Consider the following 57,671-nt stretch of genomic DNA (forward strand, 5'->3'; position numbering starts at 1 on the left):
GGGAGCGCGTGCCATCGCGCCTGGAGGTCCCCGGGGTGGGGCGGGAGCGGCTGGCGCAGGAGTTGAGCGCCATTGCAGATGCTGTTGGCTTGCCAAGCGAGGCTGCGTTGACGGTTGTCCAGGTGGATGGGGCGGTACCTTCGCTGGGCAGCCGCCTGCAGGACTGGCTGGTTCATGCCGAGGAGCTGGATTTCGTCGATACGCTGTTCCTGTCGATGGAAGACAGGGTTCTGATCCATTGGGACTTTTACAAGAACCTCCACGCCGTAAGGTTCTGAGGTGTTCCATCCACGCCATGCGTGGATGGTGCGACGCCGGAAGCAATCCGCCGGGGCATGCCCGGCGACGCCTTGCTCAATACAAGATGCGCGTCCGCAGCGTGCCCGGAATCGCGGCCAGCTCGTCGCGGACGGCGGCGGCCTGCGCCTCGCTGGCGGTGATGTCGATCACCACGTAGCCCACCTTCGGGTCGGTGCGCAGGAACTGGCCGTCGATGTTGACGTTGTGGCGCGAGAAGATCTCGTTGACCCTGGACAGCACGCCCGGCACGTTCTGGTGGATATGCAGCAGGCGCAGGCTGTCCTCGTGTTCGGGCAGGGTCACTTCCGGGAAGTTGACCGCCGACAGCGTGCTGCCGTTGTCGCTGTAGCGCACCAGCTTGGCCGCCACTTCCACGCCGATGTTGTCCTGCGCTTCCAGCGTGCTGCCGCCCACGTGCGGGGTCAGGATCACGTTGTCGTGGCGGGTCAGCGGCGACTCGAAGATATCGCCGTTGCCCTTCGGTTCGACCGGGAACACGTCCAGCGCGGCACCGCCGACGTGGCCGCTGGCTAGCGCTGCGTCCAGCGCGTCGATGTCGACCACGGTGCCGCGCGCGGCGTTGATCAGGTGCGCGCCCTTGCGCATCTTCGCCAGCTCGGTGCTGCCGATCATCCACTGCGTGGCCGGGGTCTCCGGCACGTGCAGGGTGACGATGTCGGCGCGGGCCAGCAGATCGTCCAGGCTCGCCGCGGCACGGGCATTGCCCAGCGCCAGCTTGGTTTCCACGTCGTGGAAGATCACCTGCATGCCCAGCGATTCGGCCAGCACGCCGACCTGGGTGCCGATGTGGCCGTAACCGATGATGCCCAGCGTCTTGCCGCGTACTTCATGGCTGCCGCTGGCCGACTTCGACCAGCCGCCGCGATGGCACTCGGCGTTCTTCTGCGGAATGCCACGGGTCAGCATGATCGCCTCGGCGATCACCAGCTCGGCCACGCTGCGGGTGTTGGAGTAGGGCGCATTGAACACCGGGATGCCGGCCAGCTCGGCCGCGTCCAGGTCGACCTGGTTGGTGCCGATGCAGAAGCAGCCCACCGCGATCAGGCGCTTGGCCTCGGCCAGCACCTCGGCGCTGAGCTGGGTGCGCGAACGGATGCCGACGATGTGCGCCTCGGCGATGCGCGCCTTCAGTTCGTCCTCGGGCAGTGCCTTGGTGTGCGCCTCGATCTGGCTGTAGCCGGCGGCGCTGAACACCTCCACGGCGGTCTGGCTGACCCCCTCCAGCAACAGTACGCGGATATCCTGCTTCGGGAACGAGGTCTTCTTCGGCGACATGGGGCAACACGGCCAGTGGGACAGGGGCTGACCACTATGCCAGATCGAAGCGCCCATGGTGCAGTGCGCAATTGGTTGCATCCGTAGCTATCTGTATCGCTGCGGGGCTGGACGCTGGCGCGTACCGCTGGCACGCTTGCCCGTCTTCACGCACCGCGTTGGACCGTCATGACCGATTCCCGCATTGCCTCGCTGCAGCAGGCCTGTCCCGGCCTGAAGCTGAAGACCGACCCGGCCGACCTGGAGCATTACGGGCGCGACTGGACCCGGCGCTGGACGCCAGCGCCGCTGGCGATCGCACTGCCGGCCACGGTCGAGGAAGTGCAGGCGGTGATGCGCTGGAGTGCGGGCGAGGGCGTGGCCGTGGTGCCGTCCGGCGGACGTACCGGCCTTTCCGGTGGCGCGGTGGCCGCCAACGGCGAGCTGGTGCTCAGCCTGGAACGGATGAACAAGGCACTGGCCTACGACGCGGTCGATCGCACCCTGGTGGTGCAGGCCGGCATGCCGCTGGAGGCCGTGCACAACGCCGCGCTGGACCACGGCCTGATCTACCCGGTGGACTTCGCTGCGCGCGGGTCGTGCACGATCGGCGGCAACATCGCCACCAATGCCGGCGGCATCCGCGTGATCCGCTATGGCAATACCCGCGAGTGGATCGCCGGGCTGAAGGTGGTTACCGCCAGCGGCGAGCTGCTGGAACTCAACAAGGGCCTGATCAAGAACTCCAGCGGCTATGACTTCCGCCAGCTGCTGATCGGTTCGGAAGGCACGTTGGGCGTGATCGTCGAGGCGACAGTGAAACTCACCGATCCGCCGCCGGCCAGCAACGTGATGCTGCTGGCAGTACCCAGCTTCGAGGTGCTGATGCAGGTGTTCGCCGCGTTCCGCGCGCGCCTGCAGCTGCAGGCCTTCGAATTCTTCACCGACCGGGCGCTGGAGCACGTGCTGGCGCATGGCGCGCAGGCACCGTTCGACGAGGTGCATCCGTACTACGTCGTCACCGAGTTCGCGGCCAACGACGAGGCACAGGAAGCCGCGGCGATGGCGGCCTTCGAGGACTGCATGGGCAACGGCTGGGTCAGCGACGGTGTGATCAGTGCCAGCGATGCCCAGGCCGCCCAGCTGTGGCGCCTGCGCGAAGGCATCACCGAGTCGCTGGCGCGCTACAAGCCCTACAAGAATGACGTCTCGGTGCGGATCTCGGCGATGCCGGCGTTCCTGGCCGAGACCCAGGCACTGATCGGGCAGGCCTACCCGCACTTCGACGTGGTCTGGTTCGGCCATATCGGCGATGGCAACCTGCACATCAACGTGCTCAAGCCGGACGACACCAGCGACGCCGACTTCGTGGCGCAGTGCGAGCACGTGACCAAGCTGCTGGCGCAGGTGCTGGCCCGCTTCGATGGCAGCATCTCCGCCGAGCACGGCATCGGACTGGTCAAGAAGGGCTACCTGGACAGCACCCGCGCCCCCGCCGAGATCGCGCTCATGAAGGCGGTCAAACGCGCGTTCGATCCCCAAGCGCGGCTGAATCCCGGCAAGCTGTTCGACGCCTGAGCCGGGCAAATCCTTCACGTACCCGTTACGCTCCACGCACCTTCACAACCGGCTTCGAACCGATGACCCGTCCGCTTCTGCTGCTCGCCCTGCTGTCCCTGCCGCTGGCCGGCTTCGCTTCCAGCTTCGCTGGCACCTCGGCCGGTTCGGCGACCGGTGCCTCCTCCGGTTCCTCGGGCAGCAGCTCGGGCGACGACAAGGTGGTGCGAGCCGCGCGCGACGATGCCGCTGCGTTCGTCGCCAGCGACGGCCAGATCCGTGGCGCCCGCCTGCAGGCCGCGCTGGTCCACCTGCGTGAGCAGAGCGCTGCCGCACAGCAACAGAGCGACCTGGAACTGGCCCGCGCGCTGCTGGCGCGTTGATGCGGGCTGCATGACCTCGGCGTCATCGCTTTCTGCAGAGCCGAGCCATGCCCGGCTGGATGCCCGGCGCACCCGGATCGCAACAGCAGCCGAGCATGGCTCGGCTCTACGGAAGCACAGCGGGCGGTGCGGGTGGATCGCCGCATTGGCATGGCTGCTCATCCCTTCCGTCCACGCGGCTGATCGGCTGCAGCTCGATCCCTCCGGTCTCGATCCGACGCAGCAGCAGCTCGCCAGCCAGACCCTGGCCGACGTGCAGTCCCTGCTGCCGGAAGGCCTGCTGCGCGCTTTGCCGGCTCAGGTGCAGGTGCGCTGGAGTGATGACCTTCCCGCCGAGGTGCACGGGCGCGCTTTCGCCGGCCGCATTACGTTGCGCCGCACCCTGCTGGATGACGGCATGCCCGGCAACCGCCGTGCGCGCCGCAGTGCGCTGGTGCATGAACTGACCCACGTCGCCGACCGTGGCGGTGCGCACTGGTCGCAGAGCGTGCGATGGCGTGACCTTGCGGGCTGGCAGCGCAGGCCCTGGCACCTCGGCCGGGGCGACAACGATTTCCGTGATCGCAGCCCGGATGTCTATGAACTGGCGAACCCGGCCGAGTACCTGGCCGTGAATGCCGAGCATTTCGTGCTCGACGGCGAGTTCGCCTGCCGGCGGCCCGCGTTGGCGCAATGGTACCAGGCGCATTTCGGAACACCACCGTCGCTGCCACGGCCGCGGTGCGCCACGACGCTGCCCCTGCTGCAGGCCGAATCGGAGGAGGGCGCTGCATCGCTGCTGCAGCTCGACCCGGCGCGCGTCTACGCGGTGGACTACCTGTTCGCCGAAGGCAGTGCGCAGCCGATGAGTCGCTGGGGCCACAGCATGCTGCGGCTGGTGGTCTGCAAGCCGGGCCGCGTACCTGGGCCGGACTGCCGCCTGGACCTGGAGTACCACCGCGTGCTGTCGTTCCGCGCGTTCGTGGGCGACGTGCAGATATCCAACTGGCGTGGCCTGACCGGCGGCTATCCGTCGCGGCTGTTCGTGCTGCCCCTGCAGCAGGTGGTGGACGAGTACACCAAGGTCGAGCTGCGCGGGCTGCAGTCGCTGCCGCTGCAGCTGGGCCGCAGCGAAATCGCCAGCCTGCTCGAGCGCACCGCGCAGGTGCACTGGAGCTATGACGGGCGCTATTACTTCGTCAGCAACAACTGCGCGGTGGAAACCGCCAAGCTGCTGCAGGCCGGGGTGCCGCGCCTTGGCGAGGCGGGCCTGGCCCAACTGAGCCCGCGCGGCCTGAAGCGGCGACTGGTGCGGCTGGACGTGCTCGACGAGAGGGTACTGGCGGACCGCACTGCAGCGCAGGCGCAGGGCTACTACTTCGCCTCGGCGCGCGACCATTACCAGCAGTTGTTCGCAGTGGCCGCGGCCCAGCTGGCCTTGCCCGCTCGTGATGTGCGCGGCTGGTTGAAGCTGCCTGCACAGCAACGCGCACCGTGGCTGCTGCAGGGTGACCTGCGTGCCAGCGCCGGCCTGTTGCTGCTGGAACAGGCCGCGCAGCGGCGCGCCGAGCTGCGCGCACGCGATGTGCTCAAGCGGCAGCTGCTGGCCGCACCGGACGGCGCTGAAACGCGCAGCCTGCGCGGGTTGCTGGAGCAGAGCGGGCAGTGGCTGCGCCCGGGGACGCTGCTGCAGGATGACGGCTATGGATTGCCGCTGGGCGACGAGCAGGCGCTGCTGTCCGCGGCCGTGGCCACTGCCAGTGCGCAGGCGGTCCCGGCGTGGCAGGCATTGCGCGTCCAGCTGCGCCAGCAGCTGCCGATCCGCCAACGCGAGGAAATGGATGCGATCGACGCCAATCTGGCCGCACTCGGTGCACACCTGCGTACGCAGGCAGCCCGCCCGGCTACTGGCGCGGCAGTTCGATGACGAAGCGGCTGCCGCCGGCGCTGCCCGGGATGCAGTAGACGCGGCCACCGTGCGCGTCGGCGATGGCCTTGACCACCGCCAGGCCGAGCCCGCTGCCGCCGCCCTGGCGCGAGCGCGAACCGTCGCCACGCATGAACGGGGTGAAGATATCCGCGTGCAGTTCCGGGTCGATGCCCGGGCCCTCGTCTTCGATCGCCACCTGCACGTGGCCGGGCGTGTCATGCACTGCAATCCGCACCTTGCCCGGGCTGGCATAGCGCCGCGCGTTCTCCAGCAGCGCCAGCAATGCCTGGCGCAGGCGGGTCGGGTCGCAGTGCGCGTTGTGTTCCTCTCGGCTGGTTTCCAGCTCCAGCACGAAGCCGGCGGCGCGGAACTGTGGATCGACCAGGGTCATCACCGAATGCACCTCGGCCACCACGTCGGTGCGCGCGCGACGCACGTCCAGCCGCGCGTTGTCGGACAGGCTCAGCACGCGCAGGTCCTCGATCAGCCGTGACAGCCCTTCGACCTGGGCCAGCAGGCTGCGGAACTGCGACTCGTCTGGCTGGAACACACCCTCTGCCAGCCCCTGCAGGCGGCCACGCAGGATCGTCACCGGTGTGCGCAGCTCATGGGCGATGGCCGCGTGCCACATCGCGCGCTCGCTCTCCATGTGCTGCAGGCGGCGCGCCATCGCATTGAAGTCCTCGACCAGGGTCGCCACTTCGCCCGGCGAATTTTCCTCGACGCTGGCGCGTGCACCCAGGTCGCCGCCCGCGAGCGCACGCACGCTGTCCACCAGCGAATTCAGCGGCGACAGGATGCGGTGGGCGAGGCGGAACGAGGCGGCGATGGCCAGCGCCAGCCCGGTCAGGATCACGCCCACCATCCATGCCAGTTCCGGGCCGGTCGGCAGCCAGCTTTCCGGCTCCTCGGCACTGCCGGGGAAGAACTCGACCAGCACCGCGTACAGCAGCCACGATGACAGGATCATCATCACGATGACGCCGATCACCATCAGCGACATCGAAACGATGATGTGGCGGCTCAGCCCGGAGCGGCGCAGGGAGGGCATCAGCGATCGGCCATCAGCCGGTAGCCGACGCCACGCACGCTGGCTGGGACGTTGACCATGCCCACTTCATCCAGCTTGCGGCGCAGCTTGCTGACATGGCTGTCGACGGTGCGCTCCAGTGCTTCGCTTTCCGGCAGGCATTCGTGCATCAGCTCGCTGCGGCTGAAGATGCGCGTCGGCGCCAGCGCCATGCAGTGCAGCAGCTTGAACTCGGTGAGGGTGAGCAGCACTTCGTGGCTGTAGCCTTCGCCCTCCACGTGCACCGCGTGGGTGGCCGAGTCGATCAGCAGAGGGCCGACGCGCAACGCGGTGGGTGCGTCCACGCGCGCGGCGCGCAGCGTGCGCCGCAGTACGGCGCGCACGCGCGCGGCCACCTCGGCCGGGTTGAAGGGCTTGACCACGTAGTCATCAGCGCCCATCCGCAGCGCGGTCAGCTTGTCCAGGTCCTGGTCCAGTGCGGTCAGCATGATCACCGGCGTCTCGCCGCGCTGGCGCAGCTGGGTCAGCACGCTCCAGCCGTCCAGGCGCGGCAGCTGCACATCGAGCAGGACCAGGTCGGGCCGGGCGCTGCGGTGCAGGTCCAGTGCGCTGTGGCCATCGGCGGCGCGCAGCGTGCGCAGTCCTTCGCGTTCCAGGTAGGCGCAGAGAATGTCAGCGATCTCGGCCTCATCCTCGACGATCAGGACGAGGGCGGCGAGGGCAGGGGAGGCATGCATGCAGGGGCGGGGCCGTAAGGTGCTTGCCTCCATCGTATCTCCACAGTTCCTCCATCGAAACCCCATCATCGCCACGCAGACTGCGCGCTTCAGAACCTATCCGCCGCCTGCGCGGCATTGTGCACAGCAATGAGAACCTTCAGGACTCCGGTCGCGTTGATCGCGGCCCTCGCCTTGGCCATGACGGCCTGCTCCACTCCCGAAGCCACCCCCGAGGCGGCGCCGCGCGTCAGCGTGATCAGCGTCGGCCCGCAGGTGGTGCAACGTGACGACGAACTGCCAGGCCGCGTCGCGGCGGTGCGCACCGCGCAGATCCGCGCACAGGTGGGCGGCATCGTGCAGCGGCGCCTGTTCGACCAAGGGGCGGAAGTCAGGGCAGGCCAGGCCTTGTTCCAGATTGACCCGGCAGCGTTCCGGGCCGACGTCGATTCGGCGCTGGCCGCACTGCAGCGCAGTGAGGCGGCGTTGGGCCGCAGTCGCGTGCAGTCGCAGCGCCTGCACGCCCTGGCTGCCGCGCAGGCGGTCAGCCAGCAGCATCGGGACGACGCCAGCGCCGAGTACGAGCAGGCACGCGCGGCAGTGAATGAAGCGCGCGCGATCCTGTCCCGTCGCCAGCTCGACCTGCGCTATGCCACGGTCAGCGCACCGATTGCCGGTCGTATCGATCAGGCATTGGTGACCGAAGGTGCGCTGGTCGGCGTGGCCGATGCCGAGCCGATGGCCGTGGTACAGCAGATCGACCAGGTCTACGTGGATGTGCGCCAGCCGGCGGCGCAGCTGGAGTCGCTGCAGCGCAGTGCGGCCGGCGGCGACAAGCTGCCGGTGACGATCATCGGTGCCGCCGGCAAGCCGCTGCCCGAGCGTGGCCAGCTGCTGTTCTCCGGTATCAATGTCGATGCACGGACGGGTGATGTGATCCTGCGCATCCTGGTGGACAACCCGCGGCGGCAGCTGCTGCCCGGCATGTATGTGCGCGCGAGGGTGCCGCGGGGTGCCCCGGCCAGTGCGTTGACCGTGCCACAGCAGGCCGTGCTGCGCAGCGCCGGTGGCCAGGCCTATGCCTGGGTGATAGGCGCCGACGGCAGGGCGGTGATCCGCACGCTGGAGGTGGACGGCAGCGTCGATCGCCAGTGGCTGGTGCGCGCGGGCCTGAAGGCCGGCGAGAAAGTGGTGGTCGAGGGCCAGGAGCGCCTGCAGGAAGGCGTGGTGGTCGATGCGCGCGACTGGCAGAAGCCGGTCGCCAGCGCCGGTGCGGTGCAGGCCCGCAGCAAGGGCTGAGCCTTTCCCGGGACAGCCCCTCCAGGAAAATCCAACATGGCACGTTTCTTCATCGATCGCCCGGTGTTCGCCTGGGTGCTGGCGATCTTCATCATCCTGGCCGGCGCGCTGGCGATTCCGCGCCTGGCCGTGGAGCGCTATCCGGCGGTCGCGCCGCCCAGCGTCAGCATCTATGCCAGCTACCCGGGTGCGAGCCCGCAGACGTTGAACGATGCGGTGGTCGGCCTGATCGAGCGCGAGCTGTCCAGCGTCAAGCATCTGCTTTACTTCGAATCGTCGGTGGACACCTCCGGCGAAGCCTCGATCACCGCCACCTTCAAGCCCGGCACCAATCCGGAACTGGCGCAGGTGGACGTGCAGAACCGGATCAAGGCGATCGAGCCGCGCCTTCCGCGCAGCGTGCGGCAGAACGGCCTGTTCGTGGAGGCCGCCGATTCCGGCTTCCTGATGCTGGTCGGCCTGCGTTCGCCGGATGCCAGCGTCAGCGAGGCCGCGCTGGGCGATTTCATGGCGCGCAACATCATCGAAGAGCTGCGCCGCATCGATGGCGTCGGTCGCGTGCAGTTGTTCGGTGCCGAGCAGGCGATGCGCGTGTGGCTGGACCCGACCCGGTTGACCGGCTACGGCCTGACCATGGGCGATGTGGCCACTGCCATCGAGCAGCAGAACCTGGAGATCTCGCCGGGGCGTATCGGTGATTCGCCGGGTGTTCCGGGCCAGCGCATCACCGTGCCGCTCAGCGCCGACGGCCAGTTGTCCACGCCGGAACAGTTCGCGGCGATCGTACTGCGCGCCGGGGCCGACGGTTCACGGGTGGTGCTGGGTGATGTCGCCCGCGTCGAACTGGGCGCGCAGAGCTATGCCTGGGGCACCCGCGAGGACGGCCATCCGGCCACCGCCGCCGGGGTGCAGCTGCGGCCGGGCGCGAATGCGGTGCGCACGGCGTCGGCGGTCCGTGAGCGCATGGCCGAGCTGGCGCCGCTGTTGCCGCGCGGCGTGGAGGCGAGCATCCCGTTCGACACCGCGCCGTTCGTCAAGATCTCGATCCAGAAGGTGGTGCAGACGCTGCTGGAGGCGATGCTGCTGGTGTTCGCGGTGATGTACCTGTTCCTGCAGAACTGGCGCTACACGCTGATTCCGGCGCTGGTTGCACCGATCGCGCTGCTCGGTACCTTCGCGGTGATGCTGGCACTGGGCTTCTCGATCAACGTGCTGACCATGTTCGGCATGGTGCTGGCGATCGGCATCATCGTCGACGACGCGATCGTGGTGGTCGAGGGCGTGGAGCGGATCATGGCCGAGGAGGGCCTGCCGCCGCGCGAGGCGACCATCAAGGCGATGCGAGAGCTGACCGGCGCGGTGATCGGCATCACCCTGGTGCTGACCGCGGTGTTCATTCCGATGGCCTTGGCCAGCGGCTCGGTGGGCGCGATCTACCGCCAGTTCACCGTGGCGATGGCGGTGTCGATCCTGTTTTCGGCGGTGCTGGCACTGAGCCTGACACCGGCGCTGTGCGCGACCCTGCTGCGCCCGAACACCCACGGCCATCATGGTCGTGGCGGGCTGTTCGGCGCCTTCAATCGTGGCTTCGAGGCGTTGACCGGGCGCTACCAGCGTGGCGTGGCCTCCGTGCTGCGGCGAAGCGGCCGGGTGATGGGCGTGTTCGCCGCGCTGGTGGCGGCGCTGCTGCTGGGCCTGCACTGGCTGCCGGGCGCGTTCCTGCCGGAAGAGGACCAGGGCTATTTCATGACCTCGATCCAGCTGCCGGCCGAAGCCACCGCCGAACGCACGCTGGCGGTGATCGAAGCCTACGAACGGCACGTGGCCTCGCGCCCGGGCATCGGCTCCAACCAGTCGATCCTCGGTTACAGCTTCTCCGGTTCCGGCCCAAGCGCGGCGCTGACCTACACCATGCTGAAGGACTGGGGTGAGCGTGCTGGCGCCACCGCAGCCGGCGAGGTGGAGGCCGCGCAGCAGGCGATGGCCACGGTTGCCGAGGGCGAGGTGATGAGCGTGATGCCGCCGGCGATCGACAGCCTGGGCCGTTCGTCCGGGTTCTCGCTGGCCCTGCAGGCGCGTACCGGGCAGAGCCAGGCCGAGCTGCGCGCGGCCCTGCAGCAGCTGCTGAAGCTGGCCGAGGCCAGTCCGCTGCTGTCGGAGGTGCATGCCGATGGCCTGCCGGCAGGTATCAGCGTGCGGCTGGACATTGATCGCGCCAAGGCCGAGGCGATGGGCGTGGGCTTCGAGCACATCAGCAGCACGCTGTCAGCGGCGATGGGCTCGCAGTACGTCAATGATTTCCCCAACAAGGGCCGGTTGCAGCAGGTGATCCTGCAGGCCGACGCGCCGCATCGCATGGAACTGGAGGACGTGCTGAAACTGTACGTGCGCAACAGCGAGGGCGGCATGGTGGCGTTGTCGGAACTGGTGACCCCGCACTGGACCGAGGCGCCGCTGCAGCTGCAGCGCTACCTGGGCTTCCCGGCGTTGAATCTGTCCGGCGCACCGGCCTCCGGCGTGTCGACCGGCCAGGCCATGGCGGAGATGGAGCGGTTGGCCGGGAAGCTGCCGTCCGGTTTTGCCCTGCAGTGGACCAGCCAGTCGCTGCAGGAGCGTGAATCGGGGGCGCAGGCGCCGTGGCTGCTGTTGTTGTCGATGCTGGTGGTGTTCCTGGTGCTGGCGGCGCTGTACGAGAGCTGGTCGATTCCGCTGGCGGTGATGCTGGTGGTGCCACTCGGCCTGCTCGGTGCGGTCGCCGCGGTGCTGTTGCGTGGCATGCCCAACGATGTGTTCTTCAAGGTCGGCATGATCACCGTGATCGGGCTGTCTGCGAAGAACGCGATCCTCATTGTCGAGTTCGCGCGGCAGCTGCAGCAGCAGGGGCGCGGCCTGGTCGAGGCGGCATTGGAGGCAGCCAGGCTGCGCCTGCGCCCGATCGTGATGACCTCGCTGGCATTCGCGCTGGGCGTGGTGCCGCTGATGCTGGCGCAGGGCGCGTCGAAGGAAACCCAGCAGGCGATTGGAACCGGTGTGTTCGGCGGCATGGTCAGTGCGACCGTGCTGGCCGTGTTCTTCGTGCCGGTCTTCTATGTAGTAGTGCAGGGCGCGCGGCAGTGGATCGCGCAGCGCCTGCGCAGGCGCCGGCCGATGCCGGGAGGAACCGTGGATGGAACGGAATATCGTTGAAGATCTGCATGAGCAGCAGTTGATGGCGCTGGAGCAGCGCCTGTGCGCTGCGCTGCTGGAAAATGACCACGATGCGTTGAACGCGCTGGTATCGCCGGCCTTGTTCATGATGGAAGGCCACGGCGGCCGCATGCTCGATCTGCCATGGCTGGGCGATTGGCTGGCCGGCAGCCTGCAGGTGCGAAGCCTGCAGCTGCACGCGGTGGAGGCGCTGCTGTGTGGCCGCCTGGCGTTGCTGTCCAGCGACGTGCGGTTGTCCGTGTGGCGGCAGGGCCGGGAGCGTGAAGTGAAGCTGCGCCTGCTGCGGGTCTGGACCTGCAGTTCCGCCGGCAGCGGTGCGCAGCTGTTGTCGATGGCGGTACTGGCCGCGTGAGTACGGTCAGGCCGCTTTCAGGCCGCGCTCACCGGCAGGTGGTAGGGTCGAAGGTCTCTGTAGTGTCGACAAGGAGTCGAGCCATGCGTGTAGTTCCCAGTCTGTTGGCAGCCTCGCTCGGGTTGGTGCTGGCCGCGTGCCAGCCGGCCCAGGCACCCGCTGCGGGCGGCACCGATGCCGCGCCGCCGGCGGCGCCCGAACCGGCTGCCAGCACCAGCGCCGGTACCGGCAGCGAGACCACGTACCAGTGTGGTGATCTGAGCGTGCGCGCGGCCTTCAATGGCGAGGATGCGGCCACGGTGGTGATCGGCGAACGTACCTTCGCCATGACCTCCGAACGTGCGGCGTCGGGTGCCAGGTACGGTGATGGCCAGGGCAACAGCTTCTGGACCAAGGGCAGCGATGACGGCCTGTTGAGCCTGAAGGGCGAGGCGGACCGCGAGTGCCATGCGGTCGAAGCGACCGAAGGCGATGGCAGCGCGGGCACGGCCGCGTTCCGCGCCACGGGCAACGAGCCGGGCTGGTTGGCGGTCGTCGATGGCGACGCGCCGGGCCTGAGGGTGGAAGTTGACTATGGCGAGCGTCGCTTCGACGTCGCCACGCCCACCGAAGGTGCTGACGGTTGGAGTGGCAAGGCGTCCGACGGTACCGACGTCAAGCTCAGCTTCCAGCGCACCACCTGCCAGGACGACATGAGCGGCGAGGCGTTCGATGCCAAGGTGAACCTGACCATCGGCACCCGCCAGTATCACGGCTGCGGCAACTTCGGCGGGAAGCAGCCGTAAGCCTTCTGTAGAGCCGAGCCCACGCTCGGCTCTACACGATCGCTACATCCGATGCGCTGCCCGCTGCCTGCGGCGAGCACGCCGCAAGCAGGGACAGGCAGCCGATCAGCGCAAGGCGCTTAGTCGGCACGGCCGGCGAATTCGCCGGTGGCGGTGTTCACCAGCACGCGTTCGCCGTTGACGATGTATTCCGGCACCATGATCTCGATGCCGGTGTTGAGCTTGGCCGGCTTCGGGCGCTTGGTGGCAGTGCCGCCCTTCAGTTCCGGCGGGGTCTCGATCACTTCCAGCACCACCGAGGCCGGCAGCTGGATCGCCACCGGCTGCTCGTCGATCACCTGCACGTAGATGCCGGTCAGGCCGTCGGTGATGTAGCCGGCGTCATCGCCGATCACGTCCGCGTCCAGGGTGTAGGGGGTGTAGTCCTCGTCATCGAGGAACACGAAGGCATCGCCGTCCTTGTACGAATAGGTGGACTGGCGGCGCAGCAGTTCGACCTCGACCAGGTTGTCGTCGGCATCGAAGCTGGCGTCGAGCTTGTTGCCGCCCGGCACGCTGTACATGATGAAGCGGAAGCGGACGTTGCCGCCGCGACCCTGCGGCGAGCTGCGCTCGATGTCGCGGATCTGGTATACGCCGTTGTTGTACTCGACGACGTTGCCCTTCTTGATGTCGTTGGCTTTCATGGTGATCTAGGTCGTTGGGGGAGGGCGCCGTCCCGGCGCCCGGGGGGAATCACTTCGGAGCGAGGCGGGTAGCGCCGTCCAGGCGGATGGTCTCGCCGTTGAGGTAGGTGTTGCCGAGGATGAAGCCGACCAGGCTGGCGAAGTCTTCCGGCTTGCCCAGGCGCGACGGGAACGGGATCGAGGCGGCCAGCGACTGCTGCACGGCTTCGGGCATGCCATCGACCATCGGCGTCCAGAACACGCCAGGAGCAATCGTATTGACGCGGATGCCGAAGCGCGACAGTTCGCGCGCCATCGGCAGCGTCATCGACACCACGCCGCCCTTGCTGGCGGCATACGCGGCCTGGCCGATCTGTCCTTCATAGGCAGCGATGCTGGCGGTGTTGATGATCACGCCGCGCTCGCCGTCTTCGCCGGCGTCGTTGTGCTGCATGCGGTTGGCCGCGGCCTTGGCGACGTTGAAGCTGCCGACCAGGTTGACCATCACCGTGCCCTGGAAGCCGGCCAGCGGCATCGGGCCTTCCTTGCCGAGCACGCGACCGGCGCCGAGGATGCCGGCGCAGTTCATCGCCACGTTCAGGCCGCCGAGGAAATCGTGGGCCCGGTCGATGGCTGCAGCCACGGCCGCCTCATCGCTGACATTGACATTGAAATAGCGGGCCTTGTCGGCACCCAGCCCGGCAACGGCAGCTGCACCCTTGTCGTCGTTGAGGTCGAACAGAGCCACCTTGCCGCCCTGGGCGACGAGGTGCTGGGCCACGGCCAGGCCGAGGCCGGAGACGCCGCCAGTGATCACGGCACGTACGGAAGACAGCTGCATTGAACGGTCCTGCAGGTTCGAGAACCGCCGATTCTAACGGAAGCGGCGACCGTCGCCGTTGTGCGCTGCGCCGCCCGAGCGGGAGCGGCGCAGCGGGGTGCTCAGCCGGTCGCTGCGAGCGCCTGGCCGGTGCGGCTGGCGGTGGCGCGGCCGAGCAGGCCGGCCAGCCAGCGGCCGGTCTCGGCCAGTGCCGGCAGGTCCACGCCACTGTCCAGGCCCAGGCCCTGCAGCAGGTAGACCACGTCCTCGCTGGCGACGTTGCCGCTGGCCCCCTTCGCGTACGGGCAGCCACCGGCGCCCGAGACTGCACTGTCGACCACGCGCACGCCTGCTTCCAGGCAGGTGGCGATGTTGGCGATGGCCTGGCCGTAGGTGTCGTGGAAGTGCACGGCCAAGGCTTCCATCGGGATCTCGGCAGCGACCGCCTGCAGCATCGCCCGTGCCTTGCGTGGGGTGCCGACGCCGATGGTGTCGCCCAGCGAGATTTCGTAACAGCCCATCTGGTGCAGCGCGCGCGCCACCCGCACCACGTCGGCCAGCGGCACCTCGCCCTGGTAGGGGCAGCCGAGCACGGTGGAGACGTAGCCGCGCACGCGCACGCCATCGGCGGCGGCGCGGCGCAGTATCGGCTCGAACCGGGCCAGCGATTCGTCGATGCCGGCATTGGTGTTGGTGCGGTTGAAGGCCTCGGACGCAGCGGTGAACACCGCCACTTCCTCCACGCCCACCGCGCGGGCGCGGTCGTAGCCCTGTTCGTTCGGCACCAGCACCGGGTAGTGGATGCCCGGCCGGCGCTGGATGCCGGCGTAGACCTCGGCGGCATCGGCCAGCTGCGGAATCCACTTCGGGCTGACGAAACTGGTCGCCTCGATGCTGCGCAGGCCGGTGGCCGACAGGCGGTTGATCAGTTCGATCTTGTCGGCGGTGGACACCAACTGCTTTTCGTTCTGCAGGCCATCACGCGGGCCGACCTCGACAATGCGGACGTAATCGCTCATGCGGCTGCCCCATCGGCGGGGCGGTGGCAGACCGCCTCGATGTTGTTGCCGTCCGGGTCGAGCACGAAGGCGGCGTAGTAATCCGGGTGATACCACGGGCGCAGGCCCGGGGCGCCGTTGTCGCGGCCACCGGCGGCGAGGGCGGCGGCGTGGAAGGCGTCCACCTGCGCGCGGCTGGCGCAGGCGAAGGCCACGTGCACGCCGTGGCTGGCGGTGCCGCCATTGCCGAGCCAGAAGAACGGCTTGCTGTCGCTGCCGAAGCCGATGTGGTCGTGGTCGCCGGTCTGTTCGGCGCTCACTTCCATCACCACGCCGATCTGCAGCGGCGCCAGTGCCTGCAGGAAGAAGGTCCTGCTGCGCGCCAGGTCGGCGCTGGTCAAACCAAGATGATCGAGCATGTTCAGGCTTCCGTGACCCAGTGAGGGGCGCGCTTGTCGAGGAAGGCGCCCAGGCCTTCCTGGCCCTCGGCGGACACCCGAAGGCGCGCGATCAGGGCCGCATTATCCCGATCCAGGGTGTCGCGGTCATGGCTGTCGCGGACCTGCCGGACCAGCTGCTTGGCGGTGGACGAGGCGATCGGGCCGGCCTTGTCGAGCAGGGCCAGCTGGCGCTCCAGCGCCTCGTCCAGGCGCTCGGGCTCGACCAGCTGGTGGACCAGGCCGATGCGCAGCGCAGTCTCGCCATCGAAGTGCTCGCCGGTGGCGAACCAGCGACGGGCCTGGCGCGGACCGATGGCCTCGATCACATAGGGCGAGATCACCGCGGGCAGCAGGCCCAGGCGGCTTTCGGTCAGGCCGAAGCGCGCCGAGCTGCTTGCGATGGCGATGTCGCAGCAGGCGACCAGGCCGACGCCGCCACCGAAGGCCGCGCCATGGACCCGGGCCAGGGTCGGCTTGGGCAGCTCGTCCAGGGTGCGCATCAGTCGCGCCAGGGCCAGCGAGTCCTCGCGGTTGTCGGCCTCGCTGGCGGCGGCCATGCCGCGCATCCACTGCATGTCGGCACCGGCCGAGAAGGAGGCGCCGTGACCGGCCACCACCACGGCCCGGATCGATTCGTCGCGTCCGGCGGCCTCCAGCGCGGCGGTCAGCCGGGCGATCAGGCTGGCGTCGAAGGCGTTGTGCAGCTCCGGCCGGTTCAGCCAGAGGGTGAGGACGGCGCCACGGCGCTCGATCTGCAAAGCATCGTTCATGGGATTCCAGGGTCACTCCATACCTGTATGGATCATAGCGGGCCATTGGTCATGGGCCATGACGCGACGCGGGAATGTTAGAATCGAGAACCATTTACATCCAGCAGAGAACACGCTAGATGACGCTGTCCGAACTGCCGCTGCACACCTCGGCCGTGGTCGAGTCCGTGCAGGACCTGCATGCCAACGATGCCATTGCCCGTCGCCTGCGCGAGCTGGGTTTCGTGAATGGCGAGGAAGTGCGCCTGGTGGCCAAGGGCCCGGTGGGCGGCGAGCCGCTGCTGGTGCAGGTCGGGTTCACCCGGTTCGCGCTGCGGATCAGTGAAGCCAAGCGGGTCGTGGTCGACGCCGCCAGCCAGGAACGACGTGCATGACCGCAATCGCCGCCACCGCCCCCCTGCGCATCGCGCTGGTCGGTAACCCCAACAGCGGCAAGACCGCGCTGTTCAACCAGCTGACCGGCAGCCGGCAGAAGGTCGCCAACTACACCGGCGTCACCGTCGAGCGCAAGGAGGGCCGCCTGCGCGCGCCGTCCGGCCGTGAATTCGCCGTGCTTGACCTGCCGGGCGCCTACAGCCTGCATCCGGCCAGCCTGGACGAGGCGATCACCCGTGACCTGTGCCGGGGCTTCTACCCGGGCGAGGCCGCGCCGGACGTGCTGCTGTGCGTGATCGACGCCACCAACCTGCGCCTGCACCTGCGCTTCGCGCTGGAACTGCGCGAGCTGGGCAAGCCGATGGTGGTGGCCCTGAACATGGTCGACGCGGCCCAGCGCCGCGGCATCCAGGTGGATGTGGCCGCGCTGGAACGCGAGCTGGGCGTGCCGGTGGTGGAGACCGTGGCGGTGCGCAAGCAGGGCGCCAAGGCCCTGGTCGAGCGCCTGGACGCCATGGTGCCGCACCTGGATGCGCCGGTGCCGGGCCCGGAAGGTGGCATCGATTACCACGCCAAGGTGCGCGGGATCCTGTCGGTCGCCGTGCGCATGCCGGCACGGACCGCGAAGATCGACGACGCGCTGGACCGCTGGCTGCTGCACCCGGTGTTCGGCCTGGTCAGCCTGGCGGTGGTCATGTTCCTGATCTTCCAGGCGGTGTACGCCTGGGCGACGCCGCTGATGGACGGCATCGAGGCTGGCTTCGCCTGGCTCGGCACCTTTGTTGGCAGCGTGCTGCCGGAAGGCCCGCTGGCCAGCCTGCTGACCGACGGCATCATCGCAGGCGTCGGCGGCGTGGTGGTGTTCCTGCCGCAGATCCTGATCCTGTTCTTCTTCATCCTGGTGCTGGAGGAGTCCGGCTACCTGCCGCGTGCGGCGTTCCTGCTCGACCGCATGATGGCGGCCGCCGGCCTGTCCGGCCGCTCGTTCATCCCGCTGCTGTCCAGCTTCGCCTGCGCGGTGCCGGGCATCATGTCCACGCGCAGCATCCAGGACCCGCGTGACCGCCTGGCCACGATCCTGGTGGCGCCGCTGATGACCTGCTCGGCGCGCCTGCCGGTGTACGCGCTGCTGATCGGTGCGTTCATTCCGCAGAAGACGGTGTGGGGCGTGTTCAACCAGCAGGGCCTGGTGCTGTTCGGCCTGTATGCGGCGGGCATTCTCAGCGCGCTGGCGATGTCGTGGATCATGAAGAAGTGGCGTCGCGACAAGAGCGAGCACCCGCTGATGCTGGAGCTGCCGTCGTACCGCCTGCCGCATGTGCGCGACCTGGCGGTGGGGCTGTACGAGCGCGGCATGATCTTCCTCAAGCGCGTCGGCGGCATCATCCTGGCGCTGACCATCCTGCTGTGGGTGCTGCTGTCGTTCCCGGCGGCACCGGCCGACGCCACGATGCCAGCCATCGACTACAGCTACGCCGGCCAGATCGGCCATGCGATGGCGGTGTTCTTCGCGCCGCTGGGCTTCAACTGGCAGATCTGCATCGCGCTGATCCCGGGCCTGGCCGCGCGCGAGGTGGCGGTGTCTTCGCTGGCCACCGTGTATGCGCTGTCGGCCGCCGATGACGATGCCGCCAGCCAGGCGCTGACCCCGCTGATCAGCGATGGCTGGTCGCTGGCGACCGCGCTGTCGCTGCTGGTCTGGTACATCTACGCCCCGATGTGCATCTCGACGCTGGCCACCATCAAGCGCGAGACCAATTCGTGGAAGCAGATGGGCTTTGCCGCGTTCTACCTGTTCGCAGCGGCTTATGTGGCCGCACTGATCACCTACCAGGTGACCAGGGCGCTGGGAGGCGGCTGATGGATACCGGCCTGCTGATCCAGTACCTGATCATCGCGGTGGCTGTGCTGGTCAGTGCCTGGGTGGTGCTGAAGAAGCAGTTCCCGGGCACCGTGCGCACGCTGCGCGGTGCGTTGGCGTTGGCCCTGTTGAAGCCGGGCCGCGCCGCCTGGCTGCAGGCGCTGGGGCGGAAGATCGCGCCGCCGGCAACGGGCGGTGGTGGTGCCTGTGGCGGTTGCGACAGCTGCGGGCCGAGCAAGAAGTAGCGTCGAGCCATGCTCGACGGCGGCCGGCCGGTGGGTGCGAACCTTCGGCCGGTGGTGCGGGCCTTCGCCCTGTGGGTGCGAACCTTGGTTCGCACGCTCTCGGGATTCAGACCTCTCTGCGGATGATCGCCCGGAAGTTCCCGTCCCGGTTCAATCGCCGCACCGATTCCCTGTTCCCATGGGCTGCCGCGAAACCTGCCACGTCGGCCAGGGCATCGAGCAGCAGGGCCTTCAACGCGTCGCGGTTACCGGCCTCCAGCAGGTCATCAAGATCCTGCTGGATGAAGGTCCGGCGCAGGCCCGGCGTTTCTTCGATCCGCCAGTCGACATGGGGCGTGGGGATGCTGGAGCGGTACCGGAAAGCCGTTTCAAGATCGTCAGGCGCGAGGGGATACGCGAGCAGTTCCGGAAAGTAGAGTCCAGCATTCACATAGAAGCCCCGGCTTTCGCTGGCGCGCTGGTGATTCACGACAAGCAGCGCGGCGTCCAGCAAGCGGTAGCGGGTCGTCGACGTCCCGGCAAAGCCGGTCTTCCTGGCGCACTTGCTGAAGACAGTCGAGGATTTCATGGGCTTTGCCTGGGCCGTAACAAGGGCCCACAGCCTTGAGGCGCAGTGCCTGACGGTCAATTGGCAAACGCGACACCCGCAACGAGCGCCCCAGGTGGGTGCGAACGCTCCAGGTGGGTGCGAACCTTGGTTCGCACGCTCTTCCAGCTAGTTGGCCCGTGAGCCCAGCTCCGCTGCCAACGCCAGCCACCGGTTGCGTTGCTCCGGCGAGCTGCTGCGCACCGCACCGAGTCGGCTGACCCGCACCGGGCGGATGCCGCAGAATTCCAGAATAGTGGCGCGGATCTGGGTGATGCCCGGGTCGCGGTAGATCCAGCGGTAATACCAGGGCGGCGTATCCAGCGTGGTGATCACCCGTGCGCTGCGACCGGCCAGCAGCCGGTCCCACCAGACTGAATCGCGCCGGTAGCGGAAGGCGTACCCCGGCAGCAGCACGCGATCGAAGAAGCCCTTCAGCAGCGCCGGCATCGCGCCCCACCAGGTGGGATAGACCAGCACCAGATGGTCGCAGGCCTCGATCGCATCCGCAGTGTCCTGCAGGTCGGCTTCCAGCGGCTGGATCTGGCGGTAGCCATGGCGCAGCACCGGATCGAACTCGAGTTCGCCCAGTGCGATCAGGCGCACCCGATGGCCAGCATTCTCGGCGGCGGTGGCGTAGCGCTGGGCGAGGGCACCGCACAGGCTGTCGCGGTCGGGATGGCCGAGCAGGATCAGGATGGAACGGGACACGGCAACCTCGGGCAATGGAAAGTGCGCGAGGTTGGGCTATGCCCTTGGGGCAGAGTCAACCACCAGCGGCGCAGCAGCTGGGCTCCAGGATGCAGTCACCGCTACCGGAGTGCAGCCACTGCCGCAGTTCGTCGCTGACCTGCTGCAGGTCGAGCTCGACCTGCGCCAGCCGTGCCCGCTCGCTGGCGATGCGGCTGCGTTGTTGCTCAAGCAGGGCCAGCACCGCGGGCCAGTCGAGCCGTCCGTCGCGGCCCTGCAGGCGGGAGATCGCGGCCAGGGTGATGCCCAGCGCCAACGCCTGGCGGATCAGCTGCACCCAGGCCACATCCTGTTCGCCGTAGTCGCGATAGCGGTTCAGCCGCGGCACCGGCGGCAGTAGTCCGCGCGCCTCGTACAGGCGGATGGCCTTGGCGCTGGCGCCGGTCAGGCGGCTGACCTCGGAAATGCGCATTGGCTCAGTCCCGCACCAGCCCGCCATCGACCACCAGGTTCTGCCCGGTCACCGCGCGCGACCAGGGGCTGGCGAAGAACAGCGCGGCATCGGCGAATTCTGCTGGCGTGGTAACGCTGCGCAGTGGCGTGTTGGCGGCGATGTAGTCGAACACTGCCTCCGGCGTGGCAGCGCTGGCATCGGTGGTGCGCAGCAGGCCGCCGGACAGCATGTTCACGGTGATGCCATGTGGGCCGAGGTCGCCGGCCAGCGTGCGCGTGAGGGACAGTAGCGCGGCCTTGGCGGCGGTGTAGTCGTGGTAGGGCACGACCGGGTTCTGGAACAGGTTGGTGCCGATGTTGATGATGCGGCCGAAGCGGCGGGCCTGCATGCCGGGCAGGGCGGCCTGCACGGTGTTCAGCGCGCCGCGCACGCTGCCCTCGAACTGCGCCTGGAACGCCGACCAGCCGATATCGGCGGCGCCGTCGCGGGCATCACCATTGAACGAGAACGCGGCGAGCGCGTTGTTGACCACGGTGGTGACGCCCTGGCCGAAGTGGGCCAGGGCGTGCTGCAGCATTGCATCGACCTGGCTGCGGTCGGTGACGTCGGCCGGCAGCGCGATCGCCTGTCCGCCCAGCTCGGCGGCCAGCGCCCGTGCGGGGCCTTCGCTGCGGTGGTAGTTGACGATGACGCGCGCACCCTGCGCCGCGAACGCGCGGGCGATGTGCTGGCCAAGGCCGCGGCCGGCGCCGGTGACCAGCACCAGCTGTTCGCTGATCTGCATGAAGGGGCTGCCATCCATTGCATGAAAGGGCATGCAGCGTAGCAGTGATGGCGCTTGCCGGAGCAGGCGTGCTGCCGCTAGCCTGCAGGCATGAACCAGACTCCCCTGCGATTGCTCATTCACGGCGCCTCCGGGCGCATGGGCCAGGCCCTGCTGCGGCTGGCCGCCGAACATCCCGAAACCCTGCAGATCGTGGCCGCAGTGACCGGCCGTGCGCCGGCACAGCGCGTGGTCGACGGCGTGCCGTTCTTCGGCGCCAGTGAGCTGCCCGGCGCGCCGGTGTTCGATGTGGCGATCGACTTCAGCCTGCCGGAGGGCTTCGACCCGATGCTGGCGCTGTGCGTGGAGCGGGGTGCCGGGCTGGTGTCGGGCACCACCGGTATCTCCAGCACGCAGCGCCAGGCGCTGGAGGCCGCGGCGGCGAAGATCCCGCTGGTATGGGCCTCGAACTTCAGCCTGGGCGTGGCGGTACTGGACGAGCTGGTGGAGCGCGCGGCGCAGGCGCTGGCCGGCTGGGACTGCGACATCGTCGAATCGCACCACACCCAGAAGAAGGATGCGCCATCGGGCACCGCGCTGACCCTGGGCGCGGCCGCGCAGCGGGGCGGGGCGGAGCCGCACTACGCCAGCCTGCGTGCCGGTGACATCGTGGGCGAGCACCTGGTGCAGTTCACCGGTCTGGGCGAGCGCATCGAGCTGGTGCATCGGGCCACCAACCGCGACATCTTCGCCCGCGGCGCCCTGTTCGCCGCGCGCCAGCTGCAGGGGCGGGCGCCGGGCAGCTACCGGGTAAGGGATCTGCTGCAGTAGGGCGGGCTGATTCCTGGGGTCGGATCCCTTTCCTGCGGAAAGGGCTCTGACCCCATCCGAGGGCGCCTGGGGTCAGAGCCTTTCCCATTCGGGAAATGGATCCGACCCCGCCTCCGGCCCGCATACGCCATCGGATTGAAATGAATGCGCAATCGCCTGTTCATGAAGCGCGATAACCGCTGGCGCGAGCGCCCCGGCAGCGCTACAATTCGCACTCGCCGAATCACGAAAGCCGGACCGGTCCCAGACCGTACGTCCGCGCTTTTTTGCAACCGGATTTCCGTGAAGCGCAGGCGTGACTTCGGCAGCCCCCTCGGTAGCCAAAGTGAGATTCCCGTGACCCAAGCCGCAATCCTCGTCCTCGAAGACGGCACCGTATTCGAGGGCGAATCCGTAGGCGCGCCCGGCCTGTCCGTCGGTGAGGTGGTGTTCAACACCGCCATGACCGGCTATCAGGAAGTGCTGACCGACCCGTCCTACGCCCGGCAGATGGTCACGCTGACCTATCCGCATATCGGTAACACCGGCATGACCGACCAGGACAACGAAGCGTCCAAGGTGTGGTCGGCCGGCCTGATCGTGCGCGACGTTCCGCGCCGCCCCAGCAACTGGCGCAGCCAGGTGTCGCTGCAGGACTGGCTGATCCAGCGTGGCGTGGTCGCCATCGCCGGCATCGACACCCGCAAGCTGACCCGCATCCTGCGCGAGAAGGGCGCGCAGAACGGTGCGCTGATGGCCGGCGACATCGACGTGGAAAAGGCACTGGAAGCCGCCCGCAAGTTCCCGGGGCTGAAGGGCATGGATCTGGCCAAGGTCGTCACTACCGAGAAGACCTACACCTGGACCGAGGGCCAGCTGGACCTGGATGCCAACGCTTTCGTCAGCGTGCCGGCCCGGTTCAAGGTCGTGGCCTACGACTTCGGCGTGAAGACCAACATCCTGCGCATGCTGGCCGAGCGTGGCTGCGAAGTGACCGTGGTACCGGCGCAGACCCCGGCCGCCGAAGTGCTGGCCCTGAAGCCGGACGGCGTGTTCCTGTCCAACGGCCCGGGTGACCCGGAGCCGTGTGACTACGCCATCGAAGCGATCAAGACCTTCATCGATGTGAAGATCCCGACCTTCGGCATCTGCCTGGGCCACCAGCTGCTGGGCCTGGCCTCGGGCGCGCAGACCATGAAGATGGGCCATGGCCACCACGGTGCCAATCACCCGGTGCAGGACCTGGACAGCGGCCGGGTGATGATCACCTCGCAGAACCACGGCTTCGCGATCGATGAAGCGACCCTGCCGCCGACCCTGCGCGTGACCCACCGTTCGCTGTTCGACGGCACCAACCAGGGTGTCGCCCGCACCGACGTGCCGGCGTTCTCGTTCCAGGGCCACCCGGAAGCGTCGCCGGGCCCGACCGATGTCGGTCCGCTGTTCGACCGCTTCGTGGTGCTGATGGAGCAGGCCAAGGCGTGATCAGTACGCCGCCGGCCCCCCGGTGGCGTCGCGATGGACCGTAAACCCCGCATCGCTGCTGCCCCCGGCGCGGCGCTGCGGATCAAGATTCCTGATCGACAGCGTGCGATCACTCCCCCTTGTCACGCTGTACTGACTTAGAGAAGAAAATGCCCAAGCGCACTGACCTCAAGACCATCCTCATCATCGGTGCTGGCCCGATCGTCATCGGCCAGGCCTGCGAGTTCGACTACTCCGGCGCCCAGGCCTGCAAGGCCCTGCGTGACGAGGGTTACCGCGTGGTGCTGGTCAACAGCAACCCGGCCACGATCATGACCGACCCGGAGATGGCCGACGCCGTCTACATCGAGCCGATCAACTGGCAGACGGTCGAGAAGATCATCGCCAAGGAAAAGCCCGATGCGCTGCTGCCGACCATGGGTGGCCAGACCGCGCTGAACTGCGCGCTGGACCTGGCCGACAACGGCGTGCTGGAGAAGTACAACGTCGAACTGATCGGCGCCAAGCGCGAAGCGATCCGCATGGCCGAAGACCGCGAGCTGTTCCGCGTGGCCATGGGTGAGATCGGCCTGGAATGCCCGACCGCCGCCGTCGCCCACACCCTGGACGAAGCGCTGGAGATCCAGACCCGCGTCGGCTACCCGACCATCATCCGCCCCAGCTTCACTCTGGGCGGCAGCGGTGGCGGCATCGCCTACAACCGCGAAGAGCTGGTCGAGATCGTCAGCCGCGGCCTGGAACTGTCGCCGACCACCGAGGTGCTGGTGGAAGAGTCGGTGCTGGGCTGGAAGGAATTCGAGATGGAAGTGGTCCGCGATACCGCGGACAACTGCATCATCGTCTGCTCGATCGAGAACCTGGACCCGATGGGCGTGCACACCGGTGACTCGATCACCGTGGCGCCGGCACAGACCCTCACCGACAAGGAATACCAGCGCCTGCGCGATGCCTCCATCGCCGTGCTGCGCAAGATCGGCGTCGATACCGGTGGCTCGAACGTGCAGTTCGGCATCAACCCGAAGACCGGCCGCGTGGTCGTCATCGAGATGAATCCGCGCGTGTCACGTTCCTCGGCGCTGGCCTCCAAGGCCACCGGCTTCCCGATCGCCAAGGTCGCCGCCAAGCTCGCCGTGGGTTACACCCTGGACGAACTGAAGAACGAGATCACCGGCGGCCTGACCCCGGCCTCGTTCGAGCCGTCCATCGATTACGTCGTCACCAAGATCCCGCGCTTCGCCTTCGAGAAGTTCCCGGCCGCCGACGCCCGCCTGACCACCCAGATGAAGTCGGTGGGCGAGGTGATGGCGATGGGCCGCACCTTCCAGGAGTCGGTGCAGAAGGCCCTGCGTGGCCTGGAAACCGGCAAGGTCGGCTTCGACCCGACCGGCCTGGACCTGGCCAACGAAGACGACCTGCAGACCCTGCGTCGCGAGCTGAAGGCGCCGGGCCCGGAGCGCCTGTTCTTCGTCGCCGATGCGTTCCGCGCCGGCATGAGCGTGGAAGAGATCTACGCACTGTCGTTCATCGACCACTGGTTCCTGGACCAGATCGAGGAAATCATCGCTGCAGAAGGCGAAGTCGCGGCCGGTGGCATCGACGCGCTGGACGCCGCACGCCTGCGCAAGCTGAAGCGTGCTGGCTTCTCCGATGCGCGCCTGGCGCAGCTGACCGGCACCAATGAAGCCGCCATCCGCGCGCTGCGTCGTGCGCACAAGGTGCGCCCGGTCTACAAGCGCGTGGACTCCTGTGCGGGTGAATTCTCCACCGGTACCGCCTACCTGTACTCGACCTACGAGGACGAGTGCGAGGCCGCGCCGAGCAACCGCGACAAGATCATGATCCTGGGCGGTGGCCCGAACCGCATCGGCCAGGGCATCGAGTTCGACTACTGCTGCGTGCACGCCGCACTGGCGCTGCGCGAGGATGGCTATGAAACCATCATGGTCAACTGCAACCCGGAAACCGTGTCGACCGACTACGACACCTCCGACCGCCTGTACTTCGAACCGCTGACCCTGGAAGACGTGCTGGAGATCGTCGAACTGGAACAGCCGAAGGGCGTGATCGTGCAGTACGGCGGCCAGACCCCGCTGAAGCTGGCGCGCGCGCTGGAAGCCAATGGCGTGCCGGTGATCGGCACCAGCCCGGACTCGATCGACCTGGCCGAAGACCGCGAGCGCTTCCAGCAGCTGGTCGACACGCTGGGCCTGAAGCAGCCGCCGAACCGCATCGCCCGCAACGACCAGGAAGCCCTGCTGCTGGCCCGCGAGATCGGCTACCCGCTGGTGGTGCGCCCGAGCTACGTGCTGGGCGGCCGTGCGATGGAAATCGTCTACGGCGAAGCCGACCTGGCCCGCTACGTGCGCGACGCGGTGAAGGTGTCCAACGATTCGCCGGTGCTGCTGGACCGCTTCCTCGACAACGCCGTGGAGTGCGACGTCGACATCATTGCCGATGCCCAGGGCAACGTCCTGATCGGTGGCGTGATGGAGCACATCGAAGAAGCCGGCGTGCACTCGGGCGATTCCTCGTGCTCGCTGCCGCCGTACTCGCTGTCGGCTGAAACCCAGGCCGAGCTGCGCCGCCAGGTGGTGGAGCTGGCCAAGGCCCTGAACGTGGTCGGCCTGATGAACACCCAGTTCGCGATCCAGACCAGCGACGAGGGTGCCGACACCATCTACCTGCTGGAAGTGAACCCGCGTGCCTCGCGCACCGTGCCGTTCGTGTCCAAGGCCACCGGCATGCCGCTGGCCAAGATCGCCGCCCGCTGCATGGCCGGCAAGACGCTGGCGGAGCAGGGCGCGACCAAGGAAATCGTGCCGGACTACTACTCGGTGAAGGAAGCGATCTTCCCGTTCGCCAAGTTCCAGGGCGTCGACCCGATCCTCGGGCCGGAGATGCGCTCCACCGGTGAGGTGATGGGCGTGGGCCGCACCTTCAACGCCGCCTTCGCGCGGGCGCAGGAAGCCGGCGGCATCAAGGCGCCGCCGGTTGGCAAGGCCTTCGTCTCGGTGCGTGATCCGGACAAGAAGCGCGTGCTGCCGGTGGCCAAGGCGCTGCTGGCGCGCGGCTACAGCCTGGTCGCCACCCGTGGCACCGCCGCCTGGCTGCAGCAGCACGGCATGGACTGCGAGATCATCAACAAGGTGGTCGAAGGCCGTCCGCACATCGTCGACTCGATCAAGAACGGCGAGATCGTCTACATCGTCAACACGACCGAAGGTCGTTCGGCGATCAACGACTCGTTCTCGATCCGTCGCGAGGCGCTGCAGCATCGCGTCACCTACTCGACCACCATTGCCGGCGCCAAGGCGCTGGTGGATTCACTGGAATTCCGCGGCACCGGTCCCGTCTGGTCGCTGCAGGAGCTGCACAAGGAGTTGAATGCATGAGAGCCCCCATCACCATGAAGGGCGCGCAGAAGCTGCGCGACGAACTGGATCACCTGAAGTCGGTCAAGCGCCCGAAGGTGATCGCCGCCATCGCCGAAGCGCGTGAGCATGGCGACCTGAAGGAGAACGCCGAGTACCACGCCGCGCGCGAGGAACAGGGCTTCATCGAAGGCCGCATCAAGCAGCTGGAAGGCGAGCTGTCGCACGCCGAGATCATCGACGTGAGCAAGCTCAACGCCGGCTCCAAGGTGGTGTTCGGCGCCAGCGTGACGCTGGCCGACGTGGAAACCGACGAAGAGAAGAAGTACCAGATCGTCGGTGACCTGGAAGCGGACATCAAGCTGGGCCTGATCGCGATTTCCTCGCCGGTGGCGCGCGCGATGATCGGCAAGCTGGAAGGCGATTCGATCGTGATCGACGCCCCGGCCGGCCAGCGCGAGTACGAGATCGTCAGCGTCAGCTACGTGGACTGACACGGTGGCAACGGCGACCCTGCTGTTGCCGGCCCGCAGCCGCTTTGCCGCGGCTGCGTTGCCGGACGATGTGGCACGTGCGCTCGGCCGTGCCACGACCGTGCAGGTCGCGCCGGGCGAACGCGCGCAGCTGACGCGCCATTTTGCGGTTGCCGCGCCGCACTGGCCGGTGGCCGCGTTGACCCGCCAGCGCGACGTCGGCGATGCCGCCGGCGCCAGCTGGCTGCGTGCCGATCCGGCCTGCATGGTGCCGGACATGCATGGCGCGCGGATGATGGCCTACGGCGAAACGCTGCGGCCGACGCTGGCCGACAGCCTGGCCCTGCTGCCGGTGCTGCAGCCCTTGTTTGCCGATGCCGGGTTCGTGCTTGACGCACCGGACCCGTCGCGCTGGTACCTGCGGCTTCCAATCGACCTGGTGCTGCCGGACTTCAATAGTCCGGACGAGGTGCTGGGCGATGACCTGTTCTCGCATCTGCCGGAGGGCGAGGGCGGCCGTCGCTGGCGGGCGCTGATGACCGAAGCGCAGGTACTGCTGCACAACCATTCCTGGAACCAGCAGCGCGCCGCTCAGGGACAACAGCCGATCAATTCGCTGTGGTTCTGGGGCGGTGGCGTGATGCCGGTGTCGGTCAGCACGCCGCACGCACAGGTGCGCAGCCGCGATGCCCTGCTGCAGGGCCTGGCCCTGGCGGCTGGCGTAGCCGTCGATGGCGAACAGGCGGTGGATGCACTGGTCGACCTGCGCCAGCTGCGTTCGCTGCAGCAGCTCGGCAATGATGCAATCCGGCCGCTGCTGGCCGCGCTGAAGCGTGGCGAGCTGCAGCGGCTGGTGCTGGATTTCGAGGACGGCCTGCAGTTCCAGCTGGACCGCGGCCAGCGCTGGCAGTTCTGGAAGAAGCCGCGGCAGCTTCACGATTGATCGGGGTCGACCGATCGGGGTCGGATCCGTTTTCCATCGGAAAACGGCTCTGACCCCCAGGGTTTGTCGGGGTTGCCGACCAGCGGCCGGCACTACCGCAGGTAGCGGCGCCTCAACGGACCTCGCTGACCACCGTCGGCAGTGTCCAGTGCCCGCCGAGCATATTGCGACACTGGCCCGTCGTGAAATCGCTGCTCTTCACGAAGCGCTCCCCGTCCCACACCCAGTCATTGGCGGAGATGCAATCGCCGACACCGCGGCCTCGGGAGCGGCCTCGCAGCGTAGCGTCATCGCGGTCAAAATCTTCGGCCAGGTTGGTGACAAAGGTCGCTTGGTAAGGCGATCTGTCTCGCACCACCCAGTAGGCGTTGCTCATGTTGTAGGCACCCACGAAGCAACTGGTGCTTGCCAGTACATGCTGGGCGTCCAGTCGCTGGATCTCGATCTCATCTGCCCCGCCATCGCTCAGGCGGCCGCACTCATCCGGCTTCGGCAGGCTGGCGATCAGCGCCTTGCGCAGGCCCGGTGCCTTGGCCAGCGCCGCGTCCGAGGCGCGCGGTGCCATCAGCGTGCCGCGCACGATCACTGGCACCGGCAACGCCGCAGGCACGCTCGCTTCGGGCTTGTCGCCACGCCGCACCAGCGCACCGGGCGTGCCCAGCCGGCCCTGGGCCTCGTCCATCTTCAGCAGTACGGCCGCTGCGCCGCTGTCGGAGATCGGCCACGCCTTGCCCTTGCCGTCGATGATCTCGATGCGTGCCTGGCGCGGCAGTGCGGCGACCAGTGCATCGGTCTGTGCCTGCTGCAACAACACGTTGTCCCCGTCGCCGGTGTCGTGCACCGGGCCCAGGTCCTTGCCGTTCAGGCGCAGGCGCAGCGCCCCGGTCGGCGTCGGGCTTTCGCCATCCTCGCCATTGCGCAGCCGCGCGAGCACCTTCGTACCCGGGCCGCCCGCGCGTTCCAGCATCAGGCTGAGCAGATTGCCGGGTTCTTCCGGGCTGTAGCCGGCGGCGCGGCAGGTGCGGGTGTTGTCACAGGCCAGCGACCAGTCGTTGTGCTGGAACTGCACGCCGGCCTTCGGTTCGGGCGTGGCGGCGTGGGCGGCCGGGGCCAGGGCGAGGCCCAGCAGCGCGGGAAGCAGCGTGCGATGCATGCGTTGAAGTCCATTTCCGGGCCGACAAGCATGGAAGATATGCTGGCAGATTCCAAATGCTCGCGATCGGGGTGGAGCCTCCTGCGGGCAGAGAGATCCGACCCCGCGCTATCATGGGGATGTCTTCCGCAACCCGGCGATGCCGATGTCCCTTGCCGCCGATGCTGTGCAGCCATTCCCTGATACGCCGACGATCCGCCGCCGCGATGCGGTCGCGCCCGGCAGCTGGCCGGAGGGCACGCTGCCGCTGCTGGCGCGTCTCTATGCCAACCGAGGCGCCGGTACACCGGAGTTGGCGCAGCCGAAACTGGGCCATCTGCACGCCCCCGAGCTGCTGACCGGCATCGATGATGCGGTGGGTCTGCTGATCGAGGCCATCGCCAATGACAAGCGCATCCTGGTGGTCGGCGATTTCGATTGCGATGGCGCCACCGCCTGTGCGGTCGGCGTGCGTGGACTGCGCATGCTCGGCGCGCAGCATGTCTTCCACGCGGTGCCGAACCGAATGGTGCACGGCTACGGCCTGTCACCCTCACTGGTGGAGGAGCTGGCCGAGCTGCAGCCGGACCTGCTGGTCACGGTCGACCACGGCATCGCCTGCCATGCGGGCGTGATCGCGGCCAAGGCGCGGGGCTGGCAGGTGCTGGTCACCGACCATCACCTACCCGGGCCGCAGCTGCCGCCGGCCGATGTCATCGTCGATCCCAATCTCGACGGTGATGCCTTCCCCAGCAAGTCGCTGGCCGGCGTCGGCGTGATCTTCTACGTGCTGATGGCGCTGCGCCGGCACATGCGCGAGGCCGGCGTCTTCGCCGATGGCAAGGGGCCGGACCTGACCACGCTGCTGGACCTGGTGGCGGTCGGCACCGTCGCCGACCTGGTGGCGCTGGATCCGAACAACCGGGCACTGGTCAGCGCGGGCCTGCGGCGTCTGCGCGCGGGGCAGGGCTGTGTCGGCCTGCGTGCGCTGATCGAAGCCAGCGGCCGTGATGCCGCGCGGCTCACAGCCACCGACATCGGCTTCGCGCTCGGCCCGCGCCTGAATGCCGCGGGCCGGCTGGAAGACATGGCGCTGGGCATCGCGCTGCTGCTGACCGAAGACCCGCGCCAGGCGCGCGAGATCGCGCAGACGCTGGAGCAGATCAATTCGGAACGGCGCGCCGTGCAGCAGTCGATGACCGACGATGCCGAGCAGGCGTTGACCCGGGTGGTGCTGGACATGGCCGGTCAGCGACCGGTGGCGGCCTGCCTGTTCGATGCCGACTGGCATCCGGGCGTGGTCGGCCTGGTCGCGTCGAAGATGAAGGACCGCCTGCATCGCCCGGTGATCGCCTTCGCGCCGGCCGAACCTGGCGCCGACACCCTGCGAGGCTCGGCGCGCTCCATTCCCGGCCTGCACATCCGTGACGCCCTGGCGCTGGTCGATGCGCGCCATCCGGGCCTGATCGAACGCTTCGGCGGCCACGCCATGGCGGCCGGGCTCAGCCTGCGGCGTGACCACGTCGATGACTTCAAGGCCGCCTTCGTCGCCGTGGTGCTGGAAATGCTCGACCCGGCGGCACTGCAGCAGCAGGTCCTCAGTGATGGCGAACTGGCGGCGGACGAGCTGGACCATCGCCACGCCGATGCGTTGCGCCTGGCCGGGCCGTGGGGCCAGGGTTTCCCCGAGCCACTGTTCGACGGCCACTTCGAAGTGGCCAACTGGCGCGTGCTGAAGGAGCGTCACCTGAAGCTGGAACTGCGCCTGCCCGGCGTACCCGGCACGATCAACGCCATCCATTTCGGCGGCTGGCACGGCAACGCGCCCGGTCGCCATGTGCATCTCGCCTATCGCCTCGCCTGCGACGACTATCGCGGCGGTAGCGCCATCCAGCTGATCGTGGAGCACTGCCTGCCCGCATAGAAAAAGGGGACGGAGGGGATTAAGTCGCTTGTGCCTTGTTTGCCACTTGCGACTTAATCCCCTCCGTCCCCTTTTTGGGGGCGCCAACCCCATTACGGTTGCTGGTGCGTTCAAAGGTTCACGATCCCACTGGAGTCCGCTCATGGTCTTCGTCCGTTGCTGCACTGTGTTGTTGCTGGCCCTCGCGGCCTGGCCCGCTGGCGCGCAGTCGCCGCCGATCTCCCGGCCGCAGGCCAGCATGCCTCTGCTGATTGCCCCGGCCGCCGAGCAGGCGGTGCAGCTGCGACACGCCCGCATCGAAGGCGAAGTCCAGGCCGGCATCGCCCAGACCCGGATCACACTGGAATTCCACAACCCGAACCGGCGCGTGCTGGAGGGCGAGCTGCAGTTCCCGCTGGCCGACGGTCAGCAGGTCAGCGGCTTCGCGCTGGATATCAACGGCGAGATGCGTGACGCGGTGCCGGTGCCCAAGGATCGCGGCCGCCAGGTGTTCGAGGAGATCGCCCGTCGCGGGGTCGACCCGGGCCTGCTGGAACAGACCGCTGGCAACCAGTTCCGGTTGCGCATCTACCCGCTGCCGGCCGGCGGTAGCCGGCGCGTGGAGCTGGTGATCCGCGAGCCGTTGGCCTTCGCCGGCCAAGGCTGGCAGTGGACGCTGCCGCTGCAGTTCGCCGCCGGCGCGGCCTCGGTTGAACTGAAACTGCAGACACCCGGCGCGACCACTGCAGGTACGGCACCCTTCCGCATCAGCGCGGGCCAACTGCTGTGGCAGGGCAAGGGCGCGCAGTTGCCGCAGCAGCTGCAGTGGAACCTGCCGGCAGCACGTCAGGCGCAGGTCCAGGTGGCGCCCTGGCAGGATGGGCACTACCTGCTGGCACAACTGCCGGTGGCGGCCAGCAGTAAGCCGCGCACGCTGCCCAGCGAGATCGGCCTGCTGTGGGACGGCTCCGGATCGGCGGGACAGCGCGATCGCTCACGGGAGTTCGCCCTGCTGGATCGCTACTTCGCTGCGCTGGGTGACGGCACCGTGGCCTTGACCGTGCTGCGGGATCGCGCCGAGCCGGTAAGGCGCTTCCGCATCCGCGCCGGTAACTGGAGTGAGCTGCGTGCGGCACTGCAGGCCGTACGCCCGGACGGTGCCAGCGCGCTGGCGCAGTGGCAGCCGCAATCGAGCGTGAAGGAATACCTGCTGTTCAGCGATGGCCTGCTGACCTATGGGCCGGAACAGCTGCCGGCGATGGCGCCGGACCAACGCCTGTTTGCGGTCAGCAGCGCCGGCGCGCGCACCGATGCCGTGCGACTGCGTGGATGGAGCGAAGCGCATGGCGGTCGCTTCGTAGCGCTGGGGAAGGATGTCGAATTGGCCGCCCGTGAGCTGCTGTCGTCGCCGCTGGATGTGCAGGTCGATGCAGGGCGCGGCGTGCAGGACGTGGTGATCGATCGTCGCAGTGAAGCCCAGGGCTGGTTGTGGCTGCATGCACGACTGGCGGCCGACGGCGTGCCGATGCGGGTGCGCGTGGGTGGCGGCGAATGGCAGGCGCTGCCCGCCACGCAGAAGAGCAAAGACGGTGAACTGCTGGCAGGCTTGTGGGCGCAGGCGCGCCTGCAGCAGCTGGCCGCCGACCGCCGTGGCAACCGTGAGGCGATGCAGCGCCTGTCACAACAGTTCGGCCTGGTCGGGCCGGATACCTCGCTGATCGTGCTGGAGACGCTGGAGGACTACCTGCGCTATGCGATCCGCCCTTCGGGCACGTTGCGCGCCGAGTACGACGCCAGGTTTGCAGTGCAGGTAAGTGATCGCGCCGCAGCCGATCGCCAGCGCCTGGATGAAGTGGCCGCTCGCTGGAAGGAGCGCCAGCAGTGGTGGAACCGCAGCTGGCCGAAGGGTGTGCCGCCGCAGCCGAAGGGCGGGGCACTCGAAGTGGCCTCCGCGGACTACGCGATGGAATCAGCGCCGGTGGCGATGCTCGCCGCGCCGGCCCCGGCGGCACCACCCGCCCCGGCACCGATGGCCGCCGCCGCCGAGCAGCGCATGGAAGCCAGCAGCGCGCGTGCGCGTCGCTCAGCGCCTGCATCGAACAAGGCCCTGGATTCAATCACGGTCACTGGTGGCCGTGTCGCTGCGCCCGCTGCTGCCAACGACGGCCAACTCGGCATCCAGCTGGCGGCCTGGCAGCCGGACTCGGCCATCGCCCGGCGCCTGCGCGAGGGCCCGCCGTCGCAACTCTACGACCGCTATCTGGCCGAGCGCGATGCCCACGCCGACAGCAGCGCGTTCTTCCTCGATGTGGCCGACCTGCTGCTGGAGCAGGGCCAGCGCGAACTGGCACTGCGGGTACTGTCGAACCTGGCCGAGATGGATCTGGACAACCGGCATCTGCTGCGCGTGCTCGGCTACCGGCTGATGCAGGCTGATGCCCCGGCACTGGCGGTGCCGGTGTTCGAGCAGGTGCTGGCGATGGGCCAGGAAGAACCGCAGAGCTTCCGCGACCTAGGCCTGGCGCTGGCAGCGGCCGGCAAGCCGCAGCAGGCGCTGGCGCCGCTGTACCAGGTGGTGGTGCGGCCGTGGGACAGCCGCTTCGATGGCATCGCCCTGATCGCATTGGATGAGCTGACCAACCTGGTGGCGCGCAGCACGCCACGGCTGGATACCTCGGCCATCGACCCGCGCCTGCTGCAGGCAATGCCGCTGGACCTGCGCGTGGTGCTGTCCTGGGATGCCGACAACAGCGACATGGACCTGTGGGTGACCGACCCGAACGGCGAGCGTGCCTACTACGGCAACCGCCAGACCTACCAGGGCGGGCGGATGTCGCAGGACTTCACCGGCGGCTATGGCCCCGAGCAGTTCTCGCTGCGCAACGCCAAGCCGGGCAAGTACAAGGTCGAGGCGAACTATTTCGGCAGTCGCCAGCAGCTGGTGACCGGTGCGACGACGCTGATGCTGCGCCTGACCACCCATTGGGGCACGGCCAAGCAGAAGGACCAGATGGTGACGATGCGGCTGAAGGATCGCGCCGAAACCGTGCTGGTGGGCGAGTTCGAGGTGCGTTGATCGCTCGGGCACCCGTGTAGAGTCGAGCTGGCTCGACTGCCTCAATGTAGAGCCGAGCCTGCGCTCGGCTCATGGCAGAAGCAGCCGAGCGTGGGCTCGGCTCTACACTACTGCGGTGCGCGCCATTGGCGCCGCCGGCGGATTCGCACGCAGGCCGAACAGGGGCCGCAGCCAACGCACGCGACGGATCAGCAACTCATGGATCAGCAGGCAGCCGCCGACAGTACCGGCCAGCAGCAGGGCCGGTTCCATCCACGGGCCCAACTGAAGTGGCTTGAGCCAGAACAGCAGCACGATGATCAGGCTCTGGTGCAGCATGTACCAGGGATAGATCGCCTCGGTGCAGTACGGCAGCCAGCGGAACGGGCGATCGAGGAAGACCTTTCCCCAGCCGAGGATGGCCAGCAGCGCGGTCCATACGTAAAGCGACTGGCTGGCCCGGCCCTGCAGGTCCCAGAACGGTTCGGGCCATTGCCGCAGCTGGGAATCGGCGGGCAATACCTGGCCGAGGATGCGCAACCCCAGATACCAGCCGACGGCAGCCAGCGCCAGCCATAGCGTGGTGCGGCGCAGGGCGACCACGCGCTCCCAGAACACCGGTTCACGACCCAGCAGGTAGCCGCCCAGGAACACCGTCGCGTACTTCGCGTGCTGGTACCAGTCGCCGAGCAGGGCATTGGTGGACGGGTAGATCGGCTCCAGCCAGATCACCCAGGCCAGCAGCAGGGCGGACGGAAGGCCGATCAGCAGCATCGGCGATGCTGCGCAGAGCGCCATCGCGCGGCGAACCACCGCCGTTCCCAGCAATGGCATCAACAGGGCCAAGGCCAGCGTGTAGTTCCACAGATAGGCCAGGTACCACAGGTGGTTCCAGGTGATGCCGTACTGCCAGCCGGCGAAGCTGCCTTCCGGCCACGGTCGCACCTGCCAGTAGCGCAGCAGGAACTGGCCGAAGCCGGGTGCCACGTGGCCGTTGGCCACGCCTTCGCAATAGGGCTGGATCGGCACGATCACGAACATGCCGAACAGCAGCGGCAGCAGCAGCCGCCAGGTGCGCAGGCCGGCGAAGCGCAGCAACCTGCCTTCCGGCCGCATCAGCGCGATGGCGATACCCGAGATCAGGAACAGCAGCGACATCCGCCAGCGGTTGACGAACAGCATCGGCCACTGCAGCCATTCGGCGGTATGCACGCTCTTGAGGTGAAAGCCCCAGTCGTCCACGTAGGCCATGGCGGTGTGGTAGAGGATCAGCAGGGCGAAGGCGAACACGCGCAGGGCGTCGATGTCGTAGCGTCGGGTCATGGTGGTGGTGTGCCGGAGAGTCGAGCCAAGGTGACGCCGCCCGGTCCGTGCGGCGACTGGCAAGGGGCCGCTGGAACCGACGCAGTGACCAATGGCGGGGGTGGTGGGATCAATGGAGCCGCTACCCTTTGTCCCTTGAGGCAGGCTGGAGCACCGCAACGACATGGATGCAGCAATGACTCAGGGCCGACCATCGCGCTGGCGTACTTCAACCCGGCTGCTGGTATGGGCGGCGATCCTGTCGGCCTCGGCAGTGACCAATGCGCTGGTGGAAGTGATGGACGCCAGTCGCCGCGGCGCCGATCTCGGGCTGTGGGAGCCGATGATCTGGGAGTTCAGCAGCCTCGGCCTGGTCCTGTTGACCCTGCCGCTGCTGTGGTGGGGCTGCGAGCGCTGGCCGCTGCATGCCGATACCTGGAAGCGGCGATTGCCGCTGTATCTGCTGGCCAGCGTCGGCTGGTCGCTGCTGCACGTGGTGGGGATGGTGCTGCTGCGGCACCTGGCCTACGGGTCGCTGGGCCATCGCTACCAGGATGATGCCGGCTGGCTGGAGCGTTTTGCCTACGAATACCTGAAGGATGTACGCACGTTTGCGATGTTCGTGGCACTGGAGCACTTTGCCAGCTGGTTCGGCCGGCGCAGGCAGGGCGAGGCGAGCCTGCTGGCCGAGCCGGACGTCGGCCCGCCGGTGGAGCCGGTCGAGCGCCCCCAGCACTTCCTGGTGCGCAAGCTGGGCAAGGAGTTCCTGGTCGCCACGGCGGACGTGGAGTATGCCCAGGCCGCGGGGAACTATGTGAACCTGCGGGTACGCGGCCACGACTATCCGCTGCGGATCACCATGGCGGTGCTGGAGCAGCGGCTCGACCCGGGCGAGTTCCTGCGCCCGCACCGCAGCTGGCTGATCCATCGGGGCCAGCTGCGCTCGATCGAGCCGCTGGACGGTGGCGAGGCCCTGCTGCACATGGCCGACGGGGCGAAAGTGCCGTGCAGCCGGCGCCAGCTGCCGCTGCTGCGGCAGGCGCTGGGGGCAGGGTGAGGCCCTCATTCCGGGCACCCGCAGCCTGCGGTATCATTACCAGTCATCTTTTGAATGCATAACCGCCGACATGATCGAACTGAATCCTGTCCGCCAGCGCATCACCGATCTGACCGATCGCGTGCTGTCGCTTCGGGGGTATCTTTGACTACGACGCCAAGAAAGAGCGTCTTGAAGAAGTAACGCGGGAGCTGGAAAGCCCCGACGTCTGGAACAACGCCGAGTACGCCCAGAACCTGGGCCGCGAACGTTCCAGCCTGGAAAAGACCGTGGGCGGCATCGCCTCGGTGCTCGATGGCCTGAACGATGCCACCGAGCTGCTGGAGCTGGCCGAGTCCGAGCAGGACGAGGACACCGCCCTGGCCGTGGTCGCCGACCTGGACAAGCACCAGGCCCACGTGGAGAAGCTGGAGTTCCAGCGCATGTTCTCCGGCGAGATGGACAATGCGGCGGCGTTCGTCGACATCCAGGCCGGTGCCGGCGGCACCGAAGCCCAGGACTGGGCCGAGATCCTGCTGCGCATGTACCTGCGCTGGTGCGAGTCGCGCGGCTGGAAGACCGAACTGATGGAAGTGTCCGGTGGCGACGTTGCCGGCATCAAGTCGGCCACGCTGCGCGTGGAAGGCGACTATGCCTATGGCTGGCTGAAGACCGAGACCGGCGTGCACCGCCTGGTGCGCAAGTCGCCGTTCGACTCGGACAACCGCCGCCACACCAGCTTCACCTCGGTGTTCGTGTCGCCGGAAATCGACGACAACATCGACATCACCATCAACCCGGCCGACCTGCGTACTGACGTGTACCGTTCGTCCGGTGCCGGTGGCCAGCACGTGAACAAGACCGAGTCGGCGGTGCGTATCACCCACATCCCGACCAACATCGTCGTGGCCTGCCAGACCGGCCGCAGCCAGCACCAGAACCGCGACAACGCGATGAAGATGCTGGCCGCCAAGCTGTATGAACTGGAGATCCAGAAGCGCAATGCCGAGAAGGACGCGGTGGAAGCCACCAAGTCCGACATCGGCTGGGGCAGCCAGATCCGCAACTACGTGCTCGACCAGAGCCGCATCAAGGACCTGCGCACCGGCATCGAACGGTCGGACACGCAGAAGGTGCTGGACGGCGACCTGGACGAGTTCGTCGAGGCCAGCCTGAAGGCCGGCCTGGCCGTGGGCTCCAAGCGCGTCGATGCCTGATCGGCGCGCCTGCGCGGATATCGTCACCCTCGTGCGCAACGCCGAGGGTGGCTGATCACGCTTCCGATGTGGGGCCGAGCCCATGCTCGGCTGCTGTTGGCGCAGTAGCAGATGCGTCGAGCATGGCTCGACGCTACAACGGGTACGGCGGTAGCGATGATGCGCAGCGAAAGTGAACGCAAGGAACTCGGCGGCTTTCTCAAGGCCTGCCGCGCCCGTGTCGATCCTGCCACGCTCGGCCTGCCGGCCGGGCGCCGGCGTACCCCGGGCCTGAAGCGCGAGGAAGTCGCGCTGGCGATCGGGGTGAGCGTCAGCTGGTACACCTGGATCGAGCAGGGCCGTGAAGTGCGCGCCTCGCCCGAGGTGCTGGAGCGCCTGGCGCAGGTGCTGCGCATGAGCGACGACGAACGCGCCTACGCGTTCGCGCTGTCCGGCTACGGCGTGCCGCTGGAATCACCGGACGAGAGCGTGACCGACGGCTTGCGCCAGCTGGTGGAGGCGATGCAACCGATCCCGGCCTATGTGCGCAACACCCGCTTCGACATCCTGGCCTGGAACCCGGCCATCGCCGATCTGTTCGTGGACTACAGCCAACTGGCGCCGCATGAGCGCAACACGCTGCGGCTGATGTTCCTGTACCCGCCGTACCGCACGCTGATCCTCAACTGGGAAGAAATGACCCGCGGCCTGCTGGCAGGCTTCCGTGCGGCGATGGCGCAGGCGCCGGACAAGGCGCCGTTCCTGGTGCTGGTGGAGGACATCGCGGCGCATAGCGAGGAGTTCCGCCAGTGGTGGCCGGAGCACGACGTGCGTCGGTTCGATGAAGGGGCGAAGAAGCTGAACCATCCCACGCGCGGGTTGCTGGACCTGCAGTACGTGGCGCTGGTGCCGGAGAGCCGGCACGATCTTTCCCTGGTGACTTACCTGCCGCGTAGGTAGGTTGGTCGGCAGGGCTTGCAGCCCTGCACCTGCTCAATGCAACGGCCAAAGCCAGAGCCAGAGCTAGAGCTGGATTCCGTGGGTTGGCGGGGCGGTGTCGGAGTGCGGGGACGCCGTAAACCCGTCCCTGGGGGCTTGGCAGCCGCATCCATGCGGCTGACACCCCGCACTCCGACACCGCCCCACCTTTGAAAGGTTCACGCGGCTGTTGGTAGGTGTCGACCTTGGTCGACACATCTGTCAGATATCGAAAGAAATTCCGGGGTCAGATCCGTTTTCCTATGGAAAACGGATCTGACCCCAAGAGCATTTCCGACAGATCGCGGAAAACCGTCGAAGGCGGGGTGGGTCCGGTTGCGGGAGTGTCCGCGGCATGGATGCCGCGGCCAAGCCCCCAAGGACGGGTTTACGGCGTCTCCCGCAACCGGACCCACCTCGCCATCCCACGGATAGCCCGCTGTTGCTGCTGCTTCGGCTGTTGCCGTTGCCTCTGCGGGTGCAGGGCGCAGCCCTGCAAGAGCCCCCATTCAGACAGGTAAGTGCAGGTCACAGGATAAGCAGACGCCTTGTTGCCTCCGCCAATCGGGTCCACATTCCTGTGCAGGAGACGGGCCGCCGCCCGTCGACGAGACACCAGGAGACCTGCATGTCCGCTGCCCCCACCACCGCCATTTCCCGCGATCCGGCCACCGGCCAGCAGATCGCCAGCCATCCCTTCGCTACCGACGCCGAGCTGGAAACAATCCTGGATCGCGGCCAGGTCGGCTTTGCGGCCTGGAGCGTCAAGAGCCTCGAACAGCGCTCAGACGTACTGCGTGCGATGGCCGCGGTGCTACGCCGTGACCGTGAAAAGCTGGCCGCGCTGGCCACTGCCGAAATGGGCAAGGTCCAGGCCGAAGCACTGGCCGAGATCGAGAAGTGTGCCGTGCTGTGCGACTGGTACGCCGACCACGGTGCGCAGTTCCTGCGCGACGAGCCGACCCAGGTGCCCGACGACAAGGCTTACGTGTCCTACCTGCCGCTGGGCGTGGTGCTGGGCATCATGCCGTGGAATTTCCCGTACTGGCAGGTGATGCGCGCGGCGGTACCGATCCTGATGGGCGGCAACGGCTTCCTGCTGAAGCCGGCCGAGAACATCGTCGGCACCGCGCAGCTGCTCGATGCCGCCTGGCGTGATGCCGGGCTGCCGGAAGGAACCTTCATCGCCGCCAACGTCAGCCGCGAGGGTACCAGCCGTGCGATCGCCGATGACCGCATCGCCGCCGTCACCCTGACCGGCAGCGTGGCCGCAGGCCGCAGCATCGCCGCCCAGGCCGGGCAGGCGCTGAAGAAGGTGGTGCTGGAACTGGGCGGCTCGGATCCGTTCATCGTGCTGGCCGACGCTGACCTGGATGCGGCCGTCGATGCGGCGGTGACCTCGCGCTTCCAGAACACCGGGCAGGTCTGCATTGCCGGCAAGCGCATCATCGTTGAAGACGCGGTGTACGACCGCTTCGTGGCGCAGTTCTGCCAGAAGGTGCAGGCGCTGACCATCGGTGATGGCCGTGAAGCGGGCAATCGTATTGGTCCGATGGCACGCCAGGACCTGCTGGAACAGTTGGACGCGCAGGTGCGCGCCTCGGTGGACGCAGGCGCGAAGCTGCTCGTCGGCGGCCATCAGCTCGATCGTCCGGGCGCGTTCTATGCGCCCACCGTGCTGGCGGACGTGGAGCCGGGCATGCAGGCCTTTGATACGGAAACGTTCGGGCCGGTGGCCTCGATCAGCCGCGCTCGCGATGCCGACCACGCGGTGGAACTGGCCAACCAGAGCGAGTTCGGCCTCAGCGGCAACCTGTGGACCGGTGACCGCGCGCGGGCCATGCAGCTGGCGCGCCGGCTGCAGACCGGCGGTGTGTTCGTCAACGGCTTCTCCGCTTCCGACCCTCGCGTGCCGATCGGCGGTGTGAAGAAGAGCGGCTTCGGCCGCGAGCTCTCGCACTTCGGCATCCGTGAATTCGTCAACGCGCAGACAGTGTGGTTCGACAAGCATTGACGCGCGGCTCTCATCCTTCCTGCAACGATCCACCATCAGTCCAGCACAAAGGACGGCATCCGATGTCCAAGGGTTCAGATCTGCTCGTCGCCGCACTTGAGAACGAAGGCGTCGAGCGCATTTTCGGCATTCCCGGCGAAGAAAACCTCGACGTGGTCGAGTCGCTCCGCCATTCCAGCATCGAACTGGTCATCACCCGCCACGAACAGGCGGCGGTGTTCATGGCGGCCACTTACGGCCGCCTGACCGGCAAGCCGGGCGTATGCCTGGCCACGCTCGGCCCGGGCGCGCTCAACTTCACCACCGGCGCCGCCTATGCGCTGCTGGGTGCGTGGCCGGTGATCATGATCACCGGCCAGAAGGGCATCGTCGCCAGCAAGCAGGCGCGCTTCCAGATCGTCGACATCGTCGGCACGATGAAGCCGCTGACCAAACAGGCGCGGCAGATCGTCTCGGCACGCACCATTCCGACCATCGTCCGCGAGGCGTTCCGTGTCGCCCAGGAAGAGCGCCCGGGCCCGGTGTTGCTGGAGCTGCCCGAAGACATTGCTGCCGATGAGGTCGAGGGCGTGGCGCTGATTCCGCCGCACGCGGTGGACCGTCCCATTGCCAGCCCGGAGGCGCTGGATCGGGCAGCAGAGCTCATCCGCAATGCAAAGCGGCCGCTGCTGATGATCGCTTCGGCGGCCTCGCGGCCGCAGTCCAGCGACGCGCTGTCCGCGTTCGTGCTGCGCGCCGGCATCCCGTTCTTCACCACGCAGATGGGCAAGGGCGCGGTGGCCGGTGGTTCAGGCCTGTACATGGGCACCGCGGCGCTGACCGAGCGCGATTACGTGCACATGGCGATCGACCAGGCCGACGTGATCGTGACCATCGGCCACGAGGTCACCGAGAAGCCGCCATTCGTGATGCGCCCGGGTGGGCCGACGGTGATCCATATCGGGTACTCGCAGGCGGCGGTGGAACAGGTGTATTTCCCGCAGGTGGAGGTGATCGGCGATATCGGTCGTTCGCTGACCCAGCTGGCCGACCGCATCGAGGGCGCGGTGCCGAACGCCGCTGCGCTGCTGCCGCTGCGCGCGACCATCCTCGAACACCTGGCCGACCGGGCCGAAGAGGTCGGGTTCACCCCGCAGCGGCTGGTGCACGACGTGCGCCAGGTGATGCCGCCGGATGGCATCGTGGCGCTGGACAACGGCATGTACAAGATCTGGTTCGCGCGCAACTACCGCACCCAGGTGGCCAACACGCTGCTGCTGGACAACGCGCTGGCGACGATGGGCGCGGGCCTGCCGTCGGCGATCATGGCCTCGATCCTGTATCCGCAGCGGCGGGTGCTGGCGGTGTGCGGCGACGGCGGCTTCATGATGAACAGCCAGGAGCTGGAGACGGCCCGCCGGCTGGGCCTGAACCTGGTGGTGCTGATCCTCAACGACGGTGCCTACGGCATGATCCGCTGGAAGCAGGCCGTGGACGGATTCACCGACTACGGCATGACCTTCAGCAACCCCGATTTCGTGAAGTACGCCGAGGCCTATGGCTGCAAGGGCCACGAGGTGACGGCCATCGAGCAGTTCATCCCGACCCTGGAAGCGGCCTTCAACGAGGGCGGGGTGCACCTGGTGTCGGTGCCGGTGGACTATTCGGAGAACCAGCGGGTGCTGGTGGATGAGTTGCGCCAGGCGTTCCCCGGCAACAGGTAGCGGCGGAGCAGGGCCGGCCGATCCGCCCGGTAGGTGTCGACCTTGGTCGACACGCACAGCGCCAACCAAGGTTGGCGGCTACCGGGGCGGGCCCGGCCCAGGGCTGGGACTGGGCGGTTTTGGTATGCTGGGCAACCGGCTGTGCCGGGCGCTGCATCCCCCCTCACTACACGATTCCCGCAGATCCATGAGCGAAGCTACCGATACCCCCCCCGTCGACGAAAACAAGTTGATCGCCGAGCGCCGTGAGAAACTCAAAGCGCTGCGTGGGCAGGGCATCGCGTACCCGAACGACTTCCGTCGCGAGGACTTCGCCGGCCGCCTGCAGGAAGAATTCGCAGATGCCGAAACCTGGACCGCCGAGGCCCTGGAAGGCAACGGCCGCCAGGTGAAGATGGCGGGCCGCCTGATGGCCAAGCGCATCATGGGCAAGGCCAGCTTCGCGCAGATCCAGGACGAGTCCGGCCGCATCCAGCTGTTCCTGCAGGGCGCGGTGCTGGGCGATGCCTATACCGCCTTCAAGGGCTGGGACGTGGGCGACATCATCGCCGTCGAAGGCGGCCTGACCCGTACCAAGACCGGCGAGCTGTCGGTCAAGGCCGAATCGATCCGCCTGCTGACCAAGTCGCTGCGCCCGCTGCCGGACAAGTGGCATGGCCTGGCCGACGTCGAGCAGCGTTACCGCCAGCGTTACGTCGACCTGATCGTGACCCCGGAGTCGCGCGCGGTGTTCATCAAGCGCTCGAAGATCATCCGCGCCATGCGCGCGTGGCTGGACAACCGCGACTTCCTGGAAGTCGAGACGCCGATGATGCATTACATCCCCGGCGGCGCGGCGGCCAAGCCGTTCACCACCCACCACAATGCGCTGGACCTGGACCTGTACCTGCGCGTGGCGCCGGAGCTGTACCTCAAGCGCCTGACCGTGGGTGGCCTTGAGCGCGTGTACGAGATCAACCGCAACTTCCGCAATGAAGGCGTCAGCACCCGCCACAACCCGGAATTCACCATGATGGAGCTGTACGAGGCCTATGCCACGTACAACGAGATCATGGACCTGACCGAAGGCGTGATCCGTGACGTGGCCAAGGCCGTCAACGGTGGCACCGAGGTCGAATGGGACGGCGCGAAGATCGACCTGGGCCCGGCATTCCGCCGCTGGCGCATGGACGAGGCGGTGCGCCACCACAATCCGGAAATCTCTGCGGCGGACTGCACCGACCGCGAGGCGCTGCTGCGCCATTGCGAGCGCCTGAAGATCCGCGTCAAGCCGTCCTACGGCTGGGGCAAGCTGCTGCTGGAGATCTTCGAGGCCACCGTCGAGCACACCCTGATCCAGCCGACCTTCATCACCGACCATCCGGTGGAGGTCTCGCCGCTGGCCCGTGCCAACGACAATGACCCGGGCTACACCGACCGCTTCGAGCTGTTCGTCAACGGCAAGGAGCTGGCCAACGGCTTCTCCGAGCTGAACGATCCGGAAGACCAGGCCCAGCGCTTCCAGGCCCAGGTGGCGGCGAAGGAAGGTGGCGATGACGAGGCCATGCACTACGACGCCGACTACATCCGTGCGCTGGAGTACGGCATGGCACCGACCGGCGGCCTCGGCATCGGCGTGGATCGCCTGGTGATGCTGCTGACCGGCAGCAGCTCGATCCGCGATGTACTGCTGTTCCCGTACATGCGTCCGGAGCAGTAAGTCGCCTTTTTGACTCCCGATTGTGCGCGCCATCCCGAAACGAGACGGCGCGATTGACGCGTCCCGCACTCGGCGTATCGTAATTGCACTACCTTGACGCCTGTTATGGCTTGATCGGCGCCAGGGGGAGGGCACGGTGTGGGGAGTCCGCTTCACATTGTGATGACGATCATGAATCGGGACGCATGACACGGGAGTCAGGCCGATGCAGGGTGCGAGCGTTCGCAGCGGCAGAGTATCCTCGCCTGCTGATGATCCAGCGTGGTCGAGAAACCAGGCAGAGTACGCGTTGAACATCGTCATCGTTGACGACCAGACTTCGGGCCGGACGATGCTGCGTCACGTCATCGAAGACATCGCGCCGGAACTGAGCGTGTATGACTTCGGAGACCCGCTGACCGCATTGGCCTGGTGCGAAGCCCATCCGGTCGACCTGCTGCTGCTCGATTACCGCATGCCGGAGATGGATGGGCTGGAATTCGCCCGTCGTTTCCGTCGCCTGCCCAAGCACCGTGACATTCCGGTGATCCTGATCACCGTGGTCGGTGACGAGCCGATCCGGCAAGCGGCACTGGAAGCAGGCGTCATCGACTTCCTGGTCAAGCCGATCCGCCCGCGCGAGCTGCGGGCGCGCTGCTACAACCTGCTGCAGCTGCGCCAGCAGACCGAGAACGTGAAGCAGCGGGCGCTGTCGCTGGAGCAGCGCCTGCTGGCCAGCATGCATGAGGTCGAAGAGCGCGAGCGCGAGACGCTGTCGCGGCTGGCACGCGCGATCGAGTTCCGTGATGCCGGCACCAGCGCCTACCTGGAGCGCATGGCGCGCGTGGCCGGACTGATCGCCGAACAGCTCGGGCTGCCCGAAGAGGAGGTGCGCCTGATCGAAATGGCTGCGCCGCTGCATGACATGGGCAAGATCGCCATTCCCGATGCGGTGCTGCTTAAGCAGGGCAAGCTCAACGAGGAAGAACTGGCGATCATGCGCCGGCACCCGCGGATTGGCCATGAACTGCTGAGCGGCAGCCAGAATCGCTTCATCCAGGTTGGCGCGTTGATCGCACTGCGTCATCATGAGCGCTACGACGGCAGTGGCTATCCCGATGGGCTGGTCGGCGACGCGATTCCGCTGGAAGCGCGCATCGTGGCCGTCGCCGATGTCTTCGACGCCCTGATTTCGCCCCGTCCGTACAAGGAAGCATGGACCATGGAAGCCACTCTGGCTTATCTCTACGCCCAGCGTGGCCGCCTGTTCGATCCCCGATGCGTGGACGCGCTGCTGCGCGGCCGCGAACAGCTCGACCAGATCTGCGCCGAGCATTCGATGGCGTCCGCGCGCCCGGGGCTGGGCGCGTGAAACGCCTGTTGTCGCAGCTGCGGCTGCGCCTGTCCCAGCGCCAGGACAGCGAGCACGGCCAGCAGATCGTCCGCATCGTGCTGATCAGCCTGATCCTGGCCTACGTACTGTTGCCGGCACCGCGCCACGATCTGCCGCACACCCAGTACGTCGGTGTGCTGGCGATCGTGCTGACCGGCCTGAGCCTGTCACTGTTGCTGTTCGGCTGGCTGCTGTGGCGGCCGGCGCGTTCCGATCCCCGCCGCGTGCTGGGCATGCTGGCTGACTACGGCCTCATTGCTGCCGGCATGGTGCAGATGGGTGAGCCGCTGGCCTGGGTCTACATCGTGGTGATGTGGGTGACGGTCGGCAATGGCCTGCGCTTTGGCAACCACTATCTGTACGTGGCGGTGGCCATGGCGATGGTGAGCTTCGGTTGCACCGTGATGCTGACGCCTTACTGGCAACAGAATTTCCGCCTGGCCATCGGCCTCTGGCTGGGCCTGGCAGCGGTGCCGCTGTACTTCTCGACATTGCTGCGGCAGTTGACCGAAGCGATGGCCGAGGCGCGCCGCGCCAGCGAGGCCAAGAGCCGGTTCCTGGCCAACATGAGCCATGAGTTCCGCACGCCGTTGAACGGTCTCAACGGCATGACCGAAGTGCTGGCCACCACGCGCCTGGATGACGAGCAGCGCGAGTGCCTCAACACCATCCAGGCGTCCTCGCGCAGCCTGCTGGCACTGGTGGAGGAAGTGCTGGACATCTCGGCCATCGAGGCCGGCAAGCTGCGCGTGGTGGCCGAGGACTTCGCCGTGGCCGACGTGATCCAGGCGATCGGTCTGATCCTGTTGCCACAGGCCAAGGCCAAACGGCTGGATTACCGGGTGAAGGTGGCCGATGGTGTGCCGCCACGCGTGCGCGGCGATGTCGGGCACCTGCGGCAGATCCTGCTGAACCTGGCCGGCAACGCGGTCAAGTTCACCGACCATGGCCGGGTCGAGATACGTGTCGGCGTGGTGCAGGCCGATGCCAGCGGGGCGGTGCGGTTGCGCTTCGACATCCTCGACACCGGCATCGGCGTGCCACCTGCCATGCGTGCACGGCTGTTCGACGCGTTCGAGCAGGCCGATGTCAGCATGGCGCGCCGCCACGAGGGGACGGGGCTGGGCACGACCATCGCCAAAGGCCTGGTCGAGGCGATGGACGGTGACATCGGTTATCTGGAAAACCCGCCGCGCGGCAGCCACTTCTGGGTCGAGCTGCCGTTCGCGCCGCCGCAGCCGCAGGTGCCGGGCGCGGTGCCGAGCCTGAGCGGCGACGAAGACGCGGGCCCGGGCGGCAACGTGATCGCTTTTGCCGATCCGTTCCTGCGCCATCGCGCCCGCGTGCGCAGCATGCAGATCCTGGTGGCCGACGACCACGAGGCCAACCGCATGGTCCTGCAGCGCCTGCTGCAGAAGGCCGGCCATCGCGTGCTGTGCGTGGACGGCGGTGAGGCGGTGCTGGATGCGCTGGCCGACAGCGAGTTCGACGCGGTCATCGTCGATCTGCACATGCCGGGCATGAGCGGGCTGGACATGCTCAAGGAACTGCGGGTGATGCAGGCCGGCGGCGGTCCGCGCACGCCGGTACTGGTACTCAGTGCGGATGTAACGCCCGAGGCGATCCAGCGCTGTACCCAGGCCGGCGCACATGCCTTCCTGGCCAAGCCCGTCGTTGCGGTGCGCCTGCTCGATACGCTGGCCGAGATCGCCAGCAATGCCCAGCTGAAGACCATGGCCGCACCGGTGGTGCGACCGGCGGCGCCGCTGCAGGATGGCGTGCTCGACAGCAGCGTGCTGGACGAACTGGCTTCGCTGGGCATGGGCGAGGGCTTCGAACGTGAGTTCATCCGCCAGTGCCTGGAGGACGTGGCGAGCTGCATGGGCAAGGCCGAGCAGGCCGGCGAGGCCACGCAGTGGGATGTGTTCCGCGAACAATCCCACGCGATCAAGGGCGTGGCCAGCAATCTCGGCCTGATGCGCGCGTCCAACCGTGCCGGCGAGCTGATGCGGATGGCCGACTGGCAGCTCAAGACCGAATGGCGTCAGCGCCTGGGCATCCTGCAGGAGGCGATCAAGGAAGGTCGGCGCGCGCTGGACGCGCGGGCCGAACGCCGCATGCGCGGCGCCGCCGATGATGGTGAAGCGCGCTGAGGCGTGGCGTGAACCCAAAAAAAGCCCGGTGGCCAGCCGGGCTTGAACCCATCCTGGGGGAGGGAAGGAATCAGGCCGCGTCGAGACTGGCGCGACGGGTCTGGGCCTTGATCAGGCGATCCATGGTGCGCAGCGAGCGGTCGCCGAGTGCGAGGGCGGAATCGACCCATACCTTGGTGATCTCCAGCAGTTCGTCGTAGCTGACCGGCTGGGCGATGGCGCGTGCGGCGTTCATCGCCAGATAGGACTGCGGCGTGCGCTGCTGCTGGCGGATCAGTTCCTCCACCGCCGCCCGGCCTTCGCCCTTCTTCACCAGCACGTCGACCACGCCCATGGCATGCATCTCCTCGGCACTGTAGACCCGGCCGTCGAGGATGATCTTCTCGGCCAGATGGGGGGACACGCGCCGGCACAGGAAGGAGTACGCACCCATGCCCGGGAACAGGCCGAACAGCACCTCCGGCAGGCCCAGTCCGCTGCCTTCCTCGGCGACGATGGTGTGGCAGGCCAGGGCCATTTCCAGGCCGCCGCCGAGGGCGTCACCCTGGATCAGCGCGATCGAACGGACGTCGCCGCCGAACCCGGTATGCAGGTGGTGCACGCCCTCCACGCAGCGCTGGGCGTAGTTCAGCAGGAGGTCGCGGTTGCCTTCGCGGATCAGGCGGGTGAACAGGTCCAGGTCGCCGCCCAGGTTGTAGGCGACGGCATCGGAGGCCAGCACGAAATGCCGCAATGTCCCGTTGTGGCGTTCGGCAGGGCTGCGGGTGATGGCCGCCATGTAGCTCCACATTTCGTCGAGCATGTCCTTGCGGCAGCAGGGACGGATCCCGGTGGCGGCATCGGCGTGCATGAACAGCCAGTGGGCAGCGCCGTCGGCGCTGTCTTCGGTACGGATGGTGGCGAACGGTGAGCCGCTTGAAGGCAGCTTTTCGATGGTACTCATGGAAGGGTCCTCGGCATGCGGCCCGCAGTGTCAGGTGGGTGGCCGGCGGGCCGAACGGTCCACACACGCGGCGATGCTACACCGCCTCAGCGGCGTCGCATGCGAAAGGGCCCGGGACGTTTCCGCCCCGGGCCCTGCACTGTCCAGATTGCCGCAAACCCTTACTGGGCGGGCGTATCGCGGAGTTCGCGACGGAGGATCTTGCCGACGTTGGTCTTCGGCAGCTCCTTTCGGAATTCAACGATTTTGGGGTGCTTGTAGCCGGTCAGGTTGGCCCGGGCATGCTCCTTGACCATTTCGGCGGTCAGGTTCGGGTCCTTCTTCACGATGACCACCTTCACCACCTCGCCGGACTTGTCGTCCGGGACGCCGACCGCGGCCACTTCCAGCACGCCCGGCATCATCGCGATCACGTCCTCGACTTCGTTCGGGTACACGTTGAAGCCGGACACCAGGATCATGTCCTTCTTGCGGTCGACGATGTAGAAGAAGCCGTGTTCGTCCATCTTGGCCATGTCGCCGGTATGCAGCCAGCCGTCCGCGTCGATGGCCTTGGCCGTTTCCTCCGGGCGCTGCCAGTAGCCCTTCATCACCTGCGGGCCCTTGATGCAGAGCTCGCCGACCTCGCCCAGCGGCAGGATGGCACTGTTGTCATCCTTGATGCAGGCATCGGTGGAGGGGATCGGCAGGCCGATCGAGCCGTTGTACTCGGTCAGGGTAAGCGGGTTGATGCAGGCTGCCGGCGAGGTCTCGGTCAGGCCATAGGCCTCGACCAGGGTCACGCCGGTGACCTTCTTCCAGCGCTCGGCGACGGCGCGCTGCACCGCCATGCCGCCGCCCAGGGTGACCTTCAGCGAGGAGAAGTCGACCGTGTCGAAACCGGGGGTGTTGAGCAGGCCGTTGAACAGCGTGTTGACGCCGGTGATGGCGGTGAAACGCACCGACTTGAGCTCCTTGACGAAGCCCTTCATGTCGCGCGGGTTGGTGATCAGGTGATTGCAGCCACCGAACTTCATGAAGACCAGCCCGTTCGCGGTCAGCGCGAAGATGTGGTACAGCGGCAGGGCGGTGATGATCCACTCCTTGCCCATCTCGATGCCGGACGCACTGATCCAGGCCGAGGCCTGCTGCATGTTGGCGATCAGGTTGCGGTTGGTCAGCATCGCGCCCTTGGCCACGCCGGTGGTGCCGCCGGTGTACTGCAGGAACGCGATGTCGTCGTGGTCGATCTCGACCTTGGGCAGGCTGTGGCGGCTGCCGAGCTTGAGCGCCTGGCGGAAGCGCACCGCGCCCTTGAGATGGTAGTTGGGCACCATCTTCTTGATGTACTTCAGCACGAAGTTGACGATCACGCCCTTGGCGCCGAGCAGGTCGCCAAGGCCGGTGGTGACCACATGCTTGACCGGCGTATCGGCGATGACCTGCTCGACGGTGTCGCCGAAGTTGTCGACCACCACCAGCGCGGTCACGCCGGCATCGACCAGCTGGTGCTTGAGCTCGCGGGCGGTGTACAGCGGGTTGACGTTGACCACGGTCAGGCCGGCGCGCAGCACGCCGAAGGTGGCCACCGGGTACTGCAGGCAGTTGGGCATCATCAGGGCGACGCGGTCACCCTTCTTGAGCTTGAGCTCACCGAGCAGGTAGGCCGCGAACTGTTCGACCAGCGCGTCGGTCTCGCCGTAGGTGAGGACCTTGCCGAAGCTGGAGTAGGCGGGACGGTCGCGGAATTTCGCGACGGAAGCGTCGAAGACCGAAGCTACCGAATGGAACTCGTTGACGTCGATCTCGGCGGGAACGCCTTTCGGATAGCTCTGCAGCCAGGGACGATCCAGACTCATATTCCCCCTCCAGGAATCGTGATGTATTAGGTCCGGCCCTGAGCGTATCGACAACGGCCGGTCATTGCAGCATACCCCGCCGTAGGGAAAACGCGAAGAGGCCCCGAAGAGCCTCCTTGCTGGGTAGTGCTGGCCGCTGGCCGGCATCTGCGCTGGACGGACCATACGATGGATGCCGGCCAGCGGCCGGCACTACCGTGGCCCCAAGCGGGCCGGCTGCGTCAACCCTGCTTGCGAACGGGTGCGCCGTTGGCCTTGTAGTACGGCGCGGTGCTACGGGCGAGCGGGGTGCGGCCGCGGATCACGTCGGCCAGCTTCTCGGCCATCATGATGGTCGGCGCGTTGAGGTTGCCGGTCACCACCTGCGGCATGATCGAGGCATCGACGATGCGCAGGCCTTCCAGCCCGTGTACGCGGCCCTGGCCATCGACCACCGCCATCGGATCGTCGGCATGGCCCATCTTGTTCGAGCACGACGGGTGATAGGCAGTCTCGGCGTGCTCGCGCACGAACGCATCGATCTGCGCGTCGGTCTGCAGCGCGCTTCCCGGCGAGATCTCGCGGCCGCTGTACGGGGCCAGCGCCGGCTGCGCGAAGATCTCGCGGGTGATGCGGATCGCCGCACGGAACTCGCGCCAGTCCTGGTCGTGCGACATGTAGTTGAACAGGATGCTCGGATGTTCGCGCGGGTCCTTCGAGCGCACGTGGATGCGGCCGCGGCTGGGTGAGCGCATCGAACCGACGTGCATCTGGAAGCTGTGCGCCTTGATCGGGTTGGAGCCGTTGTAATTGATCGCCACCGGCAGGAAGTGGTACTGCAGGTTCGGCCAGTCGAATTCGGCGTCGCTGCGGATGAAGCCACCGGCCTCGAACTGGTTGCTGGCGCCGATGCCGGTGCCCAGGAACAGCCACTCGGCACCGATCGCCGGCTGGTTGTACAGCTTCAGTGCCGGCGCCAGCGACACCGGCTTCTTGCACTCGTACTGCAGGTACATTTCGAGGTGGTCCTGCAGGTTGGCGCCGACGCCCGGCAGGTGGTGCACCAGGTCGATGTCCAGGCTGCGCAGCAGGTCGGCCGGGCCGACGCCCGAGCGCTGCAGGATCTGCGGCGAGGCGATGGCGCCGCCGCACAGCAGCACTTCGCGGCGGGCGGTGGCGCGCTGCGGCTGGTCGCTGTGCAGCCACTGCACGCCCACCGCACGCTTGCCCGAGAACAGGATGCGGTCGGTCAGCGCGTGGGTGACGATGGTCAGGTTCGGGCGCGGCTTGGCCAGGTCCAGGTAGCCGCGGGCGGTGCTGGAACGACGGCCCTTCGGGGTCACCGTGCGGTCCATCGGGCCGAAACCTTCCTGCTGGTAGCCGTTGAGGTCGTCGGTGCGCGGGTAGCCGGCCTGCACGCCGGCTTCGACCATCGCAGCGAACAGCTCGTTGTTGCCGGCCTTGGGCGTGGTAACGCGCAGCGGGCCGTCGCCACCGTGGTAGTCATTGGGGCCGATATCACGGGTTTCGGCCTTGCGGAAGTAGGGCAGGCAGTCCAGGTAGGTCCAGTCTTCCAGGCCCGGCATGCTGGCCCAGTTGTCATAGTCCATCGCGTTGCCGCGGATGTAGCACATGCCGTTGATCAGCGACGAGCCGCCCAGGCCCTTGCCGCGGCCGCAGTCCATGCGGCGGTTGTTCATGAAGGGCTCCGGATCGGTCTTGTACGCCCAGTTGTAGCGCTTGCCCTGCAGTGGGAAGGCCAGTGCCGCCGGCATCTGGGTACGGAAGTCGAGCCGGTAGTCCGGGCCACCGGCTTCCAGCAGCAGCACGCTGACATCGGCATCTTCGGTGAGGCGGGTAGCCAGCACGTTGCCGGCCGAACCGGCGCCGATGATGATGTAGTCGTACTCGTTGTGGGTGCTCATGGGTGTCTCCTGCAGGCCGGGGCGCGCTGCATGCAGGCGTCCCGGCGGGATGTCGGATCGGCGCGGTGGCCGGACGATGGGGCGTGCTGGCGGCGCGCCGGTCAGAACACGCTGGCGTAGTCGCCCAGCTCGACCTGCACCGACTTGATGCGGGTGTAGTGGCCGAGGGTCGAGATGCCGTTCTCGCGGCCGACGCCGGATTCCTTGTAGCCACCGACGGGCATTTCGGCCGGCGATTCGCCCCAGGTGTTGATCCAGCAGATGCCGGCTTCCAGGCGGTGGATGATGCGGTGGGCGCGGCTGACGTCCTTGCTGACCACGCCGGCGGCGAGGCCGAAGGTGGTGTCGTTGGCACGACGCACCACTTCGTCTTCGTCGTCGTAGGCGAGGATGCTCATCACCGGCCCGAAGATCTCTTCCCGGACAATCGTCATGTCATCGCGGCAGTCGGAGAACACGGTCGGCAGCACGTACGCGCCATTGGCCAGCGCGCCTTCGGTGGCACGGCCGCCGCCGGTCAGCAGGCGGGCGCCTTCGGCCTTGCCGCTTTCGATGTAGCGCAGCACGTTTTCCATGTGCGGGAAGCTGGTCAGCGGGCCGAAGTTGGTCTCGGCGGCCATCGGGTCGCCGATGCGGATGCGCTTGACGCGCTCGACAACGGCGGCCTCGAACGCGGCCAGCATGCTGCGCGGCACGAACACGCGGGTGCCGTTGGTGCAGACCTGGCCGGAGCTGAAGAAGTTGGCCATCACCGCGATGTCGGCGGCGCGGTCCAGATCGGCGTCATCGCAGATCACCAGCGGCGACTTGCCGCCCAGCTCCATGGTCACTTCCTTCAGCGACGAGGACGCCGCGCTGGCCATGACCTTCTTGCCGGTGGCGACGCCGCCGGTGAAGGAAATCTTCTCGATCACCGGGTGCTCGGTCAGCCACTGCCCGATCTCGCGGCCCGGGCCCTGCACGACGTTGAACACGCCGGCCGGCACGCCGGCTTCGGTGTAGATCTCGGCCAGCCGGATCGCGGTCAACGGGGTCACTTCGGACGGCTTGAACACCATCGCATTGCCGGCGGCGAGGGCCGGGGCCGACTTCCACATGGCGATCTGGATCGGGTAGTTCCAGGCGCCGATGCCGGCCACCACGCCCAGCGGTTCGCGGCGGGTGTAGAAGAAGCTCGATTCGCGCAGCGGCAGCTGGATGCCTTCGATGGCGGTGGCCAGGCCAGCGTAGTACTCGACCACGTCGGCGCCGGTGACGATGTCCACGGTGGTGGTCTCGGCCAGCGCCTTGCCGGTGTCCAGGGTTTCCAGGTGGGCCAGTTCGTCGTTGCGCTCGCGCAGGAGCTCGACGGCGCGGCGCAGGATGCGCGAGCGCTCCATGGCCGTCATCGCGGCCCACACCTTCTGGCCTTCGGCCGCGCTCTGCACGGCGCGCTCGACGTCGGCCTGGCTGGCAACCTGCACTTCGGCGATCACCTCACCGGTGGCCGGGTTGACGGTCTTGAAGGTCTTGCCGCTGGTGGCATCGACGCGCTGGCCGTGGATGTAGAGCTGTTGGACGGGCAGGGTGGTCATGGGGCGTACTCCTTGGAAGGGGGCGGGTGCTGAAGCGCTTATAGCGCGGCAGCCTGCAACTGGAAGTCGATGTAGCCGTAGGCGATGCGCCGCGACTTGTCGGCGTTGAACTGGCCGCCGACCAGGCTGCCACGCAGCCACAGGCCGTCGATCATCGCGGCCAGGCCACGGGCGGCCAGGCGGGCCTGCGGGTGGGGCAGCAGGCGGTTGAACTGGTGGCACAGGTTGGAGAACAGGCGCTGGTCGTTGGCGCGCTGCAGCCGGGCCAGTTCCGGCTGGTGCATGCTGGCGGCCCAGAACGTGAGCCAGACGCGCATTGCCGTACCGTTGATCTGGCTGTCGTCGAAGTTGCCATCGACGATGGCACGCAACTGCTCGCGGGGGTCATCGCTGGCCTCGGCGCGGTAGCGGGCGACGGCGTCCTTCAGTTCGCGCAGGATCTGCCGCATTGCAGCATTGAGCAGGCCGTCCTTGTCGCCAAAGTAGTGGGCGACGATGCCGCTGGACAGCCCTGCCTTCTTCGCGATGGTGGCGACGGTCGCGTCGGCCATGCCGATCTCGTCGATGGTCTGGAAAGTGGCCCGGATCAGCTGTTCGCGCCGTACCGGTTCCACGCCTTTCTTCGGCATTGTCTCTCCACGGATTGCGACCCGAAGGATCGGCTGCCCGCCATTATGCTTTTTATTGATTGAACGTTCAATCAATAAACCCTAGGATGCGCTCGCGCCCCACGCCATGGGCCCGGTTTACCGGTCCGGCCCCGCCCATGTGCTCCCCCGGACTGATGAGACGATCCCATGTCTTCCCTGGCTCATCCCAAGCGTTCGCCCCTGCGCTTGAACCGTTTTGTCTTTCTCAGCTCCTCGGTGTCGATCGGCATCCTCGGGCTGCTCACCGTTCTCTATCCCGAAGGCAGCGAGCACTGGCTGCAATGGGCGCAGGCCGAGGTGTCGGCCGCGTTCGGCTGGTGGTACATGCTGCTGATCGTGCTGTGCCTGGGCTTCGTGCTGTGGCTGGCGTTCTCGCCGTATGGCCGCATCCGCCTGGGCCACAACGAGGAGTCACCGGCGTTTGGCTACGTTGCCTGGGTCTCGATGCTGTTCTCGGCCGGCATCGGCATCGCGCTGCTGTACTACGGTGCCTACGAGCCGCTGGACCATTTCCTGCATCCGCCCGGGCAACCCGGCGGGACCGTGGCCGCCGGCCGCGAAGCGATGGTGCTGACCTTCCTGCACTGGGGCCTGCACGGCTGGGCGCTGTACGCGCTGGTCGGCGTGGCGCTGGGCTACTTCGCGTACCGCCGCGACCTGCCGCTGGCGCTGCGCTCGGCGCTGTACCCGATCTTCGGTGAGCGCATCCACGGTCGCATCGGCGACATGGTCGATGGTTTCGGCATCCTGGCCACGCTGATCTCGATGGTGACCAATCTCGGCATCGGCGCGCTGGTGGTGCAGTCCGGCCTGGTCTACCTGTTCCACATCCCGGATACGCCGCAGGTGCTGGTGGCCATCGTGCTGGTGATGATGGTGGTGGCCACCATCGGCGTGGTCGCCGGTGTGGAAAAGGGCATTGCCTGGCTGTCCAACCTCAACGTGCGCCTGCTGTGTGGCCTGCTGCTGTTCGTGCTGGTCACCGGCCCGACCCTGCACCTGTTCGACGGTCTGATCCAGAACACCGGCGATTACCTTGGCGCGTTCGTGCGCAAGAGCTTCGACATGTACCTCAACGACCCGAAGGGCCGTGAGTGGATGGGCTCGTGGACGCTGTTCTACTGGGCCTGGTGGATCGCCTGGGCGCCGTTCGTCGGCCTTTTCGTGGCGCGCATCTCGCGTGGCCGCACCATCCGCGAAGTGATCATGGGCGTGCTGCTGATCCCGCTCGGCTTCACCTTGGCCTGGCTGTCGATCTTCGGCAACACCGCCATCGACCTGGTGCTCAACCACGGCCAGGCGATCCTGGGTGAGGTGGCCCAGCACGATGCGGCGATGACGCTGTTCAAGCTGCTGGAATACCTGCCCGGCGCGCCGTACGTTGCCGGTGCGGCGGTGGTGATCGGCTTCGTGCTGTTCCTGACCCCGGTCGACTCGGGCACGCTGATGATCGCCAACCTGTGCACCCGTCGCGTTGACGATGGTGTGGAAGACGGCCATGACGCGCCGATCTGGCTGCGCGTGTTCTGGGCGGCCGGCATTACCGTGGCCAGCGTCGGCCTGCTGCTGGCCGGCAATTTCAGTGCGATGCAGACGGCGGTGGTGCTGTGTGGCCTGCCGTTCTCGTTCACCCTGGCGTTCTACATGTGGGGCCTGCTGAAGGCGCTGCGCACCGACCCGGACGCACCCCGCCGCTGAGCGCGTCTGTAGAGCCGAGCCCATGCTCGGCTGCTGTTGGCGCAGAAGCAGCCGAGCGCAGGCTCGGCTCTACAGGGGGGCATCGCAGACGGAAACGGCCGGACCCGCAAGGATCCGGCCCTTTTCCGTTACTTGGCTGCCAGCTGGCGCAGCACGTACTGCAGCAGGCCGCCATGACGGAAGTACTCGACTTCCTTCGGGGTCAGCAGCATCACCGAGACCTCGAAGGTCTTCTTCGTGCCATCGGCCTTGGTCGCGGTGACCGTGGCGCGCTTGCTGGCACCGTCCTGCAGGCCGGTGATGTCGATCACTTCCGAGCCGTCCAGGCCAAGGCTCTGCGCGTTCTCGCCGTTGCGGAACTGCAGCGGCAGCACGCCCATGCCGACCAGGTTGGAGCGGTGGATGCGCTCGAAGCTTTCGGCGATGACCGCCTTCACCCCCAGCAGCAGGGTGCCCTTGGCCGCCCAGTCGCGCGACGAACCGGTGCCGTATTCCTTGCCGGCCAGCACCACCAGCGGCACCTTGTCGGCCTTGTACTTCATGGCCGCATCGTAGATCGCCAGCTTCTCCGGCTGGCCACCGCCGGCGGGGTAGTACAGGGTGTTGCCGCCTTCCTCGCCACCGAACATCAGGTTCTTGATGCGGATGTTGGCGAAGGTGCCGCGGACCATGACGTCATCGTTGCCGCGGCGGCTGCCGTAGCTGTTGAAGTCGGCCGGCTGCACGCCGCGTTGCTGCAGGAAGCGGCCCGCCGGCGAGTCCTTCTTGATGTTGCCGGCCGGGGAGATGTGGTCGGTGGTGATCGAATCGCCGAACAGGCCCATCACGCGTGCGCCGTGCACGTCGTCGATGCTGCCGGTCTGCATGGTCATGCCATCGAAGTACGGCGGGTTCTTGATGTAGGTGGAGGCATCGCTCCACGCGTACAGGTTGCCGTCCGGCGAGGCGATGGTGTTCCA

Annotated in this window: 47 protein-coding genes (2 of these 47 running past the window's edge); 27 read left to right on the top strand and 20 right to left on the bottom strand. The window is 67.5% G+C overall.

Annotated features, from left to right (window positions below; translation table 11 throughout):
• Positions 1–278, top strand: the 3' portion of a protein-coding gene (locus AC5P56_RS13100) for a hypothetical protein (protein ID WP_053495366.1). The gene continues 115 nt to the left of window position 1, outside the view; 278 of the gene's 393 nt are visible here — the last part of the coding sequence; its start codon lies off the left edge, out of view; the stop codon is at positions 276–278.
• A 76-nt stretch (positions 279–354) separates the two neighbouring features.
• Here AC5P56_RS13100 and serA read toward each other — a convergent pair whose 3' ends face one another.
• Positions 355–1,596, bottom strand: coding sequence for a phosphoglycerate dehydrogenase (serA, locus tag AC5P56_RS13105; protein WP_005416356.1), 1,242 nt, complete (start codon positions 1,594–1,596; stop codon positions 355–357).
• Positions 1,597–1,764: 168 nt separating this feature from the next.
• Between serA and AC5P56_RS13110 the strand changes: the two genes are divergently transcribed.
• The 3 genes from AC5P56_RS13110 to AC5P56_RS13120 all read left to right on the top strand — a co-directional run bounded on the left by AC5P56_RS13110 (position 1,765) and on the right by AC5P56_RS13120 (position 5,421).
• Positions 1,765–3,153, top strand: coding sequence for an FAD-binding oxidoreductase (locus tag AC5P56_RS13110; RefSeq protein WP_126412054.1), 1,389 nt, complete (start codon positions 1,765–1,767; stop codon positions 3,151–3,153).
• 62 nt (positions 3,154–3,215) lie between these two features.
• A complete protein-coding gene (locus tag AC5P56_RS13115) occupies positions 3,216–3,515 on the top strand; it encodes a DUF2388 domain-containing protein (RefSeq protein ID WP_014646975.1) in 300 nt (99 codons plus the stop codon).
• A gap of 10 nt (positions 3,516–3,525) precedes the next feature.
• On the top strand, positions 3,526–5,421 hold the full coding sequence (locus AC5P56_RS13120; RefSeq protein ID WP_495231719.1) for a DUF7844 domain-containing protein: 1,896 nt from the start codon (positions 3,526–3,528) through the stop codon (positions 5,419–5,421).
• Here AC5P56_RS13120 and AC5P56_RS13125 read toward each other — a convergent pair.
• Together AC5P56_RS13125 and AC5P56_RS13130 are read right to left on the bottom strand one after the other, a co-directional pair.
• On the bottom strand, positions 5,399–6,475 hold the full coding sequence (locus AC5P56_RS13125; RefSeq protein WP_014646977.1) for an ATP-binding protein: 1,077 nt from the start codon (positions 6,473–6,475) through the stop codon (positions 5,399–5,401). The two genes, AC5P56_RS13120 and AC5P56_RS13125, sit on opposite strands and share 23 nt — an antisense overlap.
• The gene (locus AC5P56_RS13130) at positions 6,475–7,191 is read right to left on the bottom strand and encodes a response regulator (protein ID WP_014646978.1); all 717 of its coding nucleotides are present in this window, start codon (positions 7,189–7,191) and stop codon (positions 6,475–6,477) included. The genes AC5P56_RS13125 and AC5P56_RS13130 overlap by 1 nt, the downstream gene beginning before the upstream one ends.
• 129 nt (positions 7,192–7,320) lie before the next feature.
• Between AC5P56_RS13130 and AC5P56_RS13135 the strand changes: the two genes are divergently transcribed.
• The 4 genes from AC5P56_RS13135 (at position 7,321) to AC5P56_RS13150 (ending at position 12,813) form a co-directional block, all read left to right on the top strand.
• On the top strand, positions 7,321–8,469 hold the full coding sequence (locus AC5P56_RS13135) for an efflux RND transporter periplasmic adaptor subunit (protein WP_495231720.1): 1,149 nt from the start codon (positions 7,321–7,323) through the stop codon (positions 8,467–8,469).
• A gap of 36 nt (positions 8,470–8,505) precedes the next feature.
• Positions 8,506–11,655 (top strand): multidrug efflux RND transporter permease subunit, encoded by a 3,150-nt coding sequence (locus AC5P56_RS13140; RefSeq protein ID WP_495231721.1) that lies wholly within the window; start codon positions 8,506–8,508, stop codon positions 11,653–11,655.
• On the top strand, positions 11,636–12,028 hold the full coding sequence (locus AC5P56_RS13145; RefSeq protein WP_075077090.1) for a nuclear transport factor 2 family protein: 393 nt from the start codon (positions 11,636–11,638) through the stop codon (positions 12,026–12,028). The genes AC5P56_RS13140 and AC5P56_RS13145 overlap by 20 nt, the downstream gene beginning before the upstream one ends.
• Positions 12,029–12,111: 83 nt before the next feature.
• Positions 12,112–12,813, top strand: a complete 702-nt coding sequence (locus AC5P56_RS13150) for a COG3650 family protein (RefSeq protein ID WP_495231722.1) — start codon at positions 12,112–12,114, stop codon at positions 12,811–12,813.
• A 119-nt stretch (positions 12,814–12,932) separates the two neighbouring features.
• On the opposite strand, the gene yeiP is transcribed toward AC5P56_RS13150, so the two are convergent.
• The 5 genes from yeiP to AC5P56_RS13175 form a co-directional block, all read right to left on the bottom strand.
• Positions 12,933–13,499, bottom strand: coding sequence for an elongation factor P-like protein YeiP (gene yeiP, locus AC5P56_RS13155; RefSeq protein WP_005409468.1), 567 nt, complete (start codon positions 13,497–13,499; stop codon positions 12,933–12,935).
• Between the two features lie 49 nt (positions 13,500–13,548).
• Complete coding sequence (locus AC5P56_RS13160; RefSeq protein ID WP_049440081.1) at positions 13,549–14,319, bottom strand: SDR family oxidoreductase; 771 nt, start codon at positions 14,317–14,319, stop codon at positions 13,549–13,551.
• A gap of 101 nt (positions 14,320–14,420) precedes the next feature.
• On the bottom strand, positions 14,421–15,317 hold the full coding sequence (locus AC5P56_RS13165; protein ID WP_262094264.1) for a hydroxymethylglutaryl-CoA lyase: 897 nt from the start codon (positions 15,315–15,317) through the stop codon (positions 14,421–14,423).
• Complete coding sequence (locus AC5P56_RS13170; RefSeq protein WP_262094263.1) at positions 15,314–15,715, bottom strand: VOC family protein; 402 nt, start codon at positions 15,713–15,715, stop codon at positions 15,314–15,316. Before AC5P56_RS13170 ends, AC5P56_RS13165 begins: the two co-directional genes overlap by 4 nt.
• A gap of 2 nt (positions 15,716–15,717) precedes the next feature.
• A complete protein-coding gene (locus AC5P56_RS13175) occupies positions 15,718–16,506 on the bottom strand; it encodes an enoyl-CoA hydratase/isomerase family protein (RefSeq protein WP_262094262.1) in 789 nt (262 codons plus the stop codon).
• Between the two features lie 119 nt (positions 16,507–16,625).
• Between AC5P56_RS13175 and AC5P56_RS13180 the strand changes: the two genes are divergently transcribed.
• Genes AC5P56_RS13180 through AC5P56_RS13190 form a run of 3 tightly spaced genes read left to right on the top strand, consistent with a single transcriptional unit; the run spans position 16,626 to position 18,987 of the window.
• Positions 16,626–16,880 (top strand): FeoA family protein, encoded by a 255-nt coding sequence (locus AC5P56_RS13180; RefSeq protein ID WP_005416370.1) that lies wholly within the window; start codon positions 16,626–16,628, stop codon positions 16,878–16,880.
• Positions 16,877–18,742, top strand: coding sequence for a ferrous iron transporter B (gene feoB / locus AC5P56_RS13185; protein WP_032959475.1), 1,866 nt, complete (start codon positions 16,877–16,879; stop codon positions 18,740–18,742). Before AC5P56_RS13180 ends, feoB begins: the two co-directional genes overlap by 4 nt.
• The gene (locus AC5P56_RS13190; RefSeq protein ID WP_049440085.1) at positions 18,742–18,987 is read left to right on the top strand and encodes a DUF6587 family protein; all 246 of its coding nucleotides are present in this window, start codon (positions 18,742–18,744) and stop codon (positions 18,985–18,987) included. The genes feoB and AC5P56_RS13190 overlap by 1 nt, the downstream gene beginning before the upstream one ends.
• Before the next feature lie 106 nt (positions 18,988–19,093).
• Here the strand turns inward: AC5P56_RS13190 and AC5P56_RS13195 are convergent, their stop codons facing one another.
• The 4 genes from AC5P56_RS13195 to AC5P56_RS13210 all read right to left on the bottom strand — a co-directional run bounded on the left by AC5P56_RS13195 (position 19,094) and on the right by AC5P56_RS13210 (position 21,501).
• Complete coding sequence (locus AC5P56_RS13195; RefSeq protein ID WP_049440087.1) at positions 19,094–19,555, bottom strand: DUF4304 domain-containing protein; 462 nt, start codon at positions 19,553–19,555, stop codon at positions 19,094–19,096.
• A gap of 147 nt (positions 19,556–19,702) precedes the next feature.
• Positions 19,703–20,284 carry an NAD(P)H-dependent oxidoreductase gene (locus AC5P56_RS13200; protein ID WP_049408776.1) on the bottom strand — a complete coding sequence of 194 codons (582 nt, stop codon included), beginning with the start codon at positions 20,282–20,284 and terminating at the stop codon, positions 19,703–19,705.
• Between the two features lie 55 nt (positions 20,285–20,339).
• On the bottom strand, positions 20,340–20,735 hold the full coding sequence (locus AC5P56_RS13205; RefSeq protein ID WP_049440088.1) for a MerR family transcriptional regulator: 396 nt from the start codon (positions 20,733–20,735) through the stop codon (positions 20,340–20,342).
• A gap of 4 nt (positions 20,736–20,739) precedes the next feature.
• Positions 20,740–21,501: a 3-oxoacyl-ACP reductase gene (locus tag AC5P56_RS13210; protein ID WP_414611750.1), complete on the bottom strand. Its 762-nt coding sequence runs from the start codon at positions 21,499–21,501 to the stop codon at positions 20,740–20,742.
• Positions 21,502–21,591: 90 nt separating this feature from the next.
• Between AC5P56_RS13210 and dapB the strand changes: the two genes are divergently transcribed.
• The 5 genes from dapB to AC5P56_RS13235 all read left to right on the top strand — a co-directional run bounded on the left by dapB (position 21,592) and on the right by AC5P56_RS13235 (position 28,562).
• Entirely contained in the window at positions 21,592–22,311 is a 720-nt protein-coding gene (dapB, locus tag AC5P56_RS13215; RefSeq protein WP_080052982.1) for a 4-hydroxy-tetrahydrodipicolinate reductase, read from the top strand.
• Between the two features lie 336 nt (positions 22,312–22,647).
• The gene (gene carA / locus AC5P56_RS13220) at positions 22,648–23,775 is read left to right on the top strand and encodes a glutamine-hydrolyzing carbamoyl-phosphate synthase small subunit (protein ID WP_014646993.1); all 1,128 of its coding nucleotides are present in this window, start codon (positions 22,648–22,650) and stop codon (positions 23,773–23,775) included.
• 149 nt (positions 23,776–23,924) lie between these two features.
• Positions 23,925–27,167, top strand: a complete 3,243-nt coding sequence (carB, locus tag AC5P56_RS13225; RefSeq protein ID WP_014646994.1) for a carbamoyl-phosphate synthase large subunit — start codon at positions 23,925–23,927, stop codon at positions 27,165–27,167.
• Positions 27,168–27,175: 8 nt separating this feature from the next.
• Entirely contained in the window at positions 27,176–27,640 is a 465-nt protein-coding gene (gene greA, locus AC5P56_RS13230) for a transcription elongation factor GreA (protein ID WP_026347191.1), read from the top strand.
• 4 nt (positions 27,641–27,644) lie between these two features.
• Complete coding sequence (locus AC5P56_RS13235) at positions 27,645–28,562, top strand: Regulatory protein, RpfE type (protein ID WP_014646995.1); 918 nt, start codon at positions 27,645–27,647, stop codon at positions 28,560–28,562.
• A 112-nt stretch (positions 28,563–28,674) separates the two neighbouring features.
• On the opposite strand, the gene AC5P56_RS13240 is transcribed toward AC5P56_RS13235, so the two are convergent.
• The gene (locus AC5P56_RS13240) at positions 28,675–29,715 is read right to left on the bottom strand and encodes a DUF1176 domain-containing protein (protein WP_049440092.1); all 1,041 of its coding nucleotides are present in this window, start codon (positions 29,713–29,715) and stop codon (positions 28,675–28,677) included.
• Positions 29,716–29,860: 145 nt separating this feature from the next.
• Here AC5P56_RS13240 and recJ point away from each other — a divergent pair, with 145 nt between their 5' ends.
• Both recJ and AC5P56_RS13250 read left to right on the top strand, forming a co-directional pair.
• A complete protein-coding gene (gene recJ / locus AC5P56_RS13245) occupies positions 29,861–31,618 on the top strand; it encodes a single-stranded-DNA-specific exonuclease RecJ (RefSeq protein WP_049440115.1) in 1,758 nt (585 codons plus the stop codon).
• A 142-nt stretch (positions 31,619–31,760) separates the two neighbouring features.
• Positions 31,761–34,673 carry a DUF2135 domain-containing protein gene (locus AC5P56_RS13250; protein WP_227864418.1) on the top strand — a complete coding sequence of 971 codons (2,913 nt, stop codon included), beginning with the start codon at positions 31,761–31,763 and terminating at the stop codon, positions 34,671–34,673.
• 102 nt (positions 34,674–34,775) lie between these two features.
• Here AC5P56_RS13250 and AC5P56_RS13255 read toward each other — a convergent pair whose 3' ends face one another.
• Positions 34,776–35,975 (bottom strand): acyltransferase family protein, encoded by a 1,200-nt coding sequence (locus tag AC5P56_RS13255; protein WP_197606959.1) that lies wholly within the window; start codon positions 35,973–35,975, stop codon positions 34,776–34,778.
• Between the two features lie 175 nt (positions 35,976–36,150).
• Between AC5P56_RS13255 and AC5P56_RS13260 the strand changes: the two genes are divergently transcribed.
• From AC5P56_RS13260 to AC5P56_RS13295, 8 genes are all read left to right on the top strand, one after another.
• Positions 36,151–37,011, top strand: a complete 861-nt coding sequence (locus AC5P56_RS13260; RefSeq protein ID WP_032959458.1) for a LytTR family DNA-binding domain-containing protein — start codon at positions 36,151–36,153, stop codon at positions 37,009–37,011.
• A gap of 70 nt (positions 37,012–37,081) precedes the next feature.
• Positions 37,082–38,207, top strand: a protein-coding gene (prfB, locus tag AC5P56_RS13265) for a peptide chain release factor 2 (RefSeq protein WP_014037064.1) whose coding sequence is annotated in 2 segments (ribosomal slippage) — positions 37,082–37,156 and positions 37,158–38,207 — 1,125 coding nt in all. Because the reading frame shifts where the segments join, the coding sequence is not laid out codon by codon here.
• 156 nt (positions 38,208–38,363) lie between these two features.
• Positions 38,364–39,146, top strand: a complete 783-nt coding sequence (locus tag AC5P56_RS13270) for an MmyB family transcriptional regulator (protein WP_197606957.1) — start codon at positions 38,364–38,366, stop codon at positions 39,144–39,146.
• Positions 39,147–39,792: 646 nt separating this feature from the next.
• Positions 39,793–41,178 carry an NAD-dependent succinate-semialdehyde dehydrogenase gene (locus AC5P56_RS13275; protein ID WP_495231723.1) on the top strand — a complete coding sequence of 462 codons (1,386 nt, stop codon included), beginning with the start codon at positions 39,793–39,795 and terminating at the stop codon, positions 41,176–41,178.
• Positions 41,179–41,240: 62 nt separating this feature from the next.
• The gene (locus tag AC5P56_RS13280) at positions 41,241–42,881 is read left to right on the top strand and encodes an acetolactate synthase large subunit (RefSeq protein ID WP_111206961.1); all 1,641 of its coding nucleotides are present in this window, start codon (positions 41,241–41,243) and stop codon (positions 42,879–42,881) included.
• Between the two features lie 187 nt (positions 42,882–43,068).
• Positions 43,069–44,580 carry a lysine--tRNA ligase gene (gene lysS / locus AC5P56_RS13285; protein ID WP_481440699.1) on the top strand — a complete coding sequence of 504 codons (1,512 nt, stop codon included), beginning with the start codon at positions 43,069–43,071 and terminating at the stop codon, positions 44,578–44,580.
• A gap of 205 nt (positions 44,581–44,785) precedes the next feature.
• A complete protein-coding gene (gene rpfG / locus AC5P56_RS13290; RefSeq protein WP_495231724.1) occupies positions 44,786–45,931 on the top strand; it encodes a cyclic di-GMP phosphodiesterase response regulator RpfG in 1,146 nt (381 codons plus the stop codon).
• On the top strand, positions 45,928–48,105 hold the full coding sequence (locus AC5P56_RS13295) for a response regulator (RefSeq protein ID WP_495231725.1): 2,178 nt from the start codon (positions 45,928–45,930) through the stop codon (positions 48,103–48,105). Before rpfG ends, AC5P56_RS13295 begins: the two co-directional genes overlap by 4 nt.
• 70 nt (positions 48,106–48,175) lie before the next feature.
• On the opposite strand, the gene AC5P56_RS13300 is transcribed toward AC5P56_RS13295, so the two are convergent.
• The 5 genes from AC5P56_RS13300 to betI all read right to left on the bottom strand — a co-directional run bounded on the left by AC5P56_RS13300 (position 48,176) and on the right by betI (position 54,993).
• Positions 48,176–49,048 carry a crotonase/enoyl-CoA hydratase family protein gene (locus tag AC5P56_RS13300; protein ID WP_014647007.1) on the bottom strand — a complete coding sequence of 291 codons (873 nt, stop codon included), beginning with the start codon at positions 49,046–49,048 and terminating at the stop codon, positions 48,176–48,178.
• A 161-nt stretch (positions 49,049–49,209) separates the two neighbouring features.
• Complete coding sequence (locus AC5P56_RS13305) at positions 49,210–50,886, bottom strand: long-chain fatty acid--CoA ligase (protein ID WP_014647008.1); 1,677 nt, start codon at positions 50,884–50,886, stop codon at positions 49,210–49,212.
• Positions 50,887–51,107: 221 nt separating this feature from the next.
• Positions 51,108–52,790, bottom strand: coding sequence for a choline dehydrogenase (gene betA / locus AC5P56_RS13310; protein WP_014647009.1), 1,683 nt, complete (start codon positions 52,788–52,790; stop codon positions 51,108–51,110).
• Between the two features lie 101 nt (positions 52,791–52,891).
• Positions 52,892–54,364: a betaine-aldehyde dehydrogenase gene (gene betB / locus AC5P56_RS13315; protein ID WP_014647010.1), complete on the bottom strand. Its 1,473-nt coding sequence runs from the start codon at positions 54,362–54,364 to the stop codon at positions 52,892–52,894.
• 38 nt (positions 54,365–54,402) lie between these two features.
• A complete protein-coding gene (gene betI / locus AC5P56_RS13320; protein ID WP_014647011.1) occupies positions 54,403–54,993 on the bottom strand; it encodes a transcriptional regulator BetI in 591 nt (196 codons plus the stop codon).
• A gap of 168 nt (positions 54,994–55,161) precedes the next feature.
• On the opposite strand from betI, the gene AC5P56_RS13325 reads away from it, so the two are divergent.
• The gene (locus tag AC5P56_RS13325; protein WP_014647012.1) at positions 55,162–56,712 is read left to right on the top strand and encodes a BCCT family transporter; all 1,551 of its coding nucleotides are present in this window, start codon (positions 55,162–55,164) and stop codon (positions 56,710–56,712) included.
• Positions 56,713–56,840: 128 nt separating this feature from the next.
• On the opposite strand, the gene acnA is transcribed toward AC5P56_RS13325, so the two are convergent.
• Positions 56,841–57,671 carry the 3' end of an aconitate hydratase AcnA gene (acnA, locus tag AC5P56_RS13330; RefSeq protein ID WP_445978987.1) on the bottom strand. Its footprint extends 1,923 nt past the window's final position, so 831 of the gene's 2,754 nt are visible here — the last part of the coding sequence; the start codon falls outside the window, past its right edge — the gene reads right to left on this strand; the stop codon is at positions 56,841–56,843.

The organism is Stenotrophomonas sp. YJH_SMC_131, from assembly GCF_059367975.1.

Coding starts and splice junctions, on each gene's coding strand:
- serA (WP_005416356.1), bottom strand. CDS start 1,596: ATGTCGCCGAAGAAGACCTCGTTCCCGAAGCAGGATATCCGCGTACTG.
- AC5P56_RS13110 (WP_126412054.1), top strand. CDS start 1,765: ATGACCGATTCCCGCATTGCCTCGCTGCAGCAGGCCTGTCCCGGCCTG.
- AC5P56_RS13115 (WP_014646975.1), top strand. CDS start 3,216: ATGACCCGTCCGCTTCTGCTGCTCGCCCTGCTGTCCCTGCCGCTGGCC.
- AC5P56_RS13120 (WP_495231719.1), top strand. CDS start 3,526: ATGACCTCGGCGTCATCGCTTTCTGCAGAGCCGAGCCATGCCCGGCTG.
- AC5P56_RS13125 (WP_014646977.1), bottom strand. CDS start 6,475: ATGCCCTCCCTGCGCCGCTCCGGGCTGAGCCGCCACATCATCGTTTCG.
- AC5P56_RS13130 (WP_014646978.1), bottom strand. CDS start 7,191: ATGCATGCCTCCCCTGCCCTCGCCGCCCTCGTCCTGATCGTCGAGGAT.
- AC5P56_RS13135 (WP_495231720.1), top strand. CDS start 7,321: ATGAGAACCTTCAGGACTCCGGTCGCGTTGATCGCGGCCCTCGCCTTG.
- AC5P56_RS13140 (WP_495231721.1), top strand. CDS start 8,506: ATGGCACGTTTCTTCATCGATCGCCCGGTGTTCGCCTGGGTGCTGGCG.
- AC5P56_RS13145 (WP_075077090.1), top strand. CDS start 11,636: ATGGAACGGAATATCGTTGAAGATCTGCATGAGCAGCAGTTGATGGCG.
- AC5P56_RS13150 (WP_495231722.1), top strand. CDS start 12,112: ATGCGTGTAGTTCCCAGTCTGTTGGCAGCCTCGCTCGGGTTGGTGCTG.
- yeiP (WP_005409468.1), bottom strand. CDS start 13,499: ATGAAAGCCAACGACATCAAGAAGGGCAACGTCGTCGAGTACAACAAC.
- AC5P56_RS13160 (WP_049440081.1), bottom strand. CDS start 14,319: ATGCAGCTGTCTTCCGTACGTGCCGTGATCACTGGCGGCGTCTCCGGC.
- AC5P56_RS13165 (WP_262094264.1), bottom strand. CDS start 15,317: ATGAGCGATTACGTCCGCATTGTCGAGGTCGGCCCGCGTGATGGCCTG.
- AC5P56_RS13170 (WP_262094263.1), bottom strand. CDS start 15,715: ATGCTCGATCATCTTGGTTTGACCAGCGCCGACCTGGCGCGCAGCAGG.
- AC5P56_RS13175 (WP_262094262.1), bottom strand. CDS start 16,506: ATGAACGATGCTTTGCAGATCGAGCGCCGTGGCGCCGTCCTCACCCTC.
- AC5P56_RS13180 (WP_005416370.1), top strand. CDS start 16,626: ATGACGCTGTCCGAACTGCCGCTGCACACCTCGGCCGTGGTCGAGTCC.
- feoB (WP_032959475.1), top strand. CDS start 16,877: ATGACCGCAATCGCCGCCACCGCCCCCCTGCGCATCGCGCTGGTCGGT.
- AC5P56_RS13190 (WP_049440085.1), top strand. CDS start 18,742: ATGGATACCGGCCTGCTGATCCAGTACCTGATCATCGCGGTGGCTGTG.
- AC5P56_RS13195 (WP_049440087.1), bottom strand. CDS start 19,555: ATGAAATCCTCGACTGTCTTCAGCAAGTGCGCCAGGAAGACCGGCTTT.
- AC5P56_RS13205 (WP_049440088.1), bottom strand. CDS start 20,735: ATGCGCATTTCCGAGGTCAGCCGCCTGACCGGCGCCAGCGCCAAGGCC.
- AC5P56_RS13210 (WP_414611750.1), bottom strand. CDS start 21,501: ATGCAGATCAGCGAACAGCTGGTGCTGGTCACCGGCGCCGGCCGCGGC.
- dapB (WP_080052982.1), top strand. CDS start 21,592: ATGAACCAGACTCCCCTGCGATTGCTCATTCACGGCGCCTCCGGGCGC.
- carB (WP_014646994.1), top strand. CDS start 23,925: ATGCCCAAGCGCACTGACCTCAAGACCATCCTCATCATCGGTGCTGGC.
- AC5P56_RS13240 (WP_049440092.1), bottom strand. CDS start 29,715: ATGCATCGCACGCTGCTTCCCGCGCTGCTGGGCCTCGCCCTGGCCCCG.
- recJ (WP_049440115.1), top strand. CDS start 29,861: ATGTCCCTTGCCGCCGATGCTGTGCAGCCATTCCCTGATACGCCGACG.
- AC5P56_RS13250 (WP_227864418.1), top strand. CDS start 31,761: ATGGTCTTCGTCCGTTGCTGCACTGTGTTGTTGCTGGCCCTCGCGGCC.
- AC5P56_RS13255 (WP_197606959.1), bottom strand. CDS start 35,975: ATGACCCGACGCTACGACATCGACGCCCTGCGCGTGTTCGCCTTCGCC.
- AC5P56_RS13260 (WP_032959458.1), top strand. CDS start 36,151: ATGACTCAGGGCCGACCATCGCGCTGGCGTACTTCAACCCGGCTGCTG.
- AC5P56_RS13270 (WP_197606957.1), top strand. CDS start 38,364: ATGATGCGCAGCGAAAGTGAACGCAAGGAACTCGGCGGCTTTCTCAAG.
- AC5P56_RS13275 (WP_495231723.1), top strand. CDS start 39,793: ATGTCCGCTGCCCCCACCACCGCCATTTCCCGCGATCCGGCCACCGGC.
- AC5P56_RS13280 (WP_111206961.1), top strand. CDS start 41,241: ATGTCCAAGGGTTCAGATCTGCTCGTCGCCGCACTTGAGAACGAAGGC.
- lysS (WP_481440699.1), top strand. CDS start 43,069: ATGAGCGAAGCTACCGATACCCCCCCCGTCGACGAAAACAAGTTGATC.
- rpfG (WP_495231724.1), top strand. CDS start 44,786: ATGCAGGGTGCGAGCGTTCGCAGCGGCAGAGTATCCTCGCCTGCTGAT.
- AC5P56_RS13300 (WP_014647007.1), bottom strand. CDS start 49,048: ATGAGTACCATCGAAAAGCTGCCTTCAAGCGGCTCACCGTTCGCCACC.
- AC5P56_RS13305 (WP_014647008.1), bottom strand. CDS start 50,886: ATGAGTCTGGATCGTCCCTGGCTGCAGAGCTATCCGAAAGGCGTTCCC.
- betA (WP_014647009.1), bottom strand. CDS start 52,790: ATGAGCACCCACAACGAGTACGACTACATCATCATCGGCGCCGGTTCG.
- betB (WP_014647010.1), bottom strand. CDS start 54,364: ATGACCACCCTGCCCGTCCAACAGCTCTACATCCACGGCCAGCGCGTC.
- betI (WP_014647011.1), bottom strand. CDS start 54,993: ATGCCGAAGAAAGGCGTGGAACCGGTACGGCGCGAACAGCTGATCCGG.
- AC5P56_RS13325 (WP_014647012.1), top strand. CDS start 55,162: ATGTCTTCCCTGGCTCATCCCAAGCGTTCGCCCCTGCGCTTGAACCGT.